Source organism: Nostoc sp. (assembly GCF_036916735.1).
GTDB lineage: Bacteria > Cyanobacteriota > Cyanobacteriia > Cyanobacteriales > Nostocaceae > Nostoc.
Genome location: NZ_JBALFV010000040.1, coordinates 1 through 57,671 on the forward strand (window position 1 = coordinate 1; position 57,671 = coordinate 57,671).

Annotated in this window: 49 protein-coding genes and 1 pseudogene (1 of these 50 running past the window's edge); 32 read left to right on the forward strand and 18 right to left on the reverse strand. The window is 40.7% G+C overall.

Going from position 1 to position 57,671, the window contains the following annotated elements; genetic code table 11:
- The first annotated feature begins 321 nt into the window (after positions 1–321).
- From V7L20_RS09460 to hisA, 3 genes are all read left to right on the forward strand, one after another.
- Complete coding sequence (locus V7L20_RS09460; RefSeq protein ID WP_334743829.1) at positions 322–657, forward strand: DUF2499 domain-containing protein; 336 nt, start codon at positions 322–324, stop codon at positions 655–657.
- Complete coding sequence (locus tag V7L20_RS09465; RefSeq protein ID WP_334743830.1) at positions 654–950, forward strand: DUF3593 domain-containing protein; 297 nt, start codon at positions 654–656, stop codon at positions 948–950. The genes V7L20_RS09460 and V7L20_RS09465 overlap by 4 nt, the downstream gene beginning before the upstream one ends.
- A 150-nt stretch (positions 951–1,100) precedes the next feature.
- Positions 1,101–1,874, forward strand: coding sequence for a 1-(5-phosphoribosyl)-5-[(5-phosphoribosylamino)methylideneamino]imidazole-4-carboxamide isomerase (gene hisA / locus V7L20_RS09470; protein ID WP_334743831.1), 774 nt, complete (start codon positions 1,101–1,103; stop codon positions 1,872–1,874).
- Positions 1,875–2,070: 196 nt separating this feature from the next.
- Here hisA and V7L20_RS09475 read toward each other — a convergent pair whose 3' ends face one another.
- The 3 genes from V7L20_RS09475 to V7L20_RS09485 all read right to left on the reverse strand — a co-directional run bounded on the left by V7L20_RS09475 (position 2,071) and on the right by V7L20_RS09485 (position 5,943).
- Positions 2,071–3,234 (reverse strand): nucleoside hydrolase, encoded by a 1,164-nt coding sequence (locus tag V7L20_RS09475; RefSeq protein ID WP_334743832.1) that lies wholly within the window; start codon positions 3,232–3,234, stop codon positions 2,071–2,073.
- Between the two features lie 592 nt (positions 3,235–3,826).
- Entirely contained in the window at positions 3,827–4,906 is a 1,080-nt protein-coding gene (locus V7L20_RS09480) for a hypothetical protein (RefSeq protein WP_334743833.1), read from the reverse strand.
- A gap of 53 nt (positions 4,907–4,959) precedes the next feature.
- Complete coding sequence (locus tag V7L20_RS09485; RefSeq protein WP_334743834.1) at positions 4,960–5,943, reverse strand: hypothetical protein; 984 nt, start codon at positions 5,941–5,943, stop codon at positions 4,960–4,962.
- A 659-nt stretch (positions 5,944–6,602) separates the two neighbouring features.
- Here V7L20_RS09485 and V7L20_RS09490 point away from each other — a divergent pair.
- From V7L20_RS09490 to V7L20_RS09510, 5 genes are all read left to right on the forward strand, one after another.
- Complete coding sequence (locus V7L20_RS09490; RefSeq protein ID WP_334743835.1) at positions 6,603–7,355, forward strand: response regulator transcription factor; 753 nt, start codon at positions 6,603–6,605, stop codon at positions 7,353–7,355.
- Positions 7,356–7,408: 53 nt separating this feature from the next.
- Positions 7,409–8,725: a sensor histidine kinase gene (locus V7L20_RS09495; RefSeq protein ID WP_334743836.1), complete on the forward strand. Its 1,317-nt coding sequence runs from the start codon at positions 7,409–7,411 to the stop codon at positions 8,723–8,725.
- Positions 8,726–8,754: 29 nt separating this feature from the next.
- Positions 8,755–9,423, forward strand: coding sequence for a phosphate signaling complex protein PhoU (phoU, locus tag V7L20_RS09500; protein ID WP_334743837.1), 669 nt, complete (start codon positions 8,755–8,757; stop codon positions 9,421–9,423).
- 289 nt (positions 9,424–9,712) lie between these two features.
- Entirely contained in the window at positions 9,713–10,342 is a 630-nt protein-coding gene (locus tag V7L20_RS09505; protein WP_334743838.1) for a Crp/Fnr family transcriptional regulator, read from the forward strand.
- A gap of 127 nt (positions 10,343–10,469) precedes the next feature.
- Complete coding sequence (locus V7L20_RS09510) at positions 10,470–12,113, forward strand: iron uptake porin (protein WP_334743839.1); 1,644 nt, start codon at positions 10,470–10,472, stop codon at positions 12,111–12,113.
- Positions 12,114–12,195: 82 nt separating this feature from the next.
- On the opposite strand, the gene V7L20_RS09515 is transcribed toward V7L20_RS09510, so the two are convergent.
- A complete protein-coding gene (locus V7L20_RS09515) occupies positions 12,196–12,459 on the reverse strand; it encodes a hypothetical protein (protein WP_334743840.1) in 264 nt (87 codons plus the stop codon).
- 236 nt (positions 12,460–12,695) lie between these two features.
- On the opposite strand from V7L20_RS09515, the gene V7L20_RS09520 reads away from it, so the two are divergent.
- The 3 genes from V7L20_RS09520 to V7L20_RS09530 all read left to right on the forward strand — a co-directional run bounded on the left by V7L20_RS09520 (position 12,696) and on the right by V7L20_RS09530 (position 15,597).
- A complete protein-coding gene (locus V7L20_RS09520; RefSeq protein WP_334743841.1) occupies positions 12,696–13,298 on the forward strand; it encodes a DUF3318 domain-containing protein in 603 nt (200 codons plus the stop codon).
- 222 nt (positions 13,299–13,520) lie between these two features.
- Complete coding sequence (locus tag V7L20_RS09525) at positions 13,521–14,954, forward strand: hypothetical protein (protein WP_334743842.1); 1,434 nt, start codon at positions 13,521–13,523, stop codon at positions 14,952–14,954.
- Between the two features lie 451 nt (positions 14,955–15,405).
- Complete coding sequence (locus tag V7L20_RS09530; protein WP_334743843.1) at positions 15,406–15,597, forward strand: hypothetical protein; 192 nt, start codon at positions 15,406–15,408, stop codon at positions 15,595–15,597.
- A 563-nt stretch (positions 15,598–16,160) separates the two neighbouring features.
- On the opposite strand, the gene pgeF is transcribed toward V7L20_RS09530, so the two are convergent.
- Positions 16,161–16,946, reverse strand: coding sequence for a peptidoglycan editing factor PgeF (pgeF, locus tag V7L20_RS09535; RefSeq protein ID WP_334743844.1), 786 nt, complete (start codon positions 16,944–16,946; stop codon positions 16,161–16,163).
- Positions 16,947–17,023: 77 nt separating this feature from the next.
- Between pgeF and V7L20_RS09540 the strand changes: the two genes are divergently transcribed.
- Positions 17,024–17,842, forward strand: coding sequence for a biotin--[acetyl-CoA-carboxylase] ligase (locus V7L20_RS09540; protein WP_334743845.1), 819 nt, complete (start codon positions 17,024–17,026; stop codon positions 17,840–17,842).
- Between the two features lie 89 nt (positions 17,843–17,931).
- Positions 17,932–19,569, forward strand: a complete 1,638-nt coding sequence (locus V7L20_RS09545) for a M23 family metallopeptidase (RefSeq protein WP_334743846.1) — start codon at positions 17,932–17,934, stop codon at positions 19,567–19,569.
- Positions 19,570–19,641: 72 nt separating this feature from the next.
- Here the strand turns inward: V7L20_RS09545 and V7L20_RS09550 are convergent, their stop codons facing one another.
- Entirely contained in the window at positions 19,642–20,322 is a 681-nt protein-coding gene (locus V7L20_RS09550) for a riboflavin synthase (protein WP_334743847.1), read from the reverse strand.
- 340 nt (positions 20,323–20,662) lie between these two features.
- Here V7L20_RS09550 and V7L20_RS09555 point away from each other — a divergent pair, with 340 nt between their 5' ends.
- From V7L20_RS09555 to V7L20_RS09580, 6 genes are all read left to right on the forward strand, one after another.
- A complete protein-coding gene (locus V7L20_RS09555; RefSeq protein ID WP_012406891.1) occupies positions 20,663–21,160 on the forward strand; it encodes a bifunctional nuclease family protein in 498 nt (165 codons plus the stop codon).
- 100 nt (positions 21,161–21,260) lie between these two features.
- Positions 21,261–22,391 carry an aldo/keto reductase gene (locus V7L20_RS09560; RefSeq protein WP_334743903.1) on the forward strand — a complete coding sequence of 377 codons (1,131 nt, stop codon included), beginning with the start codon at positions 21,261–21,263 and terminating at the stop codon, positions 22,389–22,391.
- Between the two features lie 238 nt (positions 22,392–22,629).
- Entirely contained in the window at positions 22,630–24,438 is a 1,809-nt protein-coding gene (locus V7L20_RS09565) for an ABC transporter ATP-binding protein (protein WP_334743904.1), read from the forward strand.
- 185 nt (positions 24,439–24,623) lie between these two features.
- Positions 24,624–25,241, forward strand: a complete 618-nt coding sequence (locus tag V7L20_RS09570) for a Uma2 family endonuclease (protein ID WP_334743848.1) — start codon at positions 24,624–24,626, stop codon at positions 25,239–25,241.
- 315 nt (positions 25,242–25,556) lie between these two features.
- On the forward strand, positions 25,557–26,888 hold the full coding sequence (locus tag V7L20_RS09575; RefSeq protein ID WP_334743849.1) for a deoxyguanosinetriphosphate triphosphohydrolase: 1,332 nt from the start codon (positions 25,557–25,559) through the stop codon (positions 26,886–26,888).
- A gap of 87 nt (positions 26,889–26,975) precedes the next feature.
- The gene (locus V7L20_RS09580; RefSeq protein ID WP_334743850.1) at positions 26,976–29,633 is read left to right on the forward strand and encodes a U32 family peptidase; all 2,658 of its coding nucleotides are present in this window, start codon (positions 26,976–26,978) and stop codon (positions 29,631–29,633) included.
- A 24-nt stretch (positions 29,634–29,657) separates the two neighbouring features.
- Here V7L20_RS09580 and V7L20_RS09585 read toward each other — a convergent pair whose 3' ends face one another.
- Entirely contained in the window at positions 29,658–30,545 is an 888-nt protein-coding gene (locus tag V7L20_RS09585; RefSeq protein WP_334743851.1) for a LysR family transcriptional regulator, read from the reverse strand.
- 155 nt (positions 30,546–30,700) lie between these two features.
- Between V7L20_RS09585 and V7L20_RS09590 the strand changes: the two genes are divergently transcribed.
- Positions 30,701–31,477 (forward strand): class I SAM-dependent methyltransferase, encoded by a 777-nt coding sequence (locus V7L20_RS09590; protein WP_334743852.1) that lies wholly within the window; start codon positions 30,701–30,703, stop codon positions 31,475–31,477.
- A 54-nt stretch (positions 31,478–31,531) separates the two neighbouring features.
- A complete protein-coding gene (locus V7L20_RS09595) occupies positions 31,532–32,131 on the forward strand; it encodes a hypothetical protein (RefSeq protein WP_334743853.1) in 600 nt (199 codons plus the stop codon).
- 90 nt (positions 32,132–32,221) lie between these two features.
- Here V7L20_RS09595 and V7L20_RS09600 read toward each other — a convergent pair whose 3' ends face one another.
- Positions 32,222–33,403: an extracellular solute-binding protein gene (locus V7L20_RS09600; RefSeq protein ID WP_334743854.1), complete on the reverse strand. Its 1,182-nt coding sequence runs from the start codon at positions 33,401–33,403 to the stop codon at positions 32,222–32,224.
- Positions 33,404–33,760: 357 nt separating this feature from the next.
- Between V7L20_RS09600 and V7L20_RS09605 the strand changes: the two genes are divergently transcribed.
- Positions 33,761–34,132, forward strand: a complete 372-nt coding sequence (locus tag V7L20_RS09605) for a hypothetical protein (protein ID WP_334743855.1) — start codon at positions 33,761–33,763, stop codon at positions 34,130–34,132.
- Positions 34,133–34,698: 566 nt separating this feature from the next.
- Complete coding sequence (locus V7L20_RS09610; protein WP_334743856.1) at positions 34,699–36,792, forward strand: di-heme oxidoredictase family protein; 2,094 nt, start codon at positions 34,699–34,701, stop codon at positions 36,790–36,792.
- Positions 36,793–36,927: 135 nt separating this feature from the next.
- Here V7L20_RS09610 and V7L20_RS09615 read toward each other — a convergent pair whose 3' ends face one another.
- The 5 genes from V7L20_RS09615 to V7L20_RS09635 form a co-directional block, all read right to left on the reverse strand.
- Positions 36,928–37,515, reverse strand: a complete 588-nt coding sequence (locus tag V7L20_RS09615) for a PEP-CTERM sorting domain-containing protein (protein ID WP_334743857.1) — start codon at positions 37,513–37,515, stop codon at positions 36,928–36,930.
- Between the two features lie 300 nt (positions 37,516–37,815).
- Positions 37,816–37,962: a hypothetical protein gene (locus V7L20_RS09620; protein WP_334743858.1), complete on the reverse strand. Its 147-nt coding sequence runs from the start codon at positions 37,960–37,962 to the stop codon at positions 37,816–37,818.
- Positions 37,963–38,006: 44 nt separating this feature from the next.
- Entirely contained in the window at positions 38,007–39,308 is a 1,302-nt protein-coding gene (locus V7L20_RS09625) for a nicotinate-nucleotide--dimethylbenzimidazole phosphoribosyltransferase (RefSeq protein WP_334743859.1), read from the reverse strand.
- Between the two features lie 195 nt (positions 39,309–39,503).
- A complete protein-coding gene (locus tag V7L20_RS09630) occupies positions 39,504–40,070 on the reverse strand; it encodes a DUF2808 domain-containing protein (RefSeq protein WP_334743860.1) in 567 nt (188 codons plus the stop codon).
- A gap of 25 nt (positions 40,071–40,095) precedes the next feature.
- A complete protein-coding gene (locus V7L20_RS09635) occupies positions 40,096–40,533 on the reverse strand; it encodes a DoxX family protein (protein ID WP_334743861.1) in 438 nt (145 codons plus the stop codon).
- 190 nt (positions 40,534–40,723) lie between these two features.
- On the opposite strand from V7L20_RS09635, the gene V7L20_RS09640 reads away from it, so the two are divergent.
- Complete coding sequence (locus V7L20_RS09640; RefSeq protein WP_334743905.1) at positions 40,724–42,910, forward strand: DEAD/DEAH box helicase; 2,187 nt, start codon at positions 40,724–40,726, stop codon at positions 42,908–42,910.
- A 22-nt stretch (positions 42,911–42,932) separates the two neighbouring features.
- On the opposite strand, the gene V7L20_RS09645 is transcribed toward V7L20_RS09640, so the two are convergent.
- The gene (locus tag V7L20_RS09645; protein WP_334743862.1) at positions 42,933–43,811 is read right to left on the reverse strand and encodes an SMP-30/gluconolactonase/LRE family protein; all 879 of its coding nucleotides are present in this window, start codon (positions 43,809–43,811) and stop codon (positions 42,933–42,935) included.
- A gap of 270 nt (positions 43,812–44,081) precedes the next feature.
- On the opposite strand from V7L20_RS09645, the pseudogene V7L20_RS09650 reads away from it, so the two are divergent.
- Positions 44,082–44,808, forward strand: a pseudogene (locus V7L20_RS09650) (Uma2 family endonuclease).
- 483 nt (positions 44,809–45,291) lie between these two features.
- Here V7L20_RS09650 and V7L20_RS09655 read toward each other — a convergent pair.
- Complete coding sequence (locus tag V7L20_RS09655; protein WP_334743863.1) at positions 45,292–46,230, reverse strand: NAD-dependent epimerase/dehydratase family protein; 939 nt, start codon at positions 46,228–46,230, stop codon at positions 45,292–45,294.
- Between the two features lie 301 nt (positions 46,231–46,531).
- Between V7L20_RS09655 and V7L20_RS09660 the strand changes: the two genes are divergently transcribed.
- The 4 genes from V7L20_RS09660 (at position 46,532) to V7L20_RS09675 (ending at position 51,345) form a co-directional block, all read left to right on the forward strand.
- Positions 46,532–47,674: a glycosyltransferase gene (locus V7L20_RS09660; protein WP_334743906.1), complete on the forward strand. Its 1,143-nt coding sequence runs from the start codon at positions 46,532–46,534 to the stop codon at positions 47,672–47,674.
- A gap of 111 nt (positions 47,675–47,785) precedes the next feature.
- A complete protein-coding gene (locus tag V7L20_RS09665; protein ID WP_334743907.1) occupies positions 47,786–48,541 on the forward strand; it encodes a sugar transferase in 756 nt (251 codons plus the stop codon).
- Between the two features lie 756 nt (positions 48,542–49,297).
- A complete protein-coding gene (gene gmd / locus V7L20_RS09670) occupies positions 49,298–50,377 on the forward strand; it encodes a GDP-mannose 4,6-dehydratase (protein WP_334743864.1) in 1,080 nt (359 codons plus the stop codon).
- A gap of 23 nt (positions 50,378–50,400) precedes the next feature.
- Positions 50,401–51,345, forward strand: coding sequence for a GDP-L-fucose synthase family protein (locus tag V7L20_RS09675; RefSeq protein WP_334743865.1), 945 nt, complete (start codon positions 50,401–50,403; stop codon positions 51,343–51,345).
- 112 nt (positions 51,346–51,457) lie between these two features.
- On the opposite strand, the gene V7L20_RS09680 is transcribed toward V7L20_RS09675, so the two are convergent.
- Positions 51,458–51,931 carry a GNAT family N-acetyltransferase gene (locus tag V7L20_RS09680; RefSeq protein ID WP_334743866.1) on the reverse strand — a complete coding sequence of 158 codons (474 nt, stop codon included), beginning with the start codon at positions 51,929–51,931 and terminating at the stop codon, positions 51,458–51,460.
- Positions 51,932–52,008: 77 nt separating this feature from the next.
- Between V7L20_RS09680 and V7L20_RS09685 the strand changes: the two genes are divergently transcribed.
- The 3 genes from V7L20_RS09685 (at position 52,009) to V7L20_RS09695 (ending at position 53,925) form a co-directional block, all read left to right on the forward strand.
- Positions 52,009–52,584: a 5-formyltetrahydrofolate cyclo-ligase gene (locus V7L20_RS09685; protein ID WP_334743908.1), complete on the forward strand. Its 576-nt coding sequence runs from the start codon at positions 52,009–52,011 to the stop codon at positions 52,582–52,584.
- Positions 52,585–52,626: 42 nt separating this feature from the next.
- Positions 52,627–53,016, forward strand: a complete 390-nt coding sequence (locus tag V7L20_RS09690; protein ID WP_334743909.1) for an HNH endonuclease — start codon at positions 52,627–52,629, stop codon at positions 53,014–53,016.
- A gap of 72 nt (positions 53,017–53,088) precedes the next feature.
- Positions 53,089–53,925, forward strand: coding sequence for a carbohydrate ABC transporter permease (locus V7L20_RS09695; RefSeq protein WP_334743867.1), 837 nt, complete (start codon positions 53,089–53,091; stop codon positions 53,923–53,925).
- Positions 53,926–53,993: 68 nt separating this feature from the next.
- Here V7L20_RS09695 and V7L20_RS09700 read toward each other — a convergent pair whose 3' ends face one another.
- Together V7L20_RS09700 and V7L20_RS09705 are read right to left on the reverse strand one after the other, a co-directional pair.
- Entirely contained in the window at positions 53,994–54,647 is a 654-nt protein-coding gene (locus V7L20_RS09700; RefSeq protein ID WP_334743868.1) for a sugar transferase, read from the reverse strand.
- A 595-nt stretch (positions 54,648–55,242) separates the two neighbouring features.
- Positions 55,243–57,671, reverse strand: the 3' portion of a protein-coding gene (locus V7L20_RS09705) for a hypothetical protein (protein WP_334743869.1). It continues 1,633 nt past the right edge of the window; 2,429 of the gene's 4,062 nt are visible here — the last part of the coding sequence; the start codon falls outside the window, past its right edge; the stop codon is at positions 55,243–55,245.

A 57,671-nucleotide genomic window follows, 5' to 3' on the forward strand; every position in this document is an offset into this window, starting at 1 on the left:
CAGTTGAGCCTCTGAACTCGACAGTTGAGCCTCTGAACTCGACAGTTGAGCCTCTGAACTCGACAGTTGAGCCTTTGAACTCGACAGTTGAGCCTTTGAACTCGACATTTGAGCCTTTGAACTCGACATTTGAGCCTTTGAACTCGGAATCTTTAAAATTCTAAAAGAACAAGCAAAGATTTTGTTTAAACAAATATAAAATTCAAGCTACATATCATCTTGACACCGCTACTCCTGTACAGGCGCAATTAATCGCGTCTCTACTCCTAACTCCTGTTGTACAGACGCGATTAATCGCATCTCCTAACTCCTAACTTTCTTATGCACGCCCTATCGATTCCCACCTGGATTATTCATATTTCTAGCGTTATTGAGTGGATTGTCGCCATTTGGTTAATTTGGACTTATGGCGAACTCACTGGCAATCGCAATTGGTGGGGATTATCCCTTGCCATGTTACCAGCTTTGGTCAGCGCCATGTGTGCTTGTACCTGGCATTATTTCGACAACGCCGAATCTCTAGAATGGTTGGTAACGCTTCAAGCTACCATGACCTTAGTTGGTAATTTTACGCTTTGGGTAGCAGCGTACTTGATTTGGCGTTCTACCAAGTCTGCTAACACTGTTGAACCAAAACCTATCAAATCAGAGCAATGATTTCTAAAGAAACCCTATTTGCGCTTTCACTGTTTCCCTATTTGGGTTTCTTGTGGTTTATTAGCCGCAGTCCGCAAATGCCGCGTTTAGCGCTGTATGGATTTTACGGTACTCTCGTCTTTGTTGCCATCACTATCCCAGCCGGAATTTATGCTGTATTGCATTATGGCAAGTCTTTAGCCAATGTAGATTGGTTGCACGGTAGTGCAGAACTATTTTTGACCCTTTCTAACATCTTGCTTGTGATGGGTTTTGGGCAAGCTGTAAGGCAATTAAAAATGAAAAGTCATTAGTCATTAGTCATTAGTCATTAGTCCTTAGTCCTTTGTAAACACAAATGACCAAGGACAAAGGACAAAGGACGACCCTTAAACAAGTCAATATACAGTTTAAATGCGTCACAGCTTAGTGTTTGATTGGATTGAGTTATGAGGAAAAACTAAATGGATGTAATTCCAGCAATTGATTTACTAGAAGGTCGCTGTGTGCGACTATATCAGGGAGACTACGATCGCTCACAAGTTTTTAGCGAAAATCCGGCTGATGTTGCCAAACAGTGGGTAGATCAAGGTGCTGCTAGATTGCATATAGTTGATTTAGATGGTGCTAAAACAGGTAAAGTAGTAAACCTGGGGGCAATTGAAGCGATCGCTCATGCGGTATCAGTGCCCATTGAAATTGGTGGAGGATTGCGCGATCGCACCAGTGTACAACAAGTATTCAATCTAGGCATACAGTGGGCAATTCTCGGAACCATCGCCGTAGAACAACCCCAGTTAGTGCAGGAACTGTGTGAAGAATTTCCTGGGCAGATTATTATTGGCATTGATGCCCGTAACGGACGCGTAGCAACTCGCGGTTGGTTAGAAACCTCAGAAGTTTTAGCAACTCAACTGGCTGTACAAATGCAAGAATTGGGTGCAGCCGCCATAATTTACACAGATATTCACCGGGACGGTACACTTACAGGCCCCAATTTAGAAGCTTTGCGAGAACTTGCAGCAGCAATTTCTATTCCAATAATTGCCTCTGGTGGGGTAAGTTCTGTCACCGATTTGTTGAGTTTGTTGGCGTTAGAACCTCAAGGCGTGACTGGTGTGATTGTCGGACGTGCCTTGTATACTGGGGATATTTTACTCAAAGAAGCATTACGAGCGATCGGGCCAGGAAGGATTCAGGATATTCCACCGAATCTAGATTTTTCAACCTTTGCTTAATATTTTCTGGCTTTGGTCAATCTGTAGGGCTACTGTGTACACCATAGAATTGTAGGGTGGACAAATATTTGCCCATCCTACAAACTTTTTTGATACTAGTACAGCACGGCGGAAATAAACCATCCATTCAAAATTAATAAAACCCCTACGGTGTATACCTATTTAGATTTTAAATTTTGACTTCCGCCTTGCAGTACTAGTGCTTAAATTGCCGCTTAATTTGGAAAGTAATTCCTGCTGCACCCAAGACCAAAATACCCAAGATAGGACTAGATTCAGGAACAGACTCTGTTTCTAGATATGAGAAAACCTCACCAGCACTGAAAGGCAAATTATTGAAACTAGGGTTTAACGAAACTAGAACATTAGGAGGTAAATTAGGAACAGCAAGAGTTTGTCCTTGAGTGGTTCCTGGATCTGAGAGTGTATCTACTTCCAAGTGCAAAGGAGTCTCCTCTGAGAAATTTGGTTCACTAAGGTTAATAGCAGCAACTAAATCCCAAGCTGGATTCGGGTCATTGTTACTTTGAATAACTGTTAAAGCAAAGTCCAAAAATTCTGCCGCTAGCTTGCTTTCAGGTGTTCCAGTTGCTAGCCATGCTTGTTGATCGGCACGAGAAAAGCCAATTTTCTTTGTTGCATCTAGAGGAGTCAACTGAATTTTTAATCCTTGTGATCCTGCGGCAAATACTTCTTGAGCCGCTAAAGGATCGACCCAGATGTTAAATTCCCCAACAGTATTGGTTGAAAATGGAGGATCGGGAAGGACGGTGAGATTTCCTGGTACGAAGACAGCGCCTCCCATAATTTGGACGACAGCAATGTTGCTAATAATGGAGGGATCAAGTTGTAAAGCTTCGGCAATATTAGTTAAACTGCCGGTTGCTAAGATTGCCACAGGCTCAGGAGACTGCTTAATTTTCTCCACAATCAGTTCTGCTGCCGATCGCCTTTCAACTGGTGGTGCTGTGTCTGGTAGTTGGACAAAGGGAGACCAAAAAGTTTCTGCACCATCACGAATGAATTCTGGAAAAGCATTATTTCCAGCCAAAGGATCGGCTTTACCAATACCAACAGGGATACCAGATACTTCTAGTCTGCCTAACATCCGTTCCAGATTATTCACAAAGCTTGCTGGACGGGCAATACCTTGGGCGATCGTAATTGCTTGAATATCAAATTTGGGATTGGCTAACATATAGGCCAAAGCTGTCATCCCGTCTTGACTACCATCATCATCAACGATCAAAGGGGTTGGTTTAAAATTAGCAGCAAATACAGTTTGACAAAAGAAAGCTCCTGATGTTATTAACAACAGTGCAGCAGTCGAAAATGTTTGATACACAAGACGTATATTCATGATAAAACCAAAGTTTCTAGATTCTTCGGAAAAACAGTTTAAGTGGAACTTATGAAATCTAAGGGCATTAATAATGCCATAACCTTAGATAAATTACCGTGACCACCATAAAGCTTATCATTACCGTTGTCACCTTATAGACAGTCGTTCCCAGGATTTATAGTAAGTTATAGCTCTCAGGTTTCGTCTGTTATAGAGACGTTGAAATCACAGCACCTTGATTTTGTAAATAAACTTAAATTTTTTGTAATGTATTTCTGTAATCGACAATACCCGTAATGTAGATTAAATTATTGTAATAGATTTCACGATTTACTATTATGTCTAGTCAAGAACAAAATTCCAATCAGGCATTCAAGCAAACACAAGCTACGGGAACAAAGAAGAAGAAACCACAGCCTCCAGCAGACATCAAAAAACCAAGCAAAACCGAATAAAAAACATTATATAAGGTACATCAGAGCAAGCTCTCGAAAAGTAAACAGGGGGTTGGGGATAGGATTCTGTACCTATTCAACCGAGAACTACTATAGTTCTTTGTAGAGACTTAAATTAAATCAAGTCTCTACAACTTTCATCAAAAAGAATTAGCTTATTTGTTTTTTGCTTGAGTCTTTGCTTGCTCTAAAGCTATTTCTTTAATAGCCTGGTATGAATTAACATTTGAAGTCCCTTCAATAGCTTTAACTGCCAAATCTTGAACTTGTTTCAGGGCAGATTCAAGTTGTTTAGAAAGATTTTGAATCCGCGTCTCTTGATTAGTAATAGTTTGTTCTAGAGATTGCAGTCTTTGTTCATAGAAACGCTTTTGCCCTTCCACTTCTTTAGAATATAAATCTGATTTTACTTTAGCTTGGTAATGGGCGATGCCTTTGCCTTCTTCTGTAGCTTTTTTAATGGCTGCTTCTTTATCTTTCCCAAAAGCCTCTACCTTCACTTTTAATTCCTCAAATTGTTTTTCTCTCTCAGAAATTTCTTTCTCCCGTCCAGCCCACTGTTTTTCTGTTTCTTGTAGTAATTCTTCCAGTTGCTTATATAGTGCTTTCTGCTCTTGTTCGTATTCGTCACTTTGCAATTGTTGCTGGAGTTCTAAATTATATTTATACTCTGAAGCATCGCGTTGCCGAGTTTTATTCAAGTTTTCATTCCGTTCTTTTATCGCCCGTTGCTGTTCCTCTTGTTCTTTTCCCCAAGTATTCCTTTGCTCTAATATTTCTTGGAATAACACTTCAGAACGCTGGCTAAATTCTTCGTGATAAGCTTTAATATTATCTTCATAGGCTTGGATGAGAGTATCCAAGATATCATCAGAAATTTCTAAATTGTGCAACTGTATTAATTGTTGGATTTCTTCTTCTAAAGTTTGTCTAATTTCTTCTAACTTAGAAGCTTTTGTGGTTAGCTGTTCCGATAATTCATTAGCAGCACTGCCAAAACCTAATTGAATCTTCGCCAAGCTTTCAATTGTATTATTCATCTTCTGTTGGACATTAGAAAGCTGAGTCATAGCTATTTTTTGTTCTAATTTAGGCTGTTCTTTAGTTCCAGACTGGTTTTCCTTAGCAACTTGTTCGAGTTGCGATTTCAGCGCTGCTTTTTCTTTAGCTAACTCCTCATACGCCTGAAGAATTTCTACTTTAGTATTCTTATCAGTCGGTTTTTTTACCACCACAATAAACCTCCTCTTCAGGAATTAAGAATGATTAAGATACAATAACCCCATAACTATTTAGAATTAGAACTACCAAAAGCCCTCATAGCTAAATCTTGTGCTTGTTTTAATGCAGTTTGCAATTGAGCAGAAATACCTTCTATTTGCTCAGACTGTTTCTTAATTGTTTCTTCCAAAGATTGAATTTTTATTTCATAACTTTGTTTATTAGATTCCCATTCTTTTTCAAATAAATCAGCTTCAATCTTAGCTTTTTGACTTGTTTCTTTAATTGCTTCTTCCCTAGCTTTTTTAAGGGCTTCTTCCAGTTCGTTAGGAAATTTAGTTACCTTTTGTTCATAGTCTGCAAAGAGTGGTTGACATTCAGCTAATATCTTTTCTCGTTCTGCCCAATTTTTCTCTTTCTTTTGAGAATTTTCTTGGATTTCCCTTTGCTGTTGGCGCTTTATCGCTTCGTAGCTATCTGTATTGAGTTTACGAGTAGTTTCTAATTTATACTGGGATTCTTCTTGTTCTTGCTGGCGCTCTTTGGCTAATAAATCGTTATATGCTTGGAGTTTATCTTCATACTCTGCTTGCTCTTTTTGCCATTCTTTCCGCCTAATTGTAATTTCTTTCTCTAGTGTTTCTCTTTTACTGATAGTATCTTGTTCTAAGATTTTTAATTTTTCTTGGTGTTCTTGATTTAAAATGTCTAGTGTATCCGCTACAACTCTTATTTGTTGAAGCTCTTGTAAGCGTTGATTTTCAATTTCTATAGCTCGGTTCAATTCATCTAACTTGGAATTTTCCTGAGCTAGTTTTTCAGATAATCCATTGAGAATACTGCCAAACTCCAATTGTAAATCAGCTAAACCTTTGACAATACTATCAACCGTATATGCAAAAGCTGCTTGCAGAATTTCTTGACTTTTTGCCTTTTCTGCTTCCTCTTGTTTGGTTGCTATTTTAGATTCCAGCTTTTTTCTTTGGATAATAATTTGTTGAAATGCTTGCATTAGTTGTTGTTTGCTGTCCTTGACTCCAACTGTAGTCATCTTCCAACTCCCTTCAATAGGCAATGAATGATTTATTGGGTAGCAAGCCATACCAATGACTACCCTATGCAGACATCAGAATAGCTTTAAAATCAATATTTTTAATCCAGTGTAAACACGGAAATATTAGCAGAGTACACTTAGGTAGTACGATTTTTCCACATATATGTTCTTATGTTTTTCAGGCATATAAGTTTTCCAGTTGAGTCTAATAGTGACCTACTTCTCCCTAACCCTCTGCTACCAAAAGAGGGAAGCGGAAAAACTTTTGTTGCTCAAAGGGGAATAAAATTCAAACTTAGAGAGAGGTCGCACTCTATTACATACAAAGGAAAAGTGCTATAGTTTTGCCTTTGAGATATAGTAGTATATTTGTACTAAAGTAAATATACCCAACTTAATCTACTCTTGTCAAGACAATTGTTTATCTAATTGCGTCACACAACAAAAGATGAAAATTTATTTTGCGATCGCCTGCTCCTTATTGTTTTATTGTTAAGAGTGATTTTTGATTTAGCAGGGTGCTGTGGCGTATGTTACTTTTTGTAAAGAAAATCTAAAAGAATCAACCCTAGTAGAAGCGTGGTTGCAGTAAGGCTAGATAATAGATTTAATCATCCTAATTGATACAAGCACAGTCCCAGACTTTTGTGATATCAATGTATACTAGTGAATCGACCAAATACTCTGCTAGAACGGACATTGGACAAACCAGCCGAATTCTAGTAGTAGAAGATGAAGAATTAATCCAGGAAATGCTAGCTGTAGCCCTTGAAGAAGAAGGTTATGGGGTGACAACAGCACCCGATGGGCGGTCTGCTATAGAGTATCTCAAAAGTTTTGAAACCAATTCGGGGGAACTTCCCTTTGATTTGCTCATTCTTGATTTGATGCTGCCTCAAATCAATGGGCTAGATATTTGCCGTTTGCTGCGTCATCAAGGAAACCCAGTACCAATTTTAATGCTGAGTGCTAAGGGTAGTGAAACTGACCGCGTGTTAGGGTTAGAGGTGGGAGCAGATGACTACCTGACCAAACCCTTTAGTATGCGCGAGTTAGTGGCTCGTTGTCGTGCTTTACTCCGCCGCCAACGCCTAAGTAATTTACCACAAGTACCAGTATTAAAATTCAAGGATATCAGCTTGAATCCCCAAGAATGCCGCGTGTTGGTTCGTGGTCAAGAAGTCAGTCTTTCCCCTAAAGAGTTCCGCTTGCTGGAACTGTTTATGAGTTATGCCCGCAGGGTATGGTCACGGGAACAATTGCTAGATCAGGTTTGGGGGCCAGATTTCGTTGGCGATAGTAAAACTGTAGACGTTCACATTCGATGGTTGCGCGAAAAATTAGAGGAAGACCCCAGTCATCCCGAATATATTGTGACTGTACGAGGTTTTGGCTATAGGTTTGGATAATTAGTTGGGATAGTTGTTAGTTTTTAGTAGTCATGAAAAAACTAACAACTTAAATGCTTTTATTGGGATTTTTTCTGGGTTTATCGGTAGGCATTGGGTTTTGGGTTTGGCAACAGGTTCAACTTAACCGCTACCTGGGGCGCTTACTCCGACCGTTAACCTCGCATTCTTACAAGATGGGACTGCTGCTGATTCCTGGGTTGCAGCAGGAGATAGCGATGGTGAAGCAGCACCAGCAAGATTTGCAGCAGTCGTTGCAAACTTACCAAGACCTGCTAGATTTTGCACCAGTGGGATATTTGCAGGTGGATGAGGAAAATCAACTGCTGTGGTGCAATCGACTGGCGCAGGAAATTTTGTATTTGGATTGGCAACCAGAACAGGTACGCTTGTTACTGGAGTTGGTAAGGTCTTATGAACTTGACCATTTAATTGAGCAAACTCGTGATTTGCAAAAACCACAGACCGGAGAATGGATATTTCATCCATCTTGTGATGATGCGGCAGAGATGGCAACAATAAAATCTTTGGCTTTGCGGGCATCTAGCTTGCCTTTACCCAATGGACAAGTGGGAGTCTTTTTAGAAAATCGTCAACCCCTATTAGATATAAATCAAGTACGCGATCGCTATTTTTCTGATTTAGCACACGAACTCAGAACGCCACTAACTTCGATTCGCTTGGTTGCGGAAACTTTACAAACCCGCTTGGAACCACCTTTAAATCGCTGGATTAACCGCCTAATGCAAGAAGTTGATCGGCTGATTAACTTGGTGCAAAGCTGGCTAGACCTCACCCAAATGGAAGCAAACCCAAACATGCAATTGCAAGCCAAAGCTGTAGAATTGCGATCACTAATTACATCCGTTTGGGAAACACTAGAACCCTTAGCAGTACGCCAACATCTGTCTCTTTCTTATTCTGGCCCAGAAAATGTTTGGATTAAGGCAGATCAAGCCCGTATTTACCAAGTTTTTCTCAACTTGCTAGACAATAGCATTAAATACAGTCTTCCTAATACAAGTATTCACATTGAAGCGAAAATCTTATTAACAAAAGATAATGATGCTGCTTCCCCAATTCTCGAAATAAATCTTATTGATTCTGGAGTTGGATTTTCTCAGGCAGATTTACCCCATGTTTTTGAGCGATTTTATCGAGGAGATAAAGCACGAACCCATTCTCCACAAGATGGTAATTCTATAGGAGCGATCGTTGGTAATGGATTAGGATTAGCGATCGTTGAGCAAATTATTCACGCCCACGGCGGTTCAATCAAAGCTATGAACCATCCAGAAACTGGTGGTGCGTGGATGCAACTCCAATTTCGTGAACTTATGGCAAACTCTTTAAGCCAAGACTATAGTTAATAATAATCTTCACCTTTGAGACAACAAGTGTGAAAGCTGTCCATTACAGTCCTAATCCTCAAAGACCTCAACTCGCACGCGCCATTACGCGCTTAGAACGGGATGTATTACGCATGGGTGCTTTGGTAGAACAATCATTTCGCCTCAGCCACCAAGCGTTATTTGCTCGTAACTTAACAGCAGCTGAGGAACTTCCCCGATTAGATAAAAAGATTGATCGCTTTTATAGACAAATCGAATCAGACTGTACGGCGATTATTACGCTGCAAGCGCCTACGGCTCAAGATTTGCGCTGCTTAAGTGCCTTTATGCAGTTGGTACGCGACTTAGAGCGCATTGGCGATTATGCTGAGGATTTAGCTGAGATTGCGATTAAAATTTTTCCTTACGCGCCTCATCCGTCAATGCCCGACATTGAAGCGATGTCCCTTCACGCGCAGGCGATGCTAGCAACTAGCTTAAAGGCTTTGGGAGATTTCGATGAAGGCGGTGGACGCCGTTTAAAGCACCTAGATGATACTGTAGACGATGCCTATGATCGCGTTTATCAAACTTTAGCCCAACAACGCGATGTACCTGGTGTAGTCGAGCCAATTGTATTGCTAGCACTGGCAATTCGTTATCTGGAACGCATGGCAGATCATGCCACTAATATCGGTCAAAGGGTAGCATATATTGTCACCGGTCAACGCTCTTAATTGACGCTTCATAATTAAAAGTCAGTTAACTAAAAATTTTACTAAAAGCTTACCTATTCTTAAACTTGCACAATTAAAGTAACAGATAAACAACTGAAAAATTCTGGTCTATCTTACTGATAAATGCCTCAATGTATAAGTTGTTTCCAGAAAAAATTTGGAGTTAGTCTCTAGCTCTAATTGAGAAGAATACACTGCCAATTACATAGGTAAAATTTGATACGAGTTATTAGAGTTTCTTAATGATTGTAAATAGCAAGATTCCCTGATAATTATGTAGTTACCCTTAATGATGTATTCCACAACTCCTACTTTAAACTCTTCTGTCCTGTCAAATAGCTCTGCTTTAGGCGGGCAATTACCCCAGCAGATATTTACCCGTAGGGAAGTAATTCCACTTCAAAATGATGTACTTTGGCGGATTGAGCACGGTGCAGTTCGTACCTTAACATGGAGTGAAAATGGGACATTCATCACTCTCGGTTATTGGGGACTAGGGGATCTGATTGGCTATCCTTTGTCTAAAGTCAAGCCCTACCAGATTGAATGTCTCACAGGCGTAGAAATAAGCATTGTACCACCTCATTTGTGGCATCAAGATATTAATGCTTTGTTGTCTCATATTCAACAGGCAGAAAATCTACTAAGCATTGTGCATCGAAAACCAATTTCGCTACGCTTATGGCAGTTTTTAGTGTGGTTAAGCGAAAAATTTGGACGTGATGTAGATAAAGGCAAGCTAATTGATCTAAATGTTACCCATCAAGATATTGCTGAAGTTTTAAATACCACGCGAGTAACAGTTACCCGACTCCTACACCAGTTGGAGGAAGAAGGAACAGTTTTACGTCACAAACGCCGTATTATTTTGCGGTTACCAAATAAATTAATTCAAAATTATAGTTCAGCGCTAAATTAAAGGACTTGTATTTATCACAGTATAAAGGTATAATCATGACTGTGATTGTGTGTAAAATTCCTGAAAGTAAAGTGTATTAAACATTTTACTGTGATTAGAGTAATAGGTGTGAGTGAGAGTAAAAAACATGACAAATCGATTCTGGAATCTTTGTAAGGTTAGTCCAGTTATCTTAGCTGCTGCATTTTTTGCTACCAATAGCGCTGTAGCTGCTGAAGTCAACGAACAAATAACAAATGTTGCCCAATTATCTGAAGCTCAAGATTCTAATAATATTGGTCAGGTAACATCAGTTTCGCAATTTTCGGATGTGCAGCCAACAGATTGGGCATTCCAAGCTTTACAATCTCTAGTTGAGCGTTACGGCTGTATTGCAGGTTATCCTAACAGTACCTATCGTGGTAACCGTGCTTTAACCCGTTATGAATTTGCCGCAGGTTTGAATGCCTGTTTAGACCGGGTTAACGAACTGATTGCTACAGCTACTGCTGATTTAGTTACGAAACAAGACCTGGCTACATTACAGCGCTTACAAGAAGAATTTTCTGCTGAACTAGCAACCCTGCGCGGTCGCGTGGATGGACTAGAAGCCCGCACTGCTGAGTTGGAAGCTAATCAGTTCTCCACTACTACCAAGTTGGTTGGAGAAGCGATTTTTAACGTGTCTGATGTTTTTGGTGATAATAGAGCAGTTCCTGCTGGAAATTCAAATCAAGATTTGAATTCTAACACCACTTTTTCTGATCGGGTGCGTTTGAACTTATTCAGCAGTTTCACTGGTAAAGACCAGTTGCAAATCCGTCTGAATGCTAACAATACCATAAATAATGCTGGTGTGAGCGGTACTAATATGACCCGCTTGGGCTTTGACGGTGATAACGGCAACTCTGTTGTGATCGATAAAATTAACTATGCTTTCAACTTTTCTAATGCGTTGCGTGTCAAAGTTGACGCTACTAATGGTGAATTATACGAAAACGTAAACACTTTCAACCCTGACTTTGCTAGCTCTGGTAAAGGTGCTATTTCTCGCTTTGGACGTTTCAGCCCTATTTACCGTCAAGGTCAAGGTGGTGCTGGTCTGACAGTTACTTTGAATCCTGGCGGTCCTATCAGCTTGAGTGGTGCTTATTTAGCTAGGACTGCTAATAACCCTGCCCTGAATAATGGGTTGTTGGATGGTGATAATGCTATCTTTGGTCAGTTATCTTTCCAACCCAGTAAAGCTTTTAATATTGGTCTAACCTACGCCCGCACTTATCAAACTAGTAATGTTAACAATAATGTTAACAACAACCTTTTCCAAGGTACAGGTAGTATTTTTTCCAACAATCCCTTTGGGAATAACACTGCTACGGAATCCAACAACTACGGTGTGGAGGCTACCTTCCAATTTAGCCCTAAGTTGGCTATTAGTGGTTGGGGAGGTTACACAACTGCTGATGCTAGGAGTGGTGCAAATGCGGGCGCAGACGCAGATATTTGGTACTGGGCTGGAGCGCTTGCTTTGAGAGATTTTGGTGGAGAAGGCAACGTCTTAGGTGTTATATTTGGTCAACCACCTAGAGTTACTGGTGGCAGCATTAAAAATGTTGCTGGCAATACTAACTTAGACGACAGTACCTCTTATCACTTAGAGGGTCTTTACAAGTTCAAGGTTTCCGATAATGTTCAGGTAACACCTGGTTTGTTAGTAATCTTCAATCCAGAACATAACGATGATAACGACACTGAATATGTAGGGACTTTACGTACTACCTTTACCTTCTAAAATTTGCGATGGCAAATAAAGCTCAGAATTAGATAAACAAAAGCCCGCCTTGAGGTGGGCTTTTGTTCAGGAAGAAAATTAGCTATGTTGGATTATAATAATCTGGCTGATTGGATATATCTTTTGGGGGGCGATCGCTACTCCAAGCCCACCACACAGAGCCACAATGACAGTAGTAAAACTCTTGCCATTTGCGACGACGGTCTTCTGTAAGTACAGGCGATCGCCGATTTAGCCAAACTTTTTCAGCTTCTCGGCTACTTGAGTGGCAATTAGGACAGCAAAATTCATAGGCATGTATTGCCTTATTCGTCCATTCAGGCGGTAGGGTAGCAAAAGCGTCCATGTTGTTACAAGTGTAGTAGCAATGGTTATCGAACAGAATTCAGGAGTCAGAATTCAGTCTGCTGAATCAATATTCTTATGGCTTCATCTGAATCTATTCACAAATCGCCATTTACAGAGATTTTTACTAATAGAACAACCATTTAGAAAGACTGTGAGAGCATCTCACAAATCAAAGGTTAACATGAATGACAACTAAAATAGTTACCATGCACATTATGGCTAATAATTAAATTTATGGAGCCAAATGTTGAAATTCGCCGTTTGTTAGATGTGATGCCTGCCTCTGGTCGGATGATGACAAAAATCGTTAGTAAGCCAGAACAGGCAAAAGTGATTGATGCCTCTTTTCCCCAACCCTGGAATCAGGCGCGACCGATATATATTAATTTCGATTTGTGGCGTCGTTTGACCAAACCGCAACGAGACTTGCTGCTGTTGCAGATGGTTAGCTGGTTGACGGGGGTGAAGTGGTTTAAACCCGACATTTATCAAGGTGTAGTACTGGCGGGACTGTTAGGCGGATTATTAGAAGCAACACAATCAGATGTGGTGGGTGTAGCCGTAGCTGGGGGATTAAGTGCGATCGCTGCTTTTCGAATCTGGCGCACTAATAAATCTCTTGAGTCAGAGTTAAATGCCGATGCCGCAGCAATTCGCATAGCACAACGGCGTGGTTATTCAGAAACTGAAGCAGCGCAGCACCTGTTATCTGCAATTGAAGCGGTAGCCAAAATTGAAGGGCATGTTGGTTTAAATTTTACCGAGTTGATTCGTTGCCAAAACTTACGAGCGATCGCGGGTTTATCACTAGTAGGTCTACCAGAAAGTTATAAATAAAAATCAGGAAAAATCCATTCGTCTAAATATTTAAAAAATCAAGATAATATTTTGATAAATAAGTTTTGTCTCAGATTGTGATAGCATTTTTAGAAAGATTTTTAACTAACAATGCTAAACAATAAATTCGTCAAATATACTTCGAGATTACCTTTTCATTCTCCTTTGTTTATTATCATTATTTTTTCTGTTCTTGGTTTAATAGGTATTCTTAACCATTCGATGTGGCGAGATGAACTAAATCCCTGGCTCATTGTCAGAGATAGCGAATCTTTAGGAGATTTAATTGCAAATATTCGTTATGAAGGTCATCCTCTTCTATGGTATTTTTCTCTGGAAATTTTGAGAAAAATAGTCGATAACCCTATTATTATGCAAATTTTTCATTTAGCAATTACTATTGTTTCGGTTACTCTTTTTTGCCTATATAGTCCTTTTAATTATAAACAAAAATTTCTTTTTTCTTTCGGTTTCTTTCCTTTTTACGAATATCTTTTAATTTCTCGAAACTATGCCTTTAGTATGTTATTTATTTTTGCATTTTGTACAATTTTTCCATCTAGAAAAATAACTTCTATTTATTTGGCAATTTTATTAGGTTTACTAGCAAATAGTAGTGCTTATGGTTTATTGGTATCATTCTCTTTATCATTGACTTTGCTAGCCGAATTTTGTTTTGATAATGAACATCGCCAGCAGTATTTTAGTCAAAACCGAAAATACGATTTATTTCTAAGTATTGTAATTATCACATTTTCTTTTATTTTATCCATTTATATTATTACTCCTCCTACAGATAGTTATCTTCATGGTGGGTTAAATAATGGTTGGCTAACAAAATTAGATATCCGTCATTTATTGAGAAGCATAAGTAGAATATTTGGTGCTTATTTCTTAATTATTCCTCAATACAAAAAATGGCTGGATTTAATTATTTGTACGATAATTTCTTTAATAATTGTAATTTTAACCTTAATTAAATTATCTAAAAAGCCAGTTCCATTATTTTTCTACATCATAGGCAATTTTGTAATATTTGCCTTTACATACTTTAGATTTATAGGTATGCCTCGGCATTTTGGGCATTTCTATTTAGTTATGATAGCGGCTTTATGGCTGGGAAGTTATTATCAAGAATCTCTAATTATACTCAATAATTTTACTGTTCGTCCCAATTCAATCACATTTGTTTATAAATGGCATCATATCGCTTTAATGCTAATTCTTTATATCCAGTTTTTTGGAGGAATTTATAGTTTTTCAAGAGATTTATTTGTACCATTTTCTGCCAGTAGGGAAACAATTCAATATATTAAAAAAACTGGTTTAGTTAATGAGTTTATTGTTGCCAGTCGAGATGCAAATATGGCTCCTTTATCGGGTTATCTTAATCGAAAGCTTTATTATCCTGAAATTCAAAAAATGGGAAGCTTTACCCTATTCAAAAACGGTCGTAAAGATGTAGAACAAGCTGAGATATTAAATCAAATTAATTTTATACTCAAAAATAAAGATGAACAAAATAAAATTTTAATCATTTTAAATCGGAAACTGAATGTCAATCTGAATGAACTGAAAATTGTTCCAATCAAAGATTTTCAGAGAAGCTGGGTGGATACAGAACGATATTTTCTGTATTGGGTAAATAAAGCATAAGAATAATGCTGTTATAGACTTTTTTGAACTGAAGCAATCAGCATTTACGCCTGAGTATATCGCTATGAATTCTTGGTTTTTCCAGTGGAAATCAATAGCAAAAGATACTTCATTCAAGCTACAGCGAGAAACTAATCTTACTGTGTTATGCGTTTTAAAGTGCTGTTCTGTCTTAGAAACCAAAGTTTAGACTGTTATACAAGCAACATGTATCGTACAAACACCCCAGAAATAATGCTTTTGCGCCCTTTGAGTTAACTTGCTACCAGTGATAACTAGCTGCAATGCGTGAGGTTAATCTACACTGGAATAAGAGAATGTGTGCTTAACTAACTTAGATGTTGGAGACTGAGGAGTTTAGTCATACCTTCTCGGTGTTACTGATGAAGTGCTTACCTCGTGTGGTAAAACTTAACTTAAATTCTGTCAGTTACTAGCGGAGTTGATAGGAATGGGTACTTTAATTATTATTGGCTTGATAGTGGTTTACGGAGGCGGCGCTTGGAAGTTTTGGAATGGGTTTGGACGGACTAATTTTAATCCCACTTTGACTAATCGCATTGGTTTATCTTTGCTATGGCCAGCTTTGTTTATTACAAATCAATCCTATCGTCGAAACTTTAGAAAGGCGTTGAAGGGTTAGAGTTTACTATTAAGTTTAAAGTCATCTGAACCTGACGGTGACATATATCCCAATATAAATCTAACCCACCAACCCCCTTCCCTGTTAGGCAAAGCTACCGTGTATACATAAGTCCAGTTGAGAATCAAATGGACAGAAAAGAACGGAAAATTATTTTTAAAATCCTTGATTTTCGGTTAAATATTTATCAATAAGCTGAGATGATTGATAAATATTTAACCGACTCAAAAGCTTGCCTATATTGGCTTGTATGTTACCAGGCAAGGATTTGAGGACTTGTGTATACACCGTAGGTAGGGGAAGAGGGTAGTCAAAAGTCAAACAATTTTAGATTTTGGATTTTAGATTTTAGATTTATTGCATCCTGCTTTCGTGGGTTGCAGCTTGGGGATCTTAGTTAGATTTGCGATTTGAGATTTGTTCCGCTTACGACAAGCGGGGCTTGAACCGAAAAGATAATTACATGATCCAAAATTTAAAATCTAAAATTCGGACGGTCAAAATTATTATGTAATAAACTCTTTAGGGATTTTCAATGGTTGCTCTATTTCCGCCGTAACGTACTAATGACTCGTTTTACCGCTAACAATTCCTGACCATTGAATTTTTTTCTCTTTCTCGCGGCGGTAAGAAAAGAAATGCTCTGGAGTTTGGAAAGTACAATAAGGTGCGATCGCAATTTGTTCTGCACTAATTCCCATATTTTCCAATTGTAAAACATTCACTCGCCGGACATCTAACCTTACCTTTCCAGGATTAGGGTCTTCCAGTAAGGGTGAATTTGGTAATTCATGCAATGCAGTTACAATTTTTTCTTCATCGTTATATGGTATAATGCTAGCTCCGATTTCAGCAGCAACTTCGATAGAGACCTGGTAAACCTCACCAGCGATCGCTGGGCCCATCGCAATCCTCAAATTATCAAGTTTACTGCCTTGAGATTGTAATCGAGCGATCGCCAATGGAACAATCTTCTTGGCAGTCCCCCGCCAACCCGCGTGTAATGCTGCTACCCGTCCAGTTTGCACATCGCCAATCAACACGGGTGTACAATCTGCACTAGCTACCCAGACAGCTTGCAGAGGCTGTTCGCTAACTAAACCATCTGCCGATGCTAAATCTTCCTCAGCAGTGCTTAAGAAGCTTTCAACTTCTTGGGGGGTGAGAACAGTATTGCCATGAACCTGTTTTAAGCGATAGACTGATGCCTCTGGTTGCAATACTTCTGTGATAACTTGTGGCGATCGCGGCCAAAACTGCTGGGTAAAGAAGCCGTGCTGCCAACATTCCAGAATACTACAAGTTAGATAGGGCAGTCCTTCCCAATTGTGCCAGTGCCAAGTGTGCATCTTCAACCAAACCTAAACAGAAATCACTCATCAGCCAATCAATGCTAACTTGAACAACGGAATTTGGGTTAACTGCTGTGGAATTTAATTTGCAAAACTTGGAAGCAGCTTTGAAAGCAGCGCGTAAATATACATATTTACCATTTTCTCTCCACTTTTTTGAAAGCGTCTCTTCAACAAATCAAACTCTCTGGAACTTACTCAATCAAGGGGCTATTTCTGGAACAGTAGTAATCGCAGCTGTACAATCTGCTGGGCGCGGACAATGGGGCCGTGAGTGGATTTCTCCTGTTGGCGGATTATATGTTTCCGTGGCGATTTCTTTAGACCACAAAATAGAGGCTACTGACAGCTACCAGCTAACTTTCGCTACTGCTTGGGGGATTGCGTCACAATTGCGCCAATGCGGTGTAGATGTTGGGATAAAATGGCCCAATGATTTAATTTTAAATGGTCGCAAACTAGGCGGCATTTTGACAGAAACCAAAGTAAACAAAGGACAAATCACTCAAGCAGTAATTGGTGTTGGTATTAACTGGACAAACCCAGTACCCGAAACTGGAATCAATCTGGAATCGTGGCAAGCTTCTCAAGATTTCAGACCAATTTCTTGTTTGGAAATACTCACCTCTAAAGTCTTGCTGGGAATAGAATCCGGTATAGAGTGCCTTTGCCAAGAAGGAATAAAAGTACTTTTGTCTCATTATTTAGATTTGCTTACAAACATGGGCGATCGCGTCTACATGAATAATCTTTCAGGTACAGTAGTTGGGGTGACATCTCAAGGAAATTTACGAGTTGATTTAAAAACAGATGATACAAAGGAACTAATTACACCGGAAATTTATATTGAACCCGGTACAATCAGTTTGGGGTACCATAAATCTTCCGTTTAAATTTGAGGTTTGTTTAAATTCCGCTCTTTGGGCAAGACAAACCACTAGCATCATCTCTTTAGGCTAATTACACACAACTGAGAGAACAAATGACGCAGCGCAAAAATTCTGCCCCTCATCGTTTGGATTACTTATGGCAGCAAGGTCTAACAAAAAAACGTTTTGCCTCAACACTACCAGCCCAGAGCCTTTGTTGGTTGAGTAGCGTCAGCCTCCTTAGCGGCGGCTTTGTGTTTGCCCAAACGGAAACACAAATAGACAACATCGTTCCCACAGTTGAAAGTTCCCAGCCACCAACAGCAGTTACAAATCCAGTTAACACTGAGCGACTTGTGCCTAGTTCAGCCCGAGCGGAGTCGAGGGGCAAAGCTGAGGTAAGCCGAAGTGTTAAAAAGCAGGCTGTTGCCCCTGAAACCGCTCAAGCGCAACCGGAATTTTCCCAAAGGCGAGCCAGACTCAGAAAGAGATTAGCCAAGCCAGAGGTTGCTCAATCAAAAGAGCCTGTTAGGCAGTCTACACCAAAAATCGAAGCTGCTGAACCTCTTGTAATTATCAGACAGTCAAAACCCAAGGTAGAAGCCTCCCAGGTTACTCCTGCATCGGTGAGACAGTCAAAACCCAATACCCCTTTCCGCTCTTTACCTGAAAAACTTCCAGAAGTTGCTCAACCATCAAATAACTCCAACAGCCCTATCAGTGCAACGCCGGAAAAAACCAAGGATTATAATAACGCCTATATTGATCCTAATAGTTATGACAGTGGTGCCACAGGTACTTATCAAGCACCAAATTCTGTAATTCTTACAGAACGCTCCAGTGGTTGTCAAGCCACTTTGCCATCAGGGCAAAGCGTATTAGGCGGTGTTTGCGCCAAAGTACCGCAAAGGAGTGTAGCTGATTCTAATAGTAAACCAGCACCTACTTGGCTCAAAAGAAGTCAAAATGCACAATTACCAGTAGTTCCACCTGTGCGGCAGATTGCATCTACTGGCAATATTAGCAGATGGCGTGCTACTCCAACTCAAAGTGATTCTAGCGGTGTCACCAAGAGCGGATTTCACCCGAATCGGTTTATACCGAGTCCTCGCGAGTTCAGCCCCACAACAGTAAGTGCAACTCCCATCGCACCAACTGGCGGTACTTTACCCCCACCAATGGCAGATGGCAACATTGCACCCCGTCCTAGCACCGTAGCTTACGACTTCTCACTGGCATCAGTATTGCCCCAAATCCCGTACATAGGGAGAGTTGCCTATAGTGGTACGGGAATGATGTATCCATTATCTATACCTGCTGCCATTACTTCTGTATTTGGTTGGCGAATTCATCCAATCACAGGTAGTCTACGCTTTCATGCTGGTACAGACTTGGGTGCGCCTACAGGTACGCCAGTTTTGGCCGCTGCTGCTGGAAGCGTGGAAACTGCTAACTGGGTGGGTGGTTACGGTTTAACCGTTATTCTAAATCATAAATCTGCTCAAAAAACTCTCTACGGTCACATGTCACAAATCCTTGTTCAACCTGGTCAGTGGGTACAACCTGGAACTGTCATCGGGCTAGTTGGCAGCACCGGTAATTCCACAGGTCCTCACCTGCACTTTGAAGTCCGCCATCTGACACCGAACGGGTGGGTTGCTACTGACCCAGGCGTGGAATTACAAAGTGCCCTGAGCCAGTTAGTGAGAGGCTTGCAAACTGCTCAGGTAAGCCAGGAACCAGGCAGTTGAAAGACAGTTAGGAGTCAAGAGTGAAGAGTTATGAATTTAAAACTCCAAACTCCAAACTCCTAACTTTTTTAATTACAAATACCCGTGTTCTGCTAAGAATGCGGGTGTAATGCCATCCATACTAGTTTCATTAAGGGCTGTGGTTTGTGAGTTTCCAGGGTAAAGGAATTTTTCGACGTATTTGCCGAGAATATCCCCTTCTAGATTTACCCAACTCCCAGGAACCAAATAGCGAAGATTTGTCTCGGCATAAGTGAGGGGAATTACCGCCACCTTGAATTGAGAGAGTTCTGGCTCATAAGCGGCTACTGTGAGACTGATGCCATTGACAGCTATGCTACCTTTGGGGACAATATACCGTGCGATCGCCTCGGATGCAATAAAGATCATTTCCCAAGAACTAGCCGTTTGTTCTGCCACTAGCAATCGACCGATGCCGTCTACATGACCCATCACAAAATGACCGCCAACTTTACTGCCTACCCTTAGCGACGCTTCTAAATTGACATATCTCTGTTGTGTTTGCTCACCTCCTAGAGTTGTGCGACGTAGCGTTTCCGGTGAAGCCGTGGCAATAAACCCGTCTTTTAAAACTTTTTCTACTGTCAGGCAAACACCATCTACAGCAACACTGTCACCATAAGCCAAATCTTGCATAATTACTTCACCCGACTGGTTTACACAAGTAATTTGCCAAGAATCGCCCCCCAAGGGTTTCATCGTTCCTAATGCCTGGATTAATCCTGTAAACACGGCTTTTTTGTCAAACTAACTCTATTTATTGCCTATTTTTGCTTGAAATCAATTGGTAATTGTCACATAAATTTCCAACATCCAAGTATATTTTCTGACTTTTTTTCGCATAGGAATATTAACACATTAGCATCCTTCACAGGGCATACTTGGGTAAGAACGTTATTGTCTAAGAAGACCAATTTGACTTACTCTGGTTTTCACCACAAGTTCGGAGTTTAATAGAAGCAATTATAGAGAACGAATGCTTATGTTTATTACTGTCGCTCAACCGCCTAAAAAGGAGTGCTATTTATTACATAGCATCCAAGGCTTTCAAAGCATTGTAGAGGCTTAGGCAATGATTGAAATGAAAGTTGCTGGCATAGCATTAGATGCCATAACCCGCAGCCCGATCGTCCTTTTGAAAGATTCTTCAGATCGGCGGGCTTTGCCAATTTACATTGGTCAGGAACAGGCTAGGGCAATTATGGGCGCACTGGAGAATCAAAAGCCTCCCAGACCCTTAACCCACGACCTGATTGTGAATCTTCTAGAGACTTGGAATATGACTCTAGAAAAGGTGATTATTCATTCCCTGCAAAAGGATACATTTTATGCAGCTTTAATCGTCCAGCAAGGCGAGGTCAAAAAAGAAATTGATGCACGTCCTAGCGATGCGATCGCCATTGCCCTCCGTACAAATACCCCCATTTGGGTAATGGAAGAAGTGATTGCCGATGCTTCTATCCCCGTTGACCGCGATGCAGATGAAGCCGAACAGCAAGCCTTTCGTGAATTTATTTCCAATCTCCGTCCTGAAGATTTGATTAAGCGCTTTGGTAATGGCGACAGCTAGGCAATTTTAGATTTGGAATTTTGGATTTTAGATTCAACGAGAAATCTAAAATCTAAAATCTAAAATCTAAAATTGAATGACTCCTAACTCTTTATTAAAAATGCAATACCGACGCTTTGGAAAAACGAATCTGCGCCTCTCGGTTTTTTCTCTGGGAACAATGCGCTACCTGGCTTCTTTTGAAAATGCTCACCAGACTATCGAACAAGCCTTAGCGTTAGGAATTAATCATCTAGAAACCGCCAGAGGTTACGGCAAAAGTGAGGAGTATCTTGGTAGGGCGCTAAAAGCTGGGTTATCAGTACCCCGAACGAGGCTTTATGTAACTACCAAAATCTCAGCCACAGCAGATGCTGATACCATGCGTCGGTGTATCGATGAATCCCTAGAACGATTACAGCTAGATTATTTAGATTGCTTAGGCGTTCATGGCTTAAACACCTGGCAACATTTAGAGTGGGTGCAAGCTAAAAATGGCTGTATGCAAGCTGTAGAAGAAGCTGTTGCTGATGGTCGAGTACGACACGTTGGTTTTTCCACCCACGGCCCATTAGAAGTAATTCAGGCAGCAATAAGTACAGATTTTTTTGAATTTGTCAATCTGCATTATTACTATTTTTTCCAACGGCACGCACCAGCGATTCAACTAGCTGCTCAAAAGGATATGGGCATTTTCATTATTTCTCCGGCTGATAAGGGGGGACGTCTCTACACGCCACCCCAAACTCTAAAAGACTTGTGTTATCCGCATTTACCCCTAGAATTAAACTATCGCTTTTTACTATCTGATAACCGTATTACTACTTTGAGTATCGGTCCAGCAAACCCAGATGAATTAAGGGAACCTTTGCGAATTGCTGACGATGATGGAAAGTTAACATCAGCCGAAAATTCTGCTTTTGAGCGATTAGAAAATCACCAAAAAGTTACTTTGGAAACTGATAAGTGTAGCCAGTGTTATGCTTGTTTGCCCTGTCCAGCAAATATCAATATTCCAGAGGTATTGCGATTACGAAATCTTACAGTGGCATACGATATGACTGACTATGGACAATATCGTTACGGAATGTTTGAAAATGCTGGTCATTGGTTCCCTGGAATGAAAGGCAATCGGTGTACAGAATGTGGTGAGTGTTTGCCTCGGTGTCCAGAAAAGTTAGATATTCCAGCTTTGTTGGAAGATACTCACCAAAAATTAAGTGGGAAAGCAGGTAGGAGATTGTGGGGTTAAGCAAGAGGCAGGGGAGGCAGGAGAGGCGAGAAAAGTGATTTGTATCAATTATTTTGTAAAATGGTGTGACCACCCTGAAACATAAAAATCCCAAAAAGTTTTTAGGCTTTAACTTTGGGGTTTTCAGCAAACATTCTTATAAAATTGTAAAATTAATAAAGATTTAATAGAGTCAGGAAGATCCGTCCAAGCTGGGGTATCTCGCAGTAAGAAAGATGAAGATTAAAAAAAAAGAAATATCCTGCGCCAATCACTGACGGTTTTCCGTTACAGTGGACGGGCTGTAAACTTAGTATGGACTACTAGCCGATCGCTAACTATTCTTCTAGCTAGTTTAACTTTAATAGCTGGTCTTTTGCCGGCAGCGATATCCTATCTCGGTAAGTTAATTGTTGATGCAGTGGTATTTGCCTCTCAAGTTAATTCACAGAGTAATGGTTTTGTCAATATTTCTCAGCCTTTGTTGTATGTAGGATTAGAAGCGATCGCTGTAATTCTACTAGCAGGCGGTCAACGGGGAATCACCATTTGTCAGTCGTTATTGCGGGCGCTACTAGGTCAACGGGTAAATGTACTCATTTTAGAAAAGGCGCTGACACTCGATCTTAGGCAGTTTGAAGACTCAGAATTTTATGACAAATTGACCAATGCCCGACGAGAAGCATCAGTTCGTCCCCTTTCTTTAGTAAGCCGCACCTTTGGGTTGGTACAAAATGCTCTTTCCCTGTTCACATACGGTATTTTGCTAGTAAATTTCTCAGTTTGGGCGGTAGTGGTGCTGATTTTGGCAGCGATGCCTGTATTTATTGCCGAAACAAAATTTGCTGGAGAAGGCTTTCGCTTATTTAGTTGGCGTGCGCCAGAAACTCGTCAACAAAGCTACTTAGAAAATTTGCTGGCAAGAGAAGATTTTGTCACAGAAGTCAAACTCTACCAGCTGGGAGAGATGCTGCTAGAACGTTACCGCAACCTGTTTGAGCAACTCTATGGCGAAGACCGCGATTTGACTCTCCGGCGAGGACTGTGGGGGTATCTCCTGAGTTTAGTTAGCACTGGTGCTTTTTACCTAGCTTATGCTTGGATTGTACTGGAAACAGTGCTAGGTAAGATTTCCTTGGGAGATATGACAATGTATCTTACTGTGTTTCGCCAAGGACAATCTACTTTCTCTAATGCCCTCACTTCTATTGGAGGGATGTATGAGGATAACCTATATTTATCAAATCTCTACGATTTCCTGGAAGAGGAAGTACCAAAGTCTTGGGGAAAAGCAACCATTGGTTTAAATTCCCAAGATGGTATTCGTTTCGAGAACGTATCATTTACTTATCCAGGAAGTTCTAAACCAGCCTTAAGAAACATTTCACTGCATTTGAAACCCAGAGAGAAACTGGCAATTGTCGGTGAAAACGGTTCTGGTAAGACTACCTTAATCAAACTACTTACCCGACTCTACACCCCTGACTCTGGGCGAATTTTCTTAGATGGTTTGGACTTGCAAGAATGGGATGCGGATGTGCTGCGGCGTCGGATTGGTGTAATTTTTCAGAACTTTGTCCGCTACCAGTTCACTGTGGGTGAGAATATTGGCGTGGGTGATGTAGAACATCTCGAAAACAAAACCCGTTGGCAAACTGCTGCCGAAAAAGGCATGGCCAAATCTTTTATTGACCAATTATCCCAAAGCTTTCAGACTCAGCTTGGTCGTTGGTTTAAGGGAGGACAAGAACTTTCTGGGGGACAGTGGCAGAAAATTGCTCTATCTCGTGCTTTTATGCGATCGCAAGCAGATATCTTGGTGTTAGATGAACCAACATCAGCAATAGATGCCCAAGCTGAGTTTGAGATTTTCAATCATTTTCGCACTATTACTCAAAATCAGATGGTACTTTTGATTTCCCATCGCTTCTCAACGGTACGAATGGCTGACAAAATCCTAGTTATAGAAAACGGCGAAGTTATAGAACAGGGAACTCACGAACAATTGTTAGAGCTAGGAGGACGTTATGCCAAGTTGTTTATGTTACAAGCAGCTGGTTATCAATAGGAAAAGAAGCTAACAAACTTTGTGAATTTAGATAGCGATGCCTACGGCGGGCTGTGCCTACGCTCACTTTGTACAAAGCACATAACACCTCTATCTAATCACGTTAAACTGTTCGGTAAACATCGGTCAAATCTCTTTAGTGCCTAGATGCTTCGTATTGTTAAACATTGTTACCCGATAAAATTATGCAAATAACACAACAGCGATACTATACCCCAGAGGAATATTTAGAGCTAGAAGAAACTGCTGACTATAGAAGTGAATACATTAACGGACAGATAATTCCTATGGCGGGTGGAACAGCAAATCACAATCGTATAGCTGGTAATTTCTATGCTGTGTTAAACTTCGCGTTCAGACAACAAGAATACGAAGTGTTTAATAGCGATATGCGTCTGTGGATACATCAAAAGCGTATCTACACGTATCCAGATGTGACAGTAATAGCCAGTGAACCAGAATTTTTCAACAACCGTACAGATATTATTACAAATCCCCAAGTTATTGTTGAGGTTTTGTCTAAATCTACTAAAAACTACGATCACGAAGATAAATTTCAGGCTTACCGAACTATTTCCACTTTTCAAGAATATTTATTAATTGACCAAACTCGGATTCATGTAGAGCAATTTTCCAAAACTGGGAAAAAGCAATGGACCCTTCGTGAATATGATGAAGAAGATGAAGCGATCGCACTTGTAAGCGTACCATTTGAGATTTCCTTAGAGGATTTATATAACAAGGTGAAGTTTGAAGTTGTTGACTCGGAAGCGGAAAGTGCTGATGTTGAGGGATTGGGGTAGGGTAGCGATCACTTAATTTATCTCAATTGATAAAGGCGTAGGCGTAGCCCGCCACAGGCATCACTTGATTGAATTGAGCGATGCGTAGCCTGTGTAAAGTACGTATTACATCGGAGCATCAACTTGCTGTATGAGCTTTACTCCTGACTTGCTTTTTACAATTGAAGTTAAGTAATGGCAATTGTGGTTATTACTTAAAATTTTTCTATGATTTAGAATAAACTTTTACTTTTTACTAAGTAGAGTTAAAATGTGACATTGCCCATTGCTTCTAGCTAGGGGGCATTGTCTAACATACTTTCAGATAACACAGCAATGATGGATTGGAAGAAACTTCTGACACCAAAAAGACTTGGCAAGACTGAACTAGAAAATCCCCAGTTTGATCGTACTCCTTTTCTAAGAGACTATGATCGCCTAGTATTTTCCTCACCTTTTCGTCGCCTCAAAGATAAAACTCAGGTTTTTTCGTTGTCTACAAATGATTACATTCGTACTCGTCTGATTCACAGCCTTGAAGTTTCCTGTGTTGGTCGATCCCTTGGTAGGATTGTGGGTGAGAAAATTGTAAACACACACAAGCTTAATGACTATGGGTTCACTGCTTCAGACTTTGGTGATATTATCTCTGCTGCTTGTCTAGCTCATGATATCGGTAATCCTCCCTTCGGTCATTCTGGAGAAGATGCTATCCGTACAGGATTTGAATCCTGGTACAATACTGTTAACCATGTAGGAGAAGAACTTCTTAGCAAGTTTCAAAAAGCTGACTTTGATTCATTTGAGGGCAATGCACAGGGTTTTCGTATTTTAACTAAGCTTGAAATGCGTCCTCAAAAAGGGGGAATGCAACTCACCTGCCCAACTTTAGCTGCTTTCACAAAGTACCCTAGAGAATCATTACTATCAGAATCTACCTTAAACGGTTACTCAGGTAGAAGTGTTAAAAAATATGGTTTTTTTCAGGCAGAAAAAGATTTATTTGCTGAAGTAGCAGAAACGGTTGGGCTAATTCGCCGTCATGAGAATGCAGCATGGTGGTCTCGACACCCGCTTGCTTTTCTTGTTGAAGCAGCAGATGATATTTGTTACTCAATTATTGATGTAGAAGACGCCCATCGCATGGGTTACATCTCATTTGAAAAAACCACGTGCTTGCTTAATAAAATCGCAGAAATTGATATTAACAAACATGATGAAAGCAGTGTAGAAAAAGTAAAACGCCTGCGTGCCAAAGCTATCCATAATCTTATTGGGCAGGCAACTGACATTTTCTTTGCACACGAGCAAGAAATACTTTCTGGAGAGTTTGATGAAGATTTGTTATGCCGAAGCCGTTATGGAAATGACCTAGAAGAAATTGCGAAGGTAACCCGATCATCTGTTTTCCAGCATCGTAATGTCGTTAATATCCAAATAGCTGGTTATGAAGTTTTAGGAAAACTATTTTCTGACTTTGTAAATGCTATCCTGCATGACAGCAAAAAAGCAAAGTTAATCTATCATATGCTTCCCAAGGAATATCACCCGAATTCCGATGAAGATACCTATAACAAAATTCTTAGAATTACAGACTATATCTCTGGCATGACCGATTCTTATGCTACCAGTTTATTCCAACAATTTAGTGGGATTTCATTGGGATAAAGTGACAGCGATCGCCTTCCTTCCCCCACCATCCCCCAATAACTTAGATAAAATCACTATGGTGCTAGTTAACCTTCCCTAAATCTGATGAAAAGCGATCACTCTTTTTCCCAACCCTCCCTTCAACGTCCTGAACTACTTGCGCCAGCAGGTAATTGGGAATGTGCTAAAGCTGCTGTGGAAAATGGGGCAGATGCGATTTACTTCGGTTTGGATCGCTTCAACGCCAGAATGCGGGCACAAAACTTTACTGAGGCAGACTTACCCCAATTGATGACATTTCTGCATCGTCGCGGCGTAAAGGGTTATGTCACTGTCAACACACTAATATTTCCCAAAGAACTAGCAGAAGCACAGCAATATCTTTGCACAATTATTGCCGCAGGTGTGGATGCGGTGATTGTCCAAGATATTGGTATATGCCGTCTCATCCGTCACCTGTCGCCCGATTTTCCCATCCATGCTTCCACTCAAATGACGATCACCAGTGCGGTTGGGGTAGAATTTGCCAAGTCCCTCGGCTGTCAATTGGTAGTGCTGGCGCGTGAATGTTCTCTCAAAGAAATCAATAAAATACAGCAGCAGATTACCCAACAGGAAACTTCGCTACCCTTGGAGGTCTTTGTTCACGGTGCTTTGTGCGTAGCGTATTCTGGTCAGTGTTTGACTAGCGAGGCTTTAGGCGGACGTTCTGCAAACCGAGGTGAATGTGCCCAAGCTTGCCGGATGCCCTACGAGTTAATCGCTGATGGGGAAATTGTGAATTTAAAAGAACGCAAATATTTACTCAGTCCTCAAGACTTAGCAGGGTTAGATGTTCTGCCAGATTTGGTGAAATCAGGAGTAACTTGTCTCAAGATTGAAGGTCGTTTGAAAGCCCCAGAGTATGTTGCCAATGTCACCCGTGTCTATCGGCAAGCTTTGGATGGGGTGATGGCAAAATTGGAAAAACCTAACCCCCTAACCCTCTTCCCTAGTAGGGAAGGGGAAATAAAAGCTCCCCTTTCTGTTTCAAAGAGGGGTTGGGGGAGAGGTCAATCAGATCAACAACACTACAACCTAGAAATGGCATTTTCTCGCGGACTTTACACAGGTTGGTTTGGCGGGATTAATAATCAGGAACTAGTTCACGCCCGCTTTGGTAAAAAACGTGGGGTTTATTTAGGTGAAGTCAGCCGCATTTACAACGAACAGGTAACAGTCAAACTGGAAGCGCCTGTAAAACCAGGGGATGGAATAGTATTTGACTGCGGTCATCCAGAGGCGAAGGAAGAAGGCGGCCGGGTTTATGCTGTGGTGTCTAAAGGTAAGGAAACTTTGCTGACATTTGGGCGAAATGACTTGAATCTGCGCCGAGTGCATATAGGCGATCACATTTGGAAAACCAGCGATCCAGAATTAGATAAGCAACTGCGCCAGAGTTTTGCAGGCGAGAATCCCCAATTTCAACGCCCCATTTATATAGAAATTTACGGAGAAGTTGGTCAGGCGTTGATTGCGATCGCCCGCGATCAACTCGGTAATATTGTCCAAGTAGAGTCTGCAATTTCCCTGGTGGAGGCGCACACCAAACCCCTAAATACAGACCGTTTACAAGAACAATTTGGTCGTCTGGGTAACACACCTTTTTGTTTGGGAACGCTAACCAACCACCTCAGTGGTACTTTTATGCTACCCGTCAGTGAATTGAACCGGATGCGGCGGGAAATTGTCGTGCAGTTGGAAGAATTACGGAGTCAACCCAAACGCTGGCAATTACGTTCTGATGTCTCTTTCCACGATTTACTCCCCTCCTCATCCCCCTCATCCCCCTCACCCCCCTCACTCATAGTCTTGGTGCGTAACCTTAAGCAACTCCAAGCTGCCCTCAAAGCTGGTATTGAAACCCTGTACTGTGAATTTGAAGACCCCCGCGCCTACCGAGAAGCGGTGCAAATGGTGCGCCAACAACAGCAAAAAAACAAAGCAGAAAATTCTTCACTCCTAACTCCTTTTTGTACAGACGCGATGAATCGCGTCTCTCCTAACTCCCAACTCCCTACCATCTGGGTTGCACCTCCCCGAATTACCAAACCGGGGGAAAATTGGATTTTGCAGCAGGTACGTGCCTGTGAAGCAGATGGCTATCTAATACGCAACTATGACCAATTACAATTTTTTGCAGCAGACCGTTGTATCGGAGATTTTTCGCTCAATGTTGCTAATCCCTTAACAGCAGACTACTTTCAGCAACACTTTGGTTTTGAAAGGCTGACGGCATCCTATGACCTGAATATTACCCAACTACAAGACCTGCTCACCAGTTGCCCACCCCAGTGGTTTGAGGTGACAATCCATCAGCATATACCGATGTTTCACATGGAGCATTGTGTATTTTGTGCCTTTTTATCAACGGGTACAGACTACACTAACTGTGGACGACCTTGTGAAAAGCAGGAAGTGAAATTGCGCGATCGCGTTGGTAGCGAACACGTCCTCAAAGCAGATGTAGGTTGCCGAAATACTGTATTTAACGGCACTGCTCAAACTGGAGCGGAGTACGTACAGCGCCTTATAGAATTAGGATTACGTCAGTTTCGCATTGAATTTGTCAATGAAACACCAGAACAAGTGAGTAAAACAATACATCGCTATCGTCAACTATTGCAAGGCGAGATTACAGGTTCCCAAATATGGGGAGAGTTGAAACTGCAAAATCAATTGGGCGTAACTCGTGGTCCTATGGCAGTGTCTGCACTGCGATAATATAATTATTACAAGCTGCTCTATTTACCACTGCTGGGCAGCTTGTTTAACTATCTCCACAAGCCTCAGCACGGTTGGGGATGTCTCGTTTTTCCGCCAAATCATTGCAATGGCTACTTTTGGGGTAGATTGTTGTACAGTTTTATAAACTACTCCAATCCGTTGCAAATTTTGCAAAGATGCTGGGACGATCGCCACACCCATTTCGGCTGCTACTAAACTGACAATTGTTTGCATCTGGATGGCTTCTTGGGCAACCTTGGGACTAAAGCCTGCTTGCTGGCAGAGACTAATGATTAAGTCGTAAAGTCCTGGTGCTAATATTCTGGGAAATAAAATAAACGGTTCATTGGCAAGAGATGTCAAACACATATTAGATTGACTCGCTAGCAAATGTGCTTCAGGTAGTGCCACCATCAGCGACTCTTGAAAAATCGTTTCACAGCTAAATCTATTTTCTTCAACAGGTGGACGCAATAATCCTACATCCATTCGACCTTCTCGTAACCACTCTAACTGCTGATCTGTAGTCAGTTCATGCAACTCGATGCTCACACCAGGAACGCAACTACGAAAGGTTCGTAGAATAGTTGGCAAAATATTATACGCCGCAGAACTGACAAAGCCGACTACCAACTGTCCAATTTCGCCCCGACTGGTTTGCCGCCCGACTTGGATTGCCTGTTGTAATTGCCTCATAATTTGCTGAACTTCACCCAGAAACACATGCCCCGCTTCTGTTAACTGCACATTTCGTTTCGTGCGGTAAAACAGTTCAAAACCTAATTCTCCCTCTAGCTGCCGAATTTGTTGACTGAGGGGAGGTTGGGCAATGTGTAATCGTTCCGCCGCCCGTCCAAAGTGCAGTTCCTCTGCCAAGGTGACAAAGTAGCGCAAGTGTCGTAATTCCATTTGTTCCTCTAACTCATATCTTTAAAATATTAGTTAAGATGAAAATATATATTGGACATAATTAAAAATCTTTTTTATTGTGATGATCAGCCAGTCATCAACCTCAGACATTTGGTTAATAACTGGCAAGCGAACAATCTGTACTTTTACAGTTTATGAATAATATTTCGACAGCTAATAATTGGAATACTACCCTTTACGAAGATAAACACGCCTTTGTTTGGCAGTATGGTGAAGACTTACTAAAATTACTCAACCCTCAACCGCGAGAATCCATTTTGGATCTAGGTTGTGGTACAGGACAACTTACAGAAAAAATTGCCCAAACTGGTGCTGAAGTCATGGGAGTTGATTATGCACCCGCGATGATCGAAAAGGCCAGACAAAACTATCCCCATATCCGCTTTAATATTGCTGATGCTAGGAACTTTCAAGTAGATAAGCCATTAGATGCTGTGTTTTCCAACGCTGTATTGCATTGGGTGAAAGAAGCAGATAGAGCGATCGCCTCCATACATGAATCCCTAAAACCCGGAGGCCGTTTTGTGGCAGAATTTGGTGGTAAAGGAAATGTGCAAGCGATCGCCACAGCTTTATACAGTGCTTTAGAGTCCATTGGTATCCCTCAAGTACAAGTAGAGAATCCTTGGTATTACCCCAGCATTGGCGAATACAGCAGCCTATTAGAACAGCAAGGCTTTGATGTCATTTATGCTATCCTGTTTCCTCGCCTAACTCCCCTAGCAGAGGGAGAAGCAGGTATGGCAAACTGGATTAAAATGTTCGCCAGCACTTTCTTAGCCGGACTTTCATCTGAGCAACAAATACAAATAATTCCCGTCGTCGAAGAATATCTGAAGCCAACACTATATCAACAAGGAACTTGGACAGCAGATTATCGAAGAATTCGCATCGTTGCCATTAAACTATAAAATGTACTATTTTTTACTAGCGCCTTCATTACGAATTACGAATTAGTATCAGTTATGCATATAGCTAAATTGTGCGATCGCCCTACAGTCCTTCTCCTAAAGGAGACGCTACACGAACAGGCATCCTACGGCAGGCGTTGGCGCAGCCATCGCCAGAGATCACTTTCATTATTATTAACCATTAGCCTTACCACTTTACTAATCCCGCCCTCGCTAGCGCAAACTCCCCCAATACCATCGCCTTCTAATGCGCCTCTGGAACTAGACTTATTGACCAAGCCAAAAAACTATGTAATCACAGCTAATACCATAAATCCAGAACGATTGACGGTTCCCAGTTTATGGTGGGCACAACAAAACTCTGAGACAAAGCTATTGGATAATTGGATAGCATATCCAGCTTCTAACAAAGAACCTGCACGAGTAGACTTGATCGTGAATCAGCAAATTTGGAGCTTACTAGACGATATACAGCGCTACGACTTCGTAAATCGCTTAGGTAGCGCTGCACGAAACTTTGGTTACAACGTCCGGGTATTTAATTATCAAAAAGAACCCTTGGCAACCTATACTTGCAACTTTAGTACAAGTCCAGCTTTATGCAGTGTCCAAACCACTATTAAGAACAAGATAGGGTTAGAGCGTTCACTTTAGTAATTTTAGATTTTAGATTTTGGATTTTGGATTAAATTTTAATCTAAAATTGTGAATCCAAAATCTAAAATTGAATTGCCCAATTCCCAATTAAACCTTAATTTTGGCGAATAAAGACTCGTATTGTTTTATTGTTGATGGGGGTAAGGGAAGCAAAAATTCGCTTTTCTCAAAAACTTGGCGTAGGCGTAGCCCGTCGTAGACATCGCTCTCTAACAAACTCCATAATGGTTCTTGGATATCAGAAGCGGCAATATTTGTAGAAATTGGCGAATTACTTTTGGTCAGCACCGAAATTTGTTTAGCTGTGCTTGGTTGCCAACAAAAGTCAATCCATTGATCTGATAAAGTACTCTTAGTAGTAATACCTGCGGGACGTACCCACAAGTCTGCCCAGATTGCTGTTCCTGACTGGGGGATAACTGCGCCAAGTTGCGGATAACGTCCCAGAACTGGCAATACATCGCTTGACCAACCAACCGCTAGCCAAGTGTCTCCTATAATTAGAGGTTCTAAGTAGTTATTGGAACTGTAGAACTTTACCTGTTGGTTTAATGTCTGTAATTCCTTTTCCAAGTCTGGTACTTGGTCAAGATTCTCTATATTATAAGATTTTCCTAGCTTCTTTAAAACCAAACCAATAACTTCTCGTGGTTGATTAAGTAGGGAAATCTGCTGCCGCACTCCATCTCGCCATAAATCACTCCAATCTTTGGGCGTCCATCCTAATTTTCGCAACTTGTCACGGTTGTAAACAATCACTGTGCTACCCCACCGATAAGGCGCACCCCATACCTTCCCTTGAGTATCCAAATTACCTTGGTCGTTGCGCGTTACCAGTTGTTTCCACCTTTCATCTAAAGCAGACCACTGTTTTAATTGGTTTCCCTGTACCTCTTGGAGTGGTTGAATCAGTTTTTGCTCAATAGCTGCTTTTAACCAATAATCTCCTAACGTCACTAGGTCTGCATCAGCTATTTTTTGACCTTGCATAAAGGGTATAAAGCGTTTCCATCCCTGCTCATCAGTGGCTTTGGGTTTCTGCTGCCAATTTTGTAATTGCTGAAATAAACCTTGTATCTGCTCGACTGGAGCAAACTTTAACTGTACCTGTTGTTGCAAACCTTTGTGGAACTGATTAACTACCTGACCAGGTATAGAACCTTTTAATAACTGTACTTTTAGTTGCGTCTGCTTGTTTCCACCACAGCCAAAAAGCAGTTGTGAAAGTGCCAATGTGCTTGTACCTAGCAAAAACGACCGTCGATCCATTGATTTTGGATTTGAAATTTTTGATTATACCTAATATTAAGCAGAGATTCACCAGAGGCTGATTAGCAGAAAAAGTGTAGTTAGAAAATTACCGGTATTTTTTGTTGGTAATAGCGATAATTTGGACTATTTGATTCAAAATAAGGATTTTTTAAGCAAATATCCACCAAAATATTAATTTTTCTCCAAAAATTTCCTCATTAGTACTTATAGTAAAAATTTACTTAATATTTAGAATTAATGATTTAAATGTCACATTTGCACCAAAAATTATCAATACTTAAATAATCCATAAGTATAGTTAAGGTTGAGAGTAAATTGAATAACATATAGAAAATGTACGGATGAGGGTATTAAATGGAGCCATTACAGAAGCAAATCCTGACTTTAAGCGAAAAACTGGATGCGCTCTACCAAGTGATTGAGGAGCTTGACGTTAAAGTAGCTCAAGCTTTCTCAGAGTGTTCTTTAGCGAATACACAGGCAAAGGATAATGAGCAGGAAAATGGCGCAACTGGTGGCTACCAGTTCAAAGGACGTAACAATTTAAATTCAGAAATGGAACACAAGGATGTATTGACAGATGGCATTTATCTAGACATGCATCGTCAAGGCGGAGATAACATAACACCAGAAATTCAAATACAACGACTAACAGCGCAATTAACAGCAGCGTACAATCGCATTGCTGCCTTAGAAGAACAATTACTTAGAGAGAGAATTCATTAAATTTAATCTGACTTCAACGAATTAAAAAATAGCTGGAGAGAAGGAAATAAAGCCTTTAAGTTTAACTAATTCTAGAGTTTAAGTTGCTATGCAACTAACAAGCAAAAAGGTTTGTGGCTCTTTCTCTCTTAGCTCGACTTTATCTAAAATTAAAAACTCGGTTTTCTTTATCCAGCAAAAACCCTGGTTTTTTGGCAAATACTTTTCCACATTAGAGATTATCGGTAAAATCTAAAAAATAAAGCTACCATTCTAGAAAGGTTTCAGGGTCAGTTTGAGCATCGTTAAAGCTGCCCTAGCAAAGCGCTATTTTATAGCGCTTTAAACCTTACGCCAAATCCTCTTACAAAACTTAATTAAGAATTACAAATTACGTTAGCATTGCGGGGCGTAGCCCATTACGAATTGCGAATTATTTTAATGTTGAGCGATGGCTTTGTAAGTATATATTAAGTATCAGAAACTAATCCAGCAATTAAATTGATAAAAAACTTAAACACACTCTTGCATATATATGCGTAATAGTGTGATATATCTACCTATACTATTTTAGTGAGTACCTCACTATGAAACCAAAAAAAAATAACCCTAAGACTGGTGTAGTTAGGGTGTTGTATGGTTCAAAAACCAAAATTTTCTTACTCATCTGCGTTTTTATCATTAGTGTTTTTGGCATTTTGTTATCAAATTGGTTGATGACAAGCCAGACAGCCTTCGCGAAAATTGACCTTTTACAACCTGCTCCTACTCAACCGTTAGGCTATTACGACTATTTCGGCAAACTGCTGAGTCCTCAAGAAGCATCACAACTAGTTGCAAATAAAGGACTCAATCCTAATAACCCCATTTCTTATCAACGGGTGGGGGCAGTTAAAATTACTAAAGAATTAATCGCCCAAGGTGAAGATATATTCTTCAATCGTAAAATTGGCGACACATTTGGTCTGCAAGGGGTATTTGGTTTTGGACTTGGCATTGCTACACTTTTGCCAGAATTCCAGACAGCATTAGTTAAATTGCAAGGTAGGTCTACAACAAACTTACAAATTACTCTTCAGAAGGATATAACATTAGGTAGTCGAACTTTTCCCAAAGGAACTGTTGTCAATACAGGCTTAAAAATAGAAAAGGGAGCGATTTTTCCTATTGGACTAGGAATCACATCCAACATTGATATTAGCTGTGCTCTGTGCCATGTATCTCTTTCAAATAAGGGTGAACGTCTTTTAGGAGTACCTAATGGTGAAATTGCCACACCACTGCTGATTGCTTTATCACCAAATACAGCCGCAGGGTTTGCACGGTTAAACTTTAACCCTCTAGACCCACAATACAAAGGCAATGGCAAGACGATTATTGATAGTAAAGGTAATAAGGTAGAACTACCTGATCCTGAAAAGTTTGAAAAAGCTTTCGATGATGCTGTGCTAGATGTACCTTTCAGTCATTTCGAGAGTTCACCGGATGGTATTAGAGACACTACTCAAATCCCCAGTCTTTTCACCTTTAAAAATCATCCTTATACAGCATCAGGAGAAGGAGCCGCTGGTCCATTTGCTGGACTGAGCGCTGTTAATAATGGTGTTCACTCTTCGGAAATCAATCTGTTGGCAGCTGCTCAAATCAGTGCAGAAACTCTTGGTATTGATCCAGAAGTTTATATTGGTACATTACTGCAAAACGCTGCCACTCCCAGCCTACGTTTACCGGAAGGAGTGATAGTAAAACCCTCAGAATGGCTGCGGAAAATCGTACCAAATCCTACACAAGCCCAATTAGAAGACCAAATTCCTGCCCCTGGCACAGGAACTTACCCAAACCTACGTCCCAGTTTGTTTACTTTAAACGGTTTGGTTTTTAACCCAAATACTGGAAAGTCTGATGATATTGCTAGCGGCACTTTCTTATTTGCTGAAAACGCTATGTCTGCTTTTCAAAATAGTTTAGTACCACCTGCCAACCAGACTTCGGAAAATTGGCAAGCCTTGAATAGCAATTCTGTTAAGCGTGGGGCAAAAATATTTGAGAAAGCTAATTGTGCAACTTGCCATATTCCACCTTTCTTCACCGACAACAAAATTCATCCACTTGATGAAATTCGTACTAACCCCGCTCGTGCCCAATCTCGCTTGGGGCTGAATAAATTGTTAGTACCACCCAAGCTATACACTTTTAACACTCCTGTTCCCATACCTGCTAAAGCTGAAGTGCTGGATGTACCAACACAAGGTATCTCTGATACTCCCACAACTCTACCCAAAGGTATATTGCCAAAAGGTGGTTATAAAACTACTGGCTTGCGTGGTCTTTATTTAAGCGCACCGTATTTACATGATGGTGGTGCAGCAGTACGAACAGGAAGCCTGAAAGTTGACTCAAATGCGATCGCGGTTGTTGACAAGACTGGCTTAGGGCTTTCTGGCACTTTAAGCCAAGGTATACCTGCCGATCCAGCTAGCAGCTTGCGTGCCTTGGTTGATCGCGATCTTCGTGCTTTAGTTGTGAAAGCTAACAAAGCTAACCCTAGTTTAGTGCGTAGTAACCTTGATGGCACAGGTCATGACTTCTACGTAGATAGACAGGCTGGGTTTAATTCCAACCAACAAACAGACCTGATTAATTTCTTGCTTGCACTTGATGACAATCCTGGAAGCTTTTAATTTTAGTTACAGCTGATATTCTGTGTTAATACCAAGTCGTCTAGTGATATATCATGAACACGACTTGGTATTACTGTAAAAGTAGGATAGCAAGCACATTTTAATGCAATCTAGATCGCAGATGCACTATGAACTTTACAGATAGATATTTTTATAGGGCTTCTTCTGATAAGCTACTGCTTGCTTTCGCTTCATCCACCAGCCAAAACCAAGGGCAACCAATGAACCACCTAATGTATAGGGTTCGGGAACAGGACGTGGTATGACACTAAAGCTACCATAATCTACATTGCTTGAAAGCTCTGAATAACCTTCATTGAAACTACTATAGAATACGTTAACGTTCCCATTCCCGTCTTCTCCGCTTCCAGAAACTAGGTAAGAAAAACCGTTCTGGGTCAACAGGGGCGTACTCGCATTTAAGAGATTATCATTGATTCCGTATGTAGCTGGTGAGAGCAAACCGACAATTGTCTCAGTAATTCCTTGGGCTTTCCTTGTGCCACTGATTCCTGTGATTGTGTAATTGTTTTTTATAGGATCTAAATCAGTAGTGGTAAGAGTGCCACTAGCGGAAATCCCTGTACCATTTGCTTCATAACTGGGAAAAGAGTATTGAAAATCAAATAGCTGTACAGCTTGTGCCGCAGAAGATGCACCGACACCAGTAATACCGATAACAGCACTAGCAGTAACAATACCAAGCTTTTTTACTAATTTCATCAGATAATTCTCCTGAAAAATAAGAAGGTAAACAGGCGTTGCATAGTTCAAATTGCTAGTAAGACACTCTTACGTACAGAGACACAAGAGTTGTCAGGAGGTTCTGGCTTCCTGAGATCAAAAGTTCGGGAAACACGCAGATGCAATTTGAATGACGATTAGATTATTAACTGTTGATTTGGCTAAGTAAAGCTTTGCGTAAAATTGTAACGTTGTTTAGACGTAGAGAGAAAAGTATGAGCAAAGGAAACCTCCGCCTATAACTTTGGTGGGGCGCAGAGTCTTGCTGAATTTAATTCGCTACGCTTTTATGCAGGAGAAGGCATTAGCATTGTAAGCTGATGCATTGGCATTGTAAGCTGATGCATTAGCATTGTAAGCAGATGCATTGCCATTGTAAGCTGATGTGTTGCCATTGTAAGCTGATGTGTTGCCATTGTAAGTCAACGCATTGGCATTGTAGGGTATTGCCGAATTTAATTCGCTACGAATTAATGAAATGCTGTACCAAGCCGTTCAAGTTGAACTTCAATGGCTGCCAAAAGCTGGTGTTGCTGCCAATTTTGATTAAGATGGGCGGCTATGCAAGCTGCTCCAGCACCCATACCTTCTTTCACAAACCCCTGCTCATAAGCTCTAAGTTGGGGATAACGAGAATCAGCAAAGCTTAGATGAGTTGCTAATAGGGGAGGGGTTTCTCCACTCTGAGTTAAGCTGGCTTTTTCTAAGCTGAGAGCTAAGTCAACTGTAGCGCCAGTAGGATCTTCTGCTACCCAGCGAGTTGTGCCTACAACTATTTCTTCTGGTTGCCATGATAAGGCGTAAGTTTGAGCGATCGCACCAATCAGCGCATAAACTGCCAGCATTTGCGTCCCACCAGCAAGCATTACACCACAACTACGACTAGCAGCGATCGCCATTCCAGCTACCACTACTTGCATCGGATCGCCCACGGCGGCGACGAGTTGCAGAGGATCGACAGAATTTTGGATTTTAGATTTTGGACTTCGGCTACGCTCAGTCCTTCCCTGCGGGACGCTACGCGAACGACTTCGCTCAGGAGCCATCGAACGATTTTGGATTTGAGATTGGAAGTTTATCTCCCCCTGCTCCCTGCCCCCCTTGTACTGAGCGCAGTCGAAGTATGCTCCCTGCCTCCCCTTCCCCCTCATCTTCTCCAGCCCAGCTTGTACTAGTGCCCACTTTTGCGCGTGGTTACAAATAGGATGGCTACTGTTAACTTTTCCGGCAGCATCTATACCCAAACCAGTTAAGATCGCCAGGGCAGTTGTAGTGCCTCCAACAACGCACTCACCGAGAATCACATACTTGTATTGGTTATTGGCAGCAAGGCGTTCTCCCCAAAGTAGCCCTTGTTTAAACAAGTGGTGTACCGTTGTAATTTCCATAGCAGCACCACTACTTAAACACTGAGCGGGAGAGCCGTCTAAATCAATTACTGGCACAGCAGGAGGCTGGGGTAGACCTGCATTAAACAAATGAACTGGTATTTTTAGTGACTCAAATACAGCGCGAGAAATTAGTACAGGTGAAGCCCCAGCCGCTAATGGTGGTAAGGGATATTGGGCTTTATGTTCTGGCCCGTAATATAAAAACTCAGCATCGGCACAAGCAGTATATTTCCGATCCTCTGGAGTGCGACCGGCTGCTGAAATCCCTGAAATTAAACCAGTTTCAGTAAATCCTAAAACACAGGCAAATACAGGTAGACAGCCACAATACCGTAGCAGCCATTTTTCACCCTGTTCTTTTTGCGTATAAATACTAATCATTTGGAAATTTAAAAGTTAGGAGTTATCAGTTATTAGTTATCAGTTATCAGTTAAAAAATCCAACTCAACTGGGAGCTTGAGAACTGATAACTGTTAACTGTTCACTGATTTAAATCCCCAAGAGAGTTACCGTGATAACTGATAACTGTTGACTGTTCACTGATTTAAGGGCTTAATTTTTTGTATTTTTTAGGTTTATGGAAACCACCAGCTATTTCTATTGCTGTAAAACTGAAACCGTCCAAAGCCAAGAAATTGTCCGTGGGATTTTTCCCCTACCGGAAATGCTGTCACACCAAGTAAGTAGACACCAGAAAAGCTAGGATTCTTTACAGGACGGAGGGCGATTGTAACTGTCTGTCCCGGAGTGACAGGTGGCTCGAAATTCACAGTAACTGTTCGTGTCCCACGTTCTGCTGTGACTGGGCCTAGTGTTAGCCGAGATTCTTTGCGATCGCGAGTCCCGACAAATGCACGGGTATGATTAAGATTGTAGTCGATGTTTTCTGCTCCCTCCTTCTGTGCGATCGTTACTTTCTGGAGGGATTCTCCAGCATTTTCCGGCACGTTAATAGTAAAATAATAAGTCCCACCCCAAACATTCACTTCTTTGTAAATAGTTGTCGCTTTAACAAGTTTCGGCGGTTCGACAAAATAGACAGTGCCATCTCCAAGCTGCACTGCTTGAGTCACCGGAACTGCAACTCCTCCCATGCTTATTGCTAACGAGAGTGTTATGCCAAACAAAGTTGCAACACGCATAATAATTCAGATATAAAAAACGCATTCATTTCAATTCTAATTCTTTGGGAATGAGTGATTTGGGGATAATAGAAGCTTGTTTTTCCCAATCAGAAGATTTCGTATACCACCAAGCCCAAGCAATTAAAACTGCTTGAAGCGGAAGCCTGACTACGTGTACCCAAGGTGAATTGGGTATATGTTCAATCTTAATGAGATTAACCGCCATATTAATATTGGCAGGGTAAACAGCAATAAAAAGAGCAAGAAGTCCCCAAGCAGCAGCTTGACTTACAGGCGGGACTAATAAGCCGATACCACCTAAAATTTCATAAAAGCCACTGAGATAAACTAATCCTAAAGGATAGGGCAGTTGCGGCGGCACAATTTTGACATATTCTTTTGGAACAACAAAGTGTGTCACTCCAACCACAATGATAGATATAGCAAGGATGACACGTAATATTTCCTTATACTTATTCATAGTTTTTGCCTGATTATATACTTGTCCCTATTACTTCAGTTTGATTTATGAATGTTAATCTGTCTTGAGTCAACAGGAGGAAAATCGGCAAAATTTTTCAAAATACCATTTAATTAAGAGATTTATCTAATTGCCGATTACATCTTACGGGTATGTTACCGATTCTTTAATTCAATTATTCATAAAAAATATGAGCGATGCCTTTAACCGACTTGCACCCTTCATTCAAGAATATATTTATCATCACCAGTGGACTGAATTACGACCAGTTCAAATTGCCGCTTGTCAAGTTATATTTGACACTGCTGCTCACTTGCTAGTTACTGCTGCAACTGCTGCGGGTAAAACAGAAGCAGCCTTTCTACCAGTTTTGACTCTATTAAATACTAACCCTGCTGCAACTATAGGGGTATTATATATTAGTCCAATCAAAGCTTTAATTAACGATCAATTTGAGCGTCTCAACGACTTACTCAAAGAAGCAGATATTCCAGTTTGGCACTGGCACGGTGATGTTTCTCAAAGTCGAAAAAACAAACTTTTAAAAAACCCTCAAGGCATTCTCCAAATTACACCAGAATCTCTAGAAAGTTTGTTAATCAACAAAAATAACGACCTCCTTAGCTTATTTGGTGATTTAAGATTTGTCATTATCGATGAGATTCACGCCTTTATGGGTTCCGAACGCGGTTGTCAAATTATTTGCCAATTACAACGTTTAGCAAAGTTAACACAAAAGCAACCGCGCCGTATTGGTTTATCGGCAACTCTTGGTGATTACTCAATAGCTGAAGAGTGGTTGCGTTCAGGAACAGATAAACCAGTGATTACACCGCAAACTGACGGCATAAAACGCCAAATTAAACTGGCTGTAGAACATTTTTATATTACTGATGAAGTAGATGAATCAGAGACGACAGCTTATGAACAATATATTTTCAACCTCAGCAAATCTCGCAAATGTCTAATATTTGCTAATAATCGCACGCAAACTGAATCTGTAATAGCATCTTTGCGACAAATTGCCACAAAACAAAGGTTACCAGATATATATCATGTGCATCATGGGAGTATATCTGCTACCTTGCGGCAAGCAGCTGAAAATGCGATGCGTGAACCTAACAATCCAGCAGTTATCGCCGCCACTTTGACTTTAGAATTAGGCATAGATATCGGTCATTTAGAGCGAGTTATTCAGTTAGAATCGCCCTTGTCTGTATCTAGCTTTTTACAGCGCTTAGGACGTAGTGGCAGAAGAGGTGAAGCTGCCGATATGCGCTTTATCTGCGCTGAAGAGAAACCATTACTAGAAGCTTCTCTACCAGAGCAAATACCCTGGCAACTTTTGCAGTCTATTGCTATCATTCAACTTTATTTAGAGGAACAATGGATTGAACCAATTAGACCGATTAAATATCCTTTGAGTTTGCTTTATCACCAAACCATGAGTATTTTAACAGCAGTAGGAGAAATTTCACCTAATGCCTTAGTTAAACAAATTTTTAGTTTGCCGCCCTTTGCTGCTATTTTAAAAGAAGATTTTCAACTATTGCTGCGCTATTTAATTGATATTGGTCATATTCAGCATACTGAGCAAGGTAAATTAATCTTGGGTTTGGCTGGAGAAAAGATTGTGAGAAAATTCCAGTTCTACGCAGTTTTTGCTGAACAGCAAGAATATATTGTTAAGCAAGGTGCAACACAAATTGGTAGTATCCTCACACCGCCTGCTGTTGGAAATCAATTTGCTTTAGCTGGGAGAACTTGGGAAGTCGTAGAAGTTGACTTTAAAAAGAAAGCTATTTTTGTTAAACAAGCCGAGGGTAAAGCTAGTATTTATTGGCGTGGTAGTAGTGGCAATATTCATACCAAAGTTTTACAACGAATGCAACAGGTTCTATTTGAAAATTTCGAGTATAGCTACTTGCAAAAAAATGCTTTGCAACGTTTAAGTGAAGTTCGCCAATTGGTGCAGCAAGTTGGATTAGATAAACAAAATATCTTGCAATTAGAAAAAGGTAAATGCTGCATTTTTCCCTGGATGGGTACGGTTGCTTATCGTACCTTAGAAAGATTACTTAACTCCTACTGTCGAGAATCATTGGAAATTACAAGTATTAGTGGAGTAAATCCTTATTATTTAACACTTAAATTAGGTAAGGATAAATTTAAATATCTTTATCATGAAATTGTTTCATCGTGTGAGCAAAGAATTACCTCACAAGATTTACTCACTACTTCAGAAGCACCGGAAATTCAAAAGTATGATCAATTTGTTCCTCATTCACTTTTGCGAAAAGCTTTTGCTAGCGATTCTTTAGATATGAGAGAACTCAAACAGCAAGTGGCACTTTGGAGAGAATCAAACATAGTATAATAATTTAATTAACTGAAAAGTTCTATAATTTCAAAAAATCATAATTAGGTAATCCAGTAACATCAGTTTGGAGAGCAAACAAATCACCAGAGTAGAAACTCTTTTCAATCTCCGCTTGGCTGAGTCCAACTGAAGCAGTGGTAATATAAAGTGTTTGCAAATCTTCGCCTCCAAAAGTACAGCTAGTTGGCAATTGCACAGGTAGCTTTATCCGCAATATCTCTTCACCCTTGGGGTTGAAGCGAATTACACACCATCCATCCCACATAACTGACCATACATATCCTTCACTGTCTATTGTCAACCCATCTGGGTGGAAGGATTCATGAGTTAAATCAACAAAAACACAGCGATTACTAATATTTCCTGTTACTGAGTTAAAGTCATAAGAATATATCTTTTGCTGCGGAGAATCCGCTAGGTAAAATGTCTTTTGATTGGGACTCCAGCCCAGACCATTAGAAATAGTCAATCCTGTTTCCATTACATGCAATGAACCGTCTTGATCGTAACGATAGAGGCTAGCATGGGGTTTTTCTGAAGAACACATTGAGCCAAACCAAAAACGTCCTTGAGGGTCACATTTACCATCATTGAGACGGTTATCTGTTAGATTTCCTTCAATTTCTAAAATGGGGGTAACTGCACCTGTCTGGGTGTTGAGGAATGCCAGGTGATGACACAGTGCCATAATTAATCTATCTGCACCTGCTGTTGCGATCGCACCAACGACATCTCCCACATCAAAAAAGCAGTTTTCCCCCGTAGCAGGATTGAACTGATGCACCCGATGGTTATAAATATCAACCCAGTACAGTAGTCTTTTGGTAGAGTCCCAGATAGGGCTTTCACCTAAGCGGGCCCTAGCCCCTAGAACATTGTGGAGTGGATATTGTTCCATAAGCAGTTAATTTAAATATTAAATTTTCAAAAGTATATACCTAAATGGTGGCTTTGATTAAGTAAAACATTTGCCACACATTTACACCACTTCTTCCTTTTTATTTCAGTTCAGGGTTTGTATACCATTTCCGAACTCCTGTTCCAGTAAACATTAAAGACGTGATAAATTGCATCTTTCCCAGGTAGAAGAAAAAATATTTTGTTTTGACTTTGGTCAAATCTTTATCGCGATCCGTTAACTTAAAATTAGTCGGTCAGGATTCCCCTTATGTACCAAACAGACCCGCCGCGCCCTCCAAAAGAAACCCTACCCACCATGTACGATCTTCCCAGTGAATACCCGGAGGACTCTGGTTTGCCTGACGAATTTCACCTTTTTCAACCCCAACTTCTGCACGAAACCTTCTGTCCACCTAACTATCCAGCAGAGGAGGTATTTGTTGCCACTGACTTAAACCTTTACTATGACCTCCGACATACACTGTGGTGCAAACGCCCAGACTGGTTTGCTGCTGTGGGAGTTTCGCGTCTCTACGAACAGCAAAACTTACGTCTGAGTTATGTCATCTGGCAAGAAGGGGTTCCTCCTTTTATAGTGGTAGAATTGCTTTCTCCTGGCACTGAAAAAGAAGATTTAGGACAAACTCTGCAGGAGATTAACCAACTGCCGACTAAATGGGAAGTTTATGAGCGGATTTTGCGAGTTCCTTACTACATTGTCTTTGACCGCTACACTGACAAACTTCAAGCATTCCAATTAGTTGCAGATAGTTACAGCGAATTGGACTTGAGTACCCCACGGGTGTGGATGCCGGGTTTGGAACTCGGCTTAGGACTTTGGCAAGGTTCTTACCAAGGAATTGAGCGATTGTGGCTACGTTGGTATGATGCATCTGGGAATTGGCTTCCCACGCCGCTAGAACGAGAAAGTCAACGTAGCTAATAGATTAGCAGCACAACTGCGAGAGTTAGGTATTAACCCTGATGAGTTATGAAGGTGCGAAAAGCATCAGTAGGGGCACACAGCAATCATTGGTGTCAACTTAACGTATAAGGTAGATTTGGCTAACTTTCCAGGTTTGACCCTTACCCGCAACCCTGAAGGCAAAATTGCTATCGATTACCCGGATCTTTCTCAACATTTGCCAGAGTATTGACTCACGTTTTTTATAACCCTGATTCGTTCGTGATTAATTCTCAATAAAAACCTACTTTTAACGAGAAGATTAAGAGGTAACTTGTCAAATATGGCTCACACCGAGCGTGTTTAAGATGCCTACAAAACGAGCGTTTCAAGATTGTAAAAAAAGATGTGACTAATGGATAGGCCAATTTTGCCAAAGGGGAGCAAATTCTCTAGTTCCCCGAATCCCAAGTTGGAAGAAAGGGTTAGGGGATGAGGGCAAAACGTCCTCTCAAAGCAGATTTTTTCTTAAGTTGACACCAATGCACAGCGATGTGCCCCTAAACATCTTTACTCACAACGCTTGTAAAATCTCCTCATCTACAGAGAAATCAACATCAGCTTTATCTTTTGCATTAGCTAAATAATCATTTTCTAGAGAATCTTGTAACCCAGAAATTAAATTATATTCAGGATGCCAATTTAATTCTGTTTGGGCTTTGTTCACCGAAGCAAAAAAATGCTGGACTCGCATCGGAAAAGCTTTGCGTTTGCCGAAATCAAACTTTTTCGGGTCATAATGGACGATTTTTATAGCATCAGGTGATTTACCAGCCGCTATAGCACTAGCACGGGCTAAACCATCAAAAGTGACAAAGCGATCGCCAGAGATATTATAAATCTGTCCTATGGCTTGTTTATTACTCAAAACCTTAGTCATTGCTAGTGCCAAGTCTTTTACATGACCAAACTGGGTGATATGCAAGCCATTTCCGGGGATAGGAATGGGGCGATCGCGCACAATTCTGTCAAAAAACCAGCCTTCCAACTCATTATAATTACGAGGCCCGTAAATATAAGTAGGACGAATGGAAGTAATAGGTAATCCCAATTGAGTCAGATAAGCTTCTGTTTCATGTTTACCCTTATGGCGACTTTTAGGATCTACTGGATCGCCTTCTACGTGGGGCAATTGGTCAGATTTGAGATACACCCCCGCAGAACTCATATAGACAAAATGTTGGACTCGGCCTTGAAAAATCTCTGCCAGTGGTTGAGTATCAGTAAGTTCCCGTCCGTTATTGTCAAAAATGACATCAAAGTTTTCTTGTGATAACTTTGCCTTTAATTGAGTAGCATCTGTGCGATCGCCTATAATTTGTCCTACTCCCTCTAAAGAAGGTGCTGGCCGATTTCCCCGATTGAACAGCACTACCTCATGTCCTTGTTCCACTAATAGTTGAGTCAAATAGACACCAATGAACCGAGTACCACCCATAATTAGAATTCGCATAAATTCACCATTTCTATATCAGTTGTCGTCAAGGGAGTAGGGAGTAGGGGAAAAGCAGGGGAGGCTGACGTTGCAGGGGAAGAATAACTATTGGTATTCCCCATTCTCCATTCCCCACTTCCCACTCTGAGATTATCAGGTTGCAGTATCCATCTGGAACCTCTAAGGAAAAGATTCCGTCCCATTTGCTAATCTGGGGCGCTTCCCGTTAATTAATCACAAAGGGAAACTTTTTAGTCGGAGTCTAAGAAAACTATCTTCAATTTTGAATTTTGAATTTTGAATTTTGAATTGTTTAGCTGTGCCCTTGAAATATGCTCTAGTTCATGAGTGGCTGACACCCAAAGCCACCGGTGGTTCAGAACTCGTTGTACGAGAAATTTTGAATCATATTGATGCTGATTTGTATGCTCTGATAGATTTTGAATCCAGTAATCCTGAAAGTTATTTATATAAGCGTCAAATTGGCAAGACGTTTCTTCAGAACTTTCCCTATGCTCGCAACGGTATACAAAAATACTTGCCTTTGTGGCCTTTGGCAATTGAACAACTTGATTTACGGCATTATGATGTAATTCTGTCTTCATCCCATGCCGTTGCCAAGGGAATCCTTACTAGTTCTGAACAAATGCATATTTGCTACTGTCATAGCCCTATGCGCTATGCCTGGGACTTAACTTTTGATTATCTGAGCTATAGCAAACTAGGCAGTGGTTTCGCTGGATGGGTGACGCGATATTTATTACATCGTTTGCGTCAGTGGGATGTCTTAAGTGCCAATCGAGTTGATTACTTCCTTGCCAACTCGCAGCACACAGCTCGGCGGATTTGGCGTTGCTATCGACGAGAAGCAACAGTCATTTACCCACCAGTGAATATTGCGGAATTTCCATTTCTGTCTGAAAAAGACGACTTTTACCTGACTGTTTCCCGCTTAGTGAGTTACAAGCAAATATCGTTGATTGTCAAGGCTTTTAATCAACTAAAACGACCATTAGTAGTCATTGGTACAGGAGATGAGATGAACAAGATTCGCGAAATGGCAAACTCTAATATCCAAATATTGGGATGGCAACCCGATAATGTGGTAAAAAAATATATGTCTAGGGCTAAGGCGTTTGTATATGCAGCTTGTGAAGATTTTGGTATCGCCTTAGTGGAATCACAAGCCTGTGGCACGCCAGTCATTGCCTACGGTGCAGGGGGTGCTTTAGAAACAGTGCGAGATATTCACTTTAGTGCGGATACAGCGACAGGTATATTTTTCAAGACACAAACAGAGGCGGCTTTGGTGGAGGCAGTAGAAAAGTTTGAAGTGGATGAGGGTTCGTTCAGTTCCGAGTATATGCGATCGCACGCCGCGCAGTTCTCACCGCAAATTTTTGCAGATCGTTATTTAGATTTTGTAAACAAATGCAACAAAAAAAGACCATTTTTGCAATGATGGTCTTGAATAACGTCTTATTTTTTTAGGCTTTTGGCAATTTTCCCCAGAAGCACCTCATTTTGGCTTTAATATTGGGACTATGTGTGGTGTGGATTATTAAGGAGTATGATGACTGCCCAGAGTTCACTCCTCTCCGGCAAGCGAGGCGTAAGGCAAGACACCAGAACGTCTACGCGTTTCTTAAAACGCGGTCAAAAAACGAAAACACCAAAAGTTAAACCCAAAGGTTTATCTTTTCAGGGTTTAAACGGAGAGTTTGCCAAACGATTGTTTGATATAGTGTTTTCGCTGTCGGTGTTAATTTTGTTCTTACCCGTCTACTTAATTTTGGCCTTGCTGATTGCTTTGAGCTCAGAAGGTCCAATTTTTTATGTCCAGGAACGGGTAGGGAGAAATTACAAAACGTTTAATTGTATTAAATTCCGAACAATGGTAAGCAATGCAGACGAAATCCTCATGCAAATGATGGAAACTTCGCCCGAGTTGCGACAAGAATTTGAAAGCAGTTTTAAGCTGAAACAAGACCCCCGGATTACCAAAATTGGTCGATTTTTGCGAATTACTAGCTTAGATGAATTTCCCCAGTTCTGGAACGTTTTAAAAGGGGACATGAGTGTAGTCGGCCCTCGACCTTTGGTAGCAGAAGAACTGCCAAAATACGGTTGTCACATTGATGAGATTCTAACAATCCGCCCAGGAATTACTGGTTTGTGGCAGGTGTCTGGGCGTAATGATATTCCCTACCCTCGGCGAGTCCAAATAGACCTGCATTATGCTAGGTTTAGGAATTTCTGGCTTGATTTATGGATCATTTTGAAAACTGTTGATGTGGTCATTCTGCCCAAAAATAACGGGGCATACTGAGTAACTACTGAGCGTCGATTCTGTGGGGCATTTAATGCCCCTAAATACCAATTCTTTCCCTAAGACTAAACGATTTTTTTCTTGATTTATATAGTTATCTATAATTTATGCGTTTCTACTTAATTTAGACTTCTTTGAGTGGCTATCTGTGGTTTGCTTTGCTCTTATTCTGATTTTTGGCATAAGTCTAATTTCAAATATTTATTTTATCGAAACAGAATTCAGGAGTCAGGAGTCAGCCCTAACTCTTGGAGACGCTGTGTTTCCACTTTGCTCAATATAAATTCGCGTTTGGAGAAGTCACGCATTCAGTCATTTAATAATTTTTAATCACCATAAATAAATTTAGTTGCTCTGTATCATGAGTCTTTTTCGGTCATAATTTCAAATGAATTATAATTGAAAAAGTGAATGAATAAGTGGATTTAAGACCCCCATTGATTAATTTTGACTGCTCAATTCTTCTTCAATGAGTCTTCACAAAACCAGAAATATATAAAGTTTTGACAAAAAAGAATGTATACAAAAAGAATCTTGCTCAATCTATAAAAATAAAGATACATTATTAAACAATCTTGATATACCTAAATTTAACTTCCGTATTAAATTAATTTTTATCAAGTATATCTACTTATAAAAAAAGTATCTTAACAACAAGACTCGTAGGTTTACTATTAGGCAATTGAGCAATTAGTTGCTAGGTTGTATCAGATTGGCTGTAACTTTTTAATCAAAGACAATAAGGGATAATTAAGCATGATGCAACAGAAACGGGCGTTGATTACTGGTATTACTGGTCAAGATGGTTCATATCTAAGTGAATTTTTGTTGGAACAAGGTTATGAGGTTCATGGCATTATTCGCCGGACTTCCACCTTTAACACAGACCGTATCGATCACGTTTACGAAGACCCCCACAAAGAGGGAGTGCGGTTGTTTCTTCACTATGGTGACTTGACAGATGGTACGACGCTGCGACGCATTATAGAAGAAGTCCAGCCAGTAGAGATTTACAACCTGGGCGCTCAATCCCATGTCAGAGTCAGCTTTGATTCACCAGAATACACGGTGGATGCTGTCGGAATGGGAACGTTGCGTCTGTTGGAAGCAATTCGGGACTATCAACACCGTACCGGAATTCAGGTGCGATTTTACCAAGCAGGTTCTTCAGAAATGTACGGTTTAGTACAAGCAATACCTCAAACTGAGACAACGCCCTTTTATCCCCGGAGTCCCTATGCCTGTGCGAAAGTTTACGCCCACTGGCAAACTGTAAATTATCGTGAGTCTTATAATTTGTTTGCTTGTAATGGCATACTTTTTAACCACGAGTCACCACGACGGGGTGAAACCTTTGTAACCCGCAAAATTACTAGGGCAGTGGCTGGTATCGTTGCTGGCAAGCAAAAAAAAATTTACATGGGTAATCTAGATGCCAAGCGAGATTGGGGCTATGCGAAGGATTACGTCAAAGCAATGTGGTTGATGTTGCAGAAAGACCAGCCAGACGATTACGTAATTTCTACTGGTGAAACCCACTCGGTGCGCGAGTTTTTGGAACTAGCATTTAGTTACGTAAATCTTAATTGGGAAGATTATGTAGAGTTTGATGAGCGTTACCTTCGTCCATCTGAGGTAGAGTTGTTGATTGGTGATTCTTCCAAAGCACGCCAAAAGCTGGGCTGGACACCATCAGTAACCTTTGAAGAACTAGTTTCCTTAATGGTAGAAGCAGATTTACATGCATTAGGTTACACTTCACCCAATGGAAATGGTTCGCAATTTCCATTAGATATTGCAACTATTCGTCAACAACTGGGCGCTTTGCACTTCTGATTCGCACCACTGAGGATAAAAATATGACCGCCTTAAAACTAAATAATAAACGCATTCTCGTCACTGGTGGGTCGGGGTTTCTAGGTCGTCAGGTGATAGATCAACTGTGTAAAGCAGGGGCTGATCGTGAGAAGATTACAGTAACGCGATCGCGCGATTGTGATTTGCGTGTTTGGGAAAATAGCCAACGCGCAGTTGACCAGCAAGACATAATTATCCACTTAGCAGCTCATGTTGGGGGTATCGGTCTGAACCGCGAAAAACCCGCAGAGTTGTTCTACGATAATTTGATCATGGGAACGCAGCTAATTCATGCTGCCTATCAAGCTGGAGTAGAAAAATTTGTTTGTGTTGGCACAATCTGCGCCTATCCTAAATTTACCCCGGTGCCATTTAAAGAAGATGATCTTTGGAATGGCTACCCAGAGGAAACCAACGCCCCCTATGGAATTGCTAAAAAAGCCCTTTTAGTCCAATTACAATCTTACCGCCAGCAGTACGGTTTTAATGGGATTTATCTACTGCCAGTAAATTTATATGGCCCAGAAGATAACTTTGACCCTGGAAGTTCTCACGTTATTCCAGCATTAGTTCGCAAAGTTCACGAAGCCCAAATTAATGCACAAAAGCAACTGTTAGTTTGGGGTGATGGCAGTCCCACCCGTGAGTTTCTGTATTCAGAAGATGCAGCGCGGGGGATTGTTATGGGAACTCAATTCTATAATGAATCAGAACCAGTTAACTTGGGAACAGGTTATGAAATCTCTATCCTCGATTTAGTAACTCTAATCTGCAAATTGATGGAGTTTAAGGGTGAAATTGTTTGGCAAACTGACAAGCCTAATGGTCAACCCCGCCGTTGTTTAGATACTGAACGGGCCAAGCAAGCCTTTAATTTCACGGCTCAGGTAGGCTTTGAAGAAGGGCTAAAGAATACCATTGAATGGTATCGTCAACACGCTGCATAATCATTACTGATGTAGGGTGGGCAATGCCCACCCTACCTTTTTTGAGCAAAAATTACTGGTACTTTTTGTGCACTCTATTAAAAATAAAACGGGTGCATGAATAATATTTTCTTCAAAAGTCCAACTTGAGGAAAATATCAGACTCGTGATCCAAAGCCCATTTAATATCCCAATCTATAAATCCAAGGCTGCGGTAAAGTTTTGATGCTGTTTCATTACCTCGCTGATAGCTGGTTGCGATTAACTCAACTTCTGGGTACAGTTTGAGACGCCTGATCACCTCTAGTATTGTTGCTTGTCCGTAACCCTTTCGCTGATACTTGCGGTCGATCATTAGGCGAAGAATGAATCCAACACCTGCTACTATTTCGTACATTGTGAAGCCAATCATCGGTAATTGAGCCTGCTCATAACCTACTACAGCAGCATCATAGATAGCTAAAGGAAAAAGATTCGGGTTTACCTTGGCTTGAGCTAATGATTTTACGTTCGATGCCACAAGCCCTTTTTGAGATTCTTCTACTTCCAGGCTGATACATTCATGGAAATTATCGAGGGTTATGTTACGTAAATGAACTTTAGCCAAGCAAACATCCTCCTTTTCCTGGATACCTAACTTACAATTAAAACGCACAATGCTGTTTGACAAGTAAGTTTGTGAATGTGGACAAAGTTAATCATCAATTAAATAAAGCAGAACTACGCCGGACTCTACTCAAAACCCGTCAATCAATGTCCGTTCGAGAGTGGAGAGAAAAAAGCGATCGCTTATGCTCTCATTTACAAAACTCTACTTTGTTTACCCAAGCAAAAACGATACTTGCTTATTTCAGCTTTCGCCAAGAACCTGATCTCAGTCCACTATTTGCAAACACTAAATACCGTTGGGGATTTCCTCGCTGCATTGATAAATCCCTATGTTGGCATCTTTGGATACCTAACGATTCTGTCCAAAGCGGCGCTTATGGCATTACTGAACCACATCCCGACGCTCCAATTTTAGATGCTGCCGAAGTGGATTTGATTCTTGTTCCCAGTGTAGCTTGCGACTATCAAGGATATCGTTTGGGTTATGGCGGCGGATATTACGATGGCTTGCTCAGTTTACCACAGTGGCAGACAAAGGCAACTATCGGAATTCTCTTTGAGTTTGCCTATTTGTCCGAAATACCTATAGAACCTTGGGATAAACCACTACAAGCAGTTTCTATGGAAACTGGATTGACTCAGAAAGGCTGAAGAATTCAAGATGTTTACATTCCTGTTGAATTAAAAAAGTAAATTCGTAATTATTTTGCTGATTGTTGTGCTTACTGTCGCACTGCTGAAGCTTTAACAGTCACTACCTTTGAAATTGAGCATATCATTCCTTTGTCTGCTGCAGGGAAAACTGTATTTGAAAATCTATGCTTGGCTTGTCCATCTTGTAATCGTTATAAAGCAACTCGCAAAACAGCAATTGACCCTAATACTCAGAATGAGGTTAAATTATTTAATCCACAACAGCAACTGTGGGCAGACCATTTTACTTGGAATGAAGATGCTACAGAAATTGTAGGACTTACAACCATTGGGAGAGCAACAATTTATACTTTAAAAATGAATCGTCTGCAATTAACTGGTGTGCGGAAAATGTGGGTGAAAATGGGTGAGCATCCACCAAATATTTGAGCAATTGCAAAATATTTAAAACAATTTATAGCATTATAAAATATTTACAAAATTCGGAAAGTTATTAATAAAATGCTGAACTGGAAAAAATCACGATCGCAAATTCTGCTAATGTATGTCCTATTGGGAGCGATCGCACTGGTGATGCTCTTTCCTTTACTGTGGCTAGTTAGTACAGCCTTGAAATCGCCAACAGAAAATATTTTGCAGTCGCCGCCACAGTTATTACCTGCATCACCTACACTAAATAACTTCTTTAGTGTGTGGAACTCTCTACCTTTTGCCCAATACCTGTATAACAGTACTTTGGTGTCAGTGCTGACTGTGGGCTTAAATCTGCTGTTTTGCGCTTTAGCTGCCTATCCGTTGGCAAGATTGTCGTTTGTAGGGCGAGACTGGATTTTTGTAGCGATCGTCTCTACGATTATGATTCCCTTCCAAATCGTGATGATTCCCCTTTATGTTTTGACAGTCCAGTTGGGTTTGACAAATAGTTATTTGGGGATGATTTTTCCGAGTTTAGCTTCTGCCTTTGGTATTTTTCTGTTGCGCCAAGCTTTCATGAGTGTCCCCAAAGAAATAGAAGAAGCCGCCCGGATGGATGGCAGCTCAGAGTTAGGATTATGGTGGCATATTATGTTACCAGCAGTTCGCCCAGCACTAGTAACTTTAGCTATTTTTGTATTTATTGGTGCTTGGAGTGACTTTTTGTGGCCTTTAATTGTCATCCAAAACGAAAATTTATATACTCTTCCTTTAGGAGTCGCAAAGCTAGCAGGAACATTTTCTCTTGACTGGCGCTTGGTAGCTGCTGGCTCAGTCATTGCGATCGCCCCAGTATTATTACTATTTTTATTTTTACAACGTTATATTGTACCCACAGAAACTGGTAGCGGGGTTAAGGGTTGAAGAAGAATTCAGAAGTTAGAACAAAAAAATGGTAGATGAGGAGAAATAATTAATGCCCAATGCTCAATTTAATAAGCCCCAGTCTTTTTCAAGACTACCCAAATAGTTTTAATAATCAGACTCAGGTCATAAGTTACAGACCACTTACGTTGATAATCTATATCCATCTTGACAATAGTTTCAAAGTCTGTAATGCTGGAACGTCCATTAGCCTGCCATTCTCCAGTAATACCTGGTTTGACTCGCAATCTATCCCAGTGGTGTGGATCGTAATTGCTGACTTCATCAGGAGTGGGTGGACGAGTACCAACTAAACTCATGTCCCCTACTAGAACATTCCAAAATTGGGGAAATTCGTCTAAACTAGTGCGCCGCAAAAATTTACCCACAGGAGTAATACGAGGATCGTCAACAGATTTAAAGATGTGACCTTTGGCTTGATTTTCGACCAAATGCTTGAATTTATCGGCATCGACGATCATCGAACGGAATTTCCAGATGCGGAAAGTTTTTCCGTTTAAACCACAGCGAATTTGGGAATAAAATATTGGGCTTGGAGCATCTATAAAAGTAACAATTGCTACAGGAATTGCTATGATAAATGTAATTATCAGCCCCAAAATGGCTCCAACAATGTCAATTAATCGTTTTCTCACGCTTAAGGTTGACGGGTGGAAAGGCTGTTGCGAGCAATTAACTGAATAAAGATAAAGATGATTCACAACGACTAACTTATCTACAACAGGACTTTTTGAATCAGTAGTGTAGACATAAACATAATTATTAATTAGGTGATTTTTATTGATTTTGTCGATACTACTGAGTGTTAATATACACAAAAATTAAGCAATGTAAAAACTGAAAACCTAAAGTTTACAGAATCTTTTAATTAAGATAGAAATTTGTAAAATTACAGTATTTCATACTATAAAATAAAACAGCTAATGTTACGGATACATAGACAAAATATTACAGCGTTGACAGTTGAAAGCTCATCAGGATGTGACCGACTCAGAAAAACACATAGAACATATCCCACTATTCTAATAATCCTACTTCTTTTCGTAAGATGTGCTTAACTTAAAAACCTTGATTTTTCATTTTTTAGTTCTCAATAAGCTGAAGTTTTGTAGCACATATCTTATTAGTGGGATAGATTCATCTGTGATGTAAGTAAAACGGCGTAAATAATTAAAGGTTTGTAGTAAGGACTTTAGTCATTATTTTAGGAGTAAAGTCCTTGCTAGGAAAGCGATGACAATAATTTTACATTACTAAACATATTTCGATTTATTCGCACCAACTTACTTACTAATCTCAATGATTAACCTTTAGAGCGAAATTCACTAAGTATGCTTCCTCCAGTGATTGCTGATTACTAGCCTTGATTGCATTTAGATAGTGACGCAAAGACAACAGTTGTTGGGAATTAGGACGATATGTGAGATTGCCTTGTTTTTCAAAAAGTGGTGCTATAGTGATCGCCTGATAGTCAGGATTTTCTTGCGAACTCTGAGTCAGCCAAGCCAAATCTGTAACTGAAGGTATCAAACCGGAAGGCAATTCACCTTCCAAAAAAGCCAGCAGGCGTTGCTGACAACTGCGAGTATTAATCCCCTGGCCCTCAAATAATTGGATAACTTCACCGAAAGATAAAGGTCGGTCTGGTAGGAGTCGCAGCAATTCTGTAAATAGGAAATAATCAGTGTATTGTTGCCTGGGTATATCTAATATCTGGGGATGCAAAGGCAGCATCGCCAAACCGTAAGCAACGCGACTGCAATTAGGAGTGCCGTTTTCGCCGAGATATAAATCTTGAATAATCTTAGCGCTGGGGAGTTTTTGCCGTAGCCAACGATTCACCGTCCCGACACAAGCCACCCCACCAGTCAGGATAGCTTGATTAATGGATTCTGTGGGGATGCCACGAGCTACCAATAACTTGTTGAGTTCTCGGTTCAGGCGACGCACAAAGGGGATGAATACCTGGCTTTCTAAATCTCGTCGCTGCAAAATCCATTGCTGATCGGCTAATTCTAGGGTGAAAGACTCTTGGTGTTGCAAAATCAGCTTTAGAGCTAGTGCAGCATCTAATACCGCCTGTCCCAGCAGGGAACTCTCTAGACGCTGTTGGAGGCGAATCCGAGCGGTAATATCTGGCTCTCCGACTTTGGGTAGTTCTAATTGTTCCAACCCTAAACTCTGCCAGCGCATTTGGTCTAAACCGGGAATTGACGATTGCCATTGCCAAGGATTATTGGTGGTAGTTTTGCCATCGCTTGGTGTTTCTTTGCGTGATTGTCGAGATTTCGGTGGCAATAGCAGCTGGCAGATTATATCTTGTTCAATTCCCTTACCAGCATAAGCAAAACTGTGGAGCATGAAATCATTGTATGTCAATTCTTGCAATATTTCTGGGAGATTGACCAGCAACATTTCTGTGGCAGTTGCTCCAATATTAATCACAAGGGTATTGCCAACAATGGGATCTTCGCTGGTTTTTGCCGGATGAGAACCCTGATGTTTGCTTAATTTTACTTGCTCACCGTTAGCAGCATCGAGTTCTGGGAGTAAACTAGCGATCGCTTCTTCGACAAAAAAGACTTGCTGCGGATGTTGGATGAGTTTACTGGTGAGTAAAGCTGACCGCACGTTAAAGCGGTATTGTTCCGACCAACTAGATGGACAGGTGCAAATTATACCAGCAATATTATTGATAATTTTGGAGAAATCTTGTTCGCTGATCCCCATAGCAGCAGCCATTAAACTAGGGGTGGTACAAGTTTTTTCGGATTTAAGGGTTAATAGTAGCTTAGAGAGCGATCGCACAACCCAAATCAAAGGGCCTGCCGAAAATTCATTTAATTGCAAGACAGGTTCCCATTTCTGCCGTTGACTCTTGTAGGGAATAGCTACTTGTAAATAAGGCTTCAACTGCGCTGAGTAGAGATTATTTATCGTCGGATCTGTTGTTGTCCGTGTTGCTGGAGTGGTGGCCGAACGATCAGACACTTTTTCTTGAGCAACAGCCGCAGGTGCAGTCCGCTCATGTACTTCGATACTTTCGTTTTCTCCGTGGGGTACAGAAGCTGTAGGCAGATAAACCTCTGTTGGTAAACGAGATGATTGCTGGAAAGAAGTTCTTCCCGGCGGATTTTCTGCTGACCAGTAGATAGGATGTACAACAAAAGTAGAGCTATTTAATAATGCGGCAGAAATTCCTGTTGTACCTAAATCAATTCCTAAATACCAGACTGATTCTAGAACATTCAGCGAAACTTCTGGATTGTTGATGGAATTGGAAATTGGAGGTAAAGAACTTTCTTCAACAGGAGTTGTGACTTTATTTTCTGGTTCAGTTTCTAACTGGGGAACTGCCAAACTAGAGAAAGTAGCAGTTGAGGGATTTTCTTCTACTATTTGGAGATTTTCTGTTGGCGGTTCAGGGGAAGTGATGGGAATTATGTCTTGATTTTGATCAAGTAGTTCTGAAAAAATATCCAAGTTGGTAGCTGGCTGCGACTCAGAATTGAGCTGGCGATCAAAATTAGCTAAATCCCGATCTAATTGCTGCAACTGTTCTTCATCTAAAGAAATATCAAGTACGGCTGGAGTCTGGTTTGACTCAATACAAAGTAAGTTTTCTTGTGGTGAGGCAGCAATGTAGTCCTCTGAAGACAGTTCTGACCGATCATTGTTAATTAATACTTCTGTGGTGATACTTTCTGTGCGAGACGCTACGCGAA

Coding starts and splice junctions, on each gene's coding strand:
- V7L20_RS09645 (WP_334743862.1), bottom strand. CDS start 43,811: ATGGAACAATATCCACTCCACAATGTTCTAGGGGCTAGGGCCCGCTTA.
- V7L20_RS09460 (WP_334743829.1), top strand. CDS start 322: ATGCACGCCCTATCGATTCCCACCTGGATTATTCATATTTCTAGCGTT.
- V7L20_RS09640 (WP_334743905.1), top strand. CDS start 40,724: ATGAGCGATGCCTTTAACCGACTTGCACCCTTCATTCAAGAATATATT.
- V7L20_RS09530 (WP_334743843.1), top strand. CDS start 15,406: ATGGGTACTTTAATTATTATTGGCTTGATAGTGGTTTACGGAGGCGGC.
- V7L20_RS09560 (WP_334743903.1), top strand. CDS start 21,261: ATGCAATACCGACGCTTTGGAAAAACGAATCTGCGCCTCTCGGTTTTT.
- V7L20_RS09595 (WP_334743853.1), top strand. CDS start 31,532: ATGCATATAGCTAAATTGTGCGATCGCCCTACAGTCCTTCTCCTAAAG.
- gmd (WP_334743864.1), top strand. CDS start 49,298: ATGATGCAACAGAAACGGGCGTTGATTACTGGTATTACTGGTCAAGAT.
- V7L20_RS09625 (WP_334743859.1), bottom strand. CDS start 39,308: ATGATTAGTATTTATACGCAAAAAGAACAGGGTGAAAAATGGCTGCTA.
- V7L20_RS09490 (WP_334743835.1), top strand. CDS start 6,603: ATGTATACTAGTGAATCGACCAAATACTCTGCTAGAACGGACATTGGA.
- V7L20_RS09605 (WP_334743855.1), top strand. CDS start 33,761: ATGGAGCCATTACAGAAGCAAATCCTGACTTTAAGCGAAAAACTGGAT.
- V7L20_RS09585 (WP_334743851.1), bottom strand. CDS start 30,545: ATGGAATTACGACACTTGCGCTACTTTGTCACCTTGGCAGAGGAACTG.
- V7L20_RS09575 (WP_334743849.1), top strand. CDS start 25,557: ATGATGGATTGGAAGAAACTTCTGACACCAAAAAGACTTGGCAAGACT.
- V7L20_RS09510 (WP_334743839.1), top strand. CDS start 10,470: ATGACAAATCGATTCTGGAATCTTTGTAAGGTTAGTCCAGTTATCTTA.
- V7L20_RS09465 (WP_334743830.1), top strand. CDS start 654: ATGATTTCTAAAGAAACCCTATTTGCGCTTTCACTGTTTCCCTATTTG.
- V7L20_RS09505 (WP_334743838.1), top strand. CDS start 9,713: ATGATGTATTCCACAACTCCTACTTTAAACTCTTCTGTCCTGTCAAAT.
- V7L20_RS09485 (WP_334743834.1), bottom strand. CDS start 5,943: ATGACTACAGTTGGAGTCAAGGACAGCAAACAACAACTAATGCAAGCA.
- V7L20_RS09520 (WP_334743841.1), top strand. CDS start 12,696: ATGGAGCCAAATGTTGAAATTCGCCGTTTGTTAGATGTGATGCCTGCC.
- V7L20_RS09525 (WP_334743842.1), top strand. CDS start 13,521: ATGTGGCGAGATGAACTAAATCCCTGGCTCATTGTCAGAGATAGCGAA.
- hisA (WP_334743831.1), top strand. CDS start 1,101: ATGGATGTAATTCCAGCAATTGATTTACTAGAAGGTCGCTGTGTGCGA.
- V7L20_RS09615 (WP_334743857.1), bottom strand. CDS start 37,515: ATGAAATTAGTAAAAAAGCTTGGTATTGTTACTGCTAGTGCTGTTATC.
- V7L20_RS09555 (WP_012406891.1), top strand. CDS start 20,663: ATGATTGAAATGAAAGTTGCTGGCATAGCATTAGATGCCATAACCCGC.
- V7L20_RS09610 (WP_334743856.1), top strand. CDS start 34,699: ATGAAACCAAAAAAAAATAACCCTAAGACTGGTGTAGTTAGGGTGTTG.
- pgeF (WP_334743844.1), bottom strand. CDS start 16,946: ATGCACACTTGGCACTGGCACAATTGGGAAGGACTGCCCTATCTAACT.
- V7L20_RS09600 (WP_334743854.1), bottom strand. CDS start 33,403: ATGGATCGACGGTCGTTTTTGCTAGGTACAAGCACATTGGCACTTTCA.
- V7L20_RS09580 (WP_334743850.1), top strand. CDS start 26,976: ATGAAAAGCGATCACTCTTTTTCCCAACCCTCCCTTCAACGTCCTGAA.
- V7L20_RS09475 (WP_334743832.1), bottom strand. CDS start 3,234: ATGAATATACGTCTTGTGTATCAAACATTTTCGACTGCTGCACTGTTG.
- V7L20_RS09590 (WP_334743852.1), top strand. CDS start 30,701: ATGAATAATATTTCGACAGCTAATAATTGGAATACTACCCTTTACGAA.
- V7L20_RS09515 (WP_334743840.1), bottom strand. CDS start 12,459: ATGGACGCTTTTGCTACCCTACCGCCTGAATGGACGAATAAGGCAATA.
- V7L20_RS09695 (WP_334743867.1), top strand. CDS start 53,089: ATGCTGAACTGGAAAAAATCACGATCGCAAATTCTGCTAATGTATGTC.
- V7L20_RS09655 (WP_334743863.1), bottom strand. CDS start 46,230: ATGCGAATTCTAATTATGGGTGGTACTCGGTTCATTGGTGTCTATTTG.
- V7L20_RS09545 (WP_334743846.1), top strand. CDS start 17,932: ATGACGCAGCGCAAAAATTCTGCCCCTCATCGTTTGGATTACTTATGG.
- V7L20_RS09630 (WP_334743860.1), bottom strand. CDS start 40,070: ATGCGTGTTGCAACTTTGTTTGGCATAACACTCTCGTTAGCAATAAGC.
- V7L20_RS09635 (WP_334743861.1), bottom strand. CDS start 40,533: ATGAATAAGTATAAGGAAATATTACGTGTCATCCTTGCTATATCTATC.
- V7L20_RS09570 (WP_334743848.1), top strand. CDS start 24,624: ATGCAAATAACACAACAGCGATACTATACCCCAGAGGAATATTTAGAG.
- V7L20_RS09675 (WP_334743865.1), top strand. CDS start 50,401: ATGACCGCCTTAAAACTAAATAATAAACGCATTCTCGTCACTGGTGGG.
- V7L20_RS09665 (WP_334743907.1), top strand. CDS start 47,786: ATGACTGCCCAGAGTTCACTCCTCTCCGGCAAGCGAGGCGTAAGGCAA.
- V7L20_RS09495 (WP_334743836.1), top strand. CDS start 7,409: ATGCTTTTATTGGGATTTTTTCTGGGTTTATCGGTAGGCATTGGGTTT.